Annotated in this window: 47 protein-coding genes, 1 tRNA gene, 2 pseudogenes and 1 riboswitch (1 of these 51 cut by a window edge); of the genes and pseudogenes, 18 read left to right on the forward strand and 32 right to left on the reverse strand. The window is 65.0% G+C overall.

Annotation, left to right across the window (positions count from 1 at the left end; genetic code table 11):
* On the reverse strand, positions 1 to 322 hold the beginning of the coding sequence (locus tag JN302_RS00775) for an ABC transporter ATP-binding protein (protein ID WP_202309648.1). It extends 452 nt beyond the left edge of the window; the window shows 322 of its 774 coding nt (coding positions 1–322); it begins with the start codon at positions 320 to 322; the stop codon falls past the left edge of the window.
* A complete protein-coding gene (locus tag JN302_RS00780; RefSeq protein WP_244846146.1) occupies positions 319 to 1,107 on the reverse strand; it encodes an ABC transporter ATP-binding protein in 789 nt (262 codons plus the stop codon). Before JN302_RS00780 ends, JN302_RS00775 begins: the two co-directional genes overlap by 4 nt.
* A gap of 311 nt (positions 1,108 to 1,418) precedes the next feature.
* On the opposite strand from JN302_RS00780, the gene JN302_RS00785 reads away from it, so the two are divergent.
* From JN302_RS00785 to bktB, 6 genes are read left to right on the forward strand one after another with little or no spacing between them, the layout of a single operon-like run.
* Entirely contained in the window at positions 1,419 to 2,264 is an 846-nt protein-coding gene (locus tag JN302_RS00785) for an enoyl-CoA hydratase/isomerase family protein (protein ID WP_202331260.1), read from the forward strand.
* Positions 2,261 to 3,022: a TetR/AcrR family transcriptional regulator gene (locus JN302_RS00790; protein WP_202331261.1), complete on the forward strand. Its 762-nt coding sequence runs from the start codon at positions 2,261 to 2,263 to the stop codon at positions 3,020 to 3,022. Before JN302_RS00785 ends, JN302_RS00790 begins: the two co-directional genes overlap by 4 nt.
* On the forward strand, positions 3,022 to 4,584 hold the full coding sequence (locus tag JN302_RS00795) for a class I adenylate-forming enzyme family protein (protein WP_202331262.1): 1,563 nt from the start codon (positions 3,022 to 3,024) through the stop codon (positions 4,582 to 4,584). The genes JN302_RS00790 and JN302_RS00795 overlap by 1 nt, the downstream gene beginning before the upstream one ends.
* Positions 4,584 to 5,051, forward strand: a complete 468-nt coding sequence (locus JN302_RS00800; protein WP_210382580.1) for a PaaI family thioesterase — start codon at positions 4,584 to 4,586, stop codon at positions 5,049 to 5,051. The genes JN302_RS00795 and JN302_RS00800 overlap by 1 nt, the downstream gene beginning before the upstream one ends.
* On the forward strand, positions 5,048 to 5,716 hold the full coding sequence (locus JN302_RS00805; protein WP_202331264.1) for a transglutaminase-like domain-containing protein: 669 nt from the start codon (positions 5,048 to 5,050) through the stop codon (positions 5,714 to 5,716). Before JN302_RS00800 ends, JN302_RS00805 begins: the two co-directional genes overlap by 4 nt.
* Positions 5,717 to 5,752: 36 nt before the next feature.
* Entirely contained in the window at positions 5,753 to 6,934 is a 1,182-nt protein-coding gene (bktB, locus tag JN302_RS00810) for a beta-ketothiolase BktB (RefSeq protein ID WP_202331265.1), read from the forward strand.
* A 508-nt stretch (positions 6,935 to 7,442) separates the two neighbouring features.
* On the opposite strand, the pseudogene JN302_RS39525 reads toward bktB, so the two are convergent.
* From JN302_RS39525 to JN302_RS00845, 8 genes and pseudogenes are all read right to left on the reverse strand, one after another.
* A pseudogene (locus tag JN302_RS39525) lies at positions 7,443 to 7,622 on the reverse strand (efflux RND transporter permease subunit); the annotation flags it as partial.
* Position 7,623: 1 nt separating this feature from the next.
* Positions 7,624 to 7,863, reverse strand: a pseudogene (locus tag JN302_RS38885) (efflux RND transporter permease subunit); the annotation flags it as partial.
* 215 nt (positions 7,864 to 8,078) lie between these two features.
* Positions 8,079 to 9,287 carry a TIGR03862 family flavoprotein gene (locus tag JN302_RS00820; protein WP_202331267.1) on the reverse strand — a complete coding sequence of 403 codons (1,209 nt, stop codon included), beginning with the start codon at positions 9,285 to 9,287 and terminating at the stop codon, positions 8,079 to 8,081.
* 464 nt (positions 9,288 to 9,751) lie between these two features.
* On the reverse strand, positions 9,752 to 10,525 hold the full coding sequence (locus tag JN302_RS00825) for an amino acid ABC transporter ATP-binding protein (RefSeq protein ID WP_202331268.1): 774 nt from the start codon (positions 10,523 to 10,525) through the stop codon (positions 9,752 to 9,754).
* Between the two features lies 1 nt (position 10,526).
* Complete coding sequence (locus JN302_RS00830) at positions 10,527 to 11,189, reverse strand: amino acid ABC transporter permease (RefSeq protein ID WP_202309658.1); 663 nt, start codon at positions 11,187 to 11,189, stop codon at positions 10,527 to 10,529.
* Positions 11,189 to 11,836, reverse strand: a complete 648-nt coding sequence (locus JN302_RS00835) for an amino acid ABC transporter permease (protein WP_202309659.1) — start codon at positions 11,834 to 11,836, stop codon at positions 11,189 to 11,191. Before JN302_RS00835 ends, JN302_RS00830 begins: the two co-directional genes overlap by 1 nt.
* 57 nt (positions 11,837 to 11,893) lie before the next feature.
* Complete coding sequence (locus JN302_RS00840) at positions 11,894 to 12,712, reverse strand: transporter substrate-binding domain-containing protein (protein WP_202331269.1); 819 nt, start codon at positions 12,710 to 12,712, stop codon at positions 11,894 to 11,896.
* A 444-nt stretch (positions 12,713 to 13,156) separates the two neighbouring features.
* Positions 13,157 to 13,774, reverse strand: a complete 618-nt coding sequence (locus JN302_RS00845; protein WP_202331270.1) for a TetR/AcrR family transcriptional regulator — start codon at positions 13,772 to 13,774, stop codon at positions 13,157 to 13,159.
* Between the two features lie 90 nt (positions 13,775 to 13,864).
* Between JN302_RS00845 and JN302_RS00850 the strand changes: the two genes are divergently transcribed.
* Positions 13,865 to 15,058: an MFS transporter gene (locus JN302_RS00850; protein WP_202331271.1), complete on the forward strand. Its 1,194-nt coding sequence runs from the start codon at positions 13,865 to 13,867 to the stop codon at positions 15,056 to 15,058.
* A 151-nt stretch (positions 15,059 to 15,209) separates the two neighbouring features.
* Here JN302_RS00850 and JN302_RS00855 read toward each other — a convergent pair whose 3' ends face one another.
* On the reverse strand, positions 15,210 to 15,812 hold the full coding sequence (locus JN302_RS00855) for an NADPH-dependent F420 reductase (protein ID WP_202331272.1): 603 nt from the start codon (positions 15,810 to 15,812) through the stop codon (positions 15,210 to 15,212).
* Positions 15,813 to 15,846: 34 nt separating this feature from the next.
* Positions 15,847 to 16,599 carry a 3-oxoacyl-ACP reductase family protein gene (locus JN302_RS00860; protein WP_244846147.1) on the reverse strand — a complete coding sequence of 251 codons (753 nt, stop codon included), beginning with the start codon at positions 16,597 to 16,599 and terminating at the stop codon, positions 15,847 to 15,849.
* Between the two features lie 106 nt (positions 16,600 to 16,705).
* Between JN302_RS00860 and JN302_RS00865 the strand changes: the two genes are divergently transcribed.
* Positions 16,706 to 17,635, forward strand: coding sequence for a LysR family transcriptional regulator (locus JN302_RS00865; protein ID WP_202331274.1), 930 nt, complete (start codon positions 16,706 to 16,708; stop codon positions 17,633 to 17,635).
* Positions 17,636 to 17,725: 90 nt separating this feature from the next.
* Here JN302_RS00865 and JN302_RS00870 read toward each other — a convergent pair.
* The 11 genes from JN302_RS00870 to JN302_RS00920 form a co-directional block, all read right to left on the reverse strand.
* Positions 17,726 to 17,815, reverse strand: a tRNA-Ser gene (locus JN302_RS00870).
* Positions 17,816 to 18,063: 248 nt separating this feature from the next.
* A complete protein-coding gene (locus JN302_RS00875; RefSeq protein WP_244846148.1) occupies positions 18,064 to 20,250 on the reverse strand; it encodes a calcium-binding protein in 2,187 nt (728 codons plus the stop codon).
* A gap of 30 nt (positions 20,251 to 20,280) precedes the next feature.
* On the reverse strand, positions 20,281 to 22,425 hold the full coding sequence (locus tag JN302_RS00880) for a TonB-dependent hemoglobin/transferrin/lactoferrin family receptor (protein WP_202331275.1): 2,145 nt from the start codon (positions 22,423 to 22,425) through the stop codon (positions 20,281 to 20,283).
* A gap of 60 nt (positions 22,426 to 22,485) precedes the next feature.
* Positions 22,486 to 27,582, reverse strand: coding sequence for a cadherin domain-containing protein (locus JN302_RS00885; protein WP_202331276.1), 5,097 nt, complete (start codon positions 27,580 to 27,582; stop codon positions 22,486 to 22,488).
* 129 nt (positions 27,583 to 27,711) lie between these two features.
* A complete protein-coding gene (locus JN302_RS00890) occupies positions 27,712 to 28,842 on the reverse strand; it encodes a calcium-binding protein (RefSeq protein ID WP_202331277.1) in 1,131 nt (376 codons plus the stop codon).
* A gap of 385 nt (positions 28,843 to 29,227) precedes the next feature.
* Positions 29,228 to 30,262, reverse strand: coding sequence for a DUF6925 family protein (locus JN302_RS00895; RefSeq protein WP_202331278.1), 1,035 nt, complete (start codon positions 30,260 to 30,262; stop codon positions 29,228 to 29,230).
* The gene (locus JN302_RS00900) at positions 30,259 to 31,056 is read right to left on the reverse strand and encodes an ABC transporter ATP-binding protein (protein ID WP_202331279.1); all 798 of its coding nucleotides are present in this window, start codon (positions 31,054 to 31,056) and stop codon (positions 30,259 to 30,261) included. The genes JN302_RS00895 and JN302_RS00900 overlap by 4 nt, the downstream gene beginning before the upstream one ends.
* Positions 31,053 to 32,054, reverse strand: coding sequence for a FecCD family ABC transporter permease (locus JN302_RS00905; RefSeq protein ID WP_202331280.1), 1,002 nt, complete (start codon positions 32,052 to 32,054; stop codon positions 31,053 to 31,055). The genes JN302_RS00900 and JN302_RS00905 overlap by 4 nt, the downstream gene beginning before the upstream one ends.
* Positions 32,051 to 32,905: an ABC transporter substrate-binding protein gene (locus JN302_RS00910; protein WP_202331281.1), complete on the reverse strand. Its 855-nt coding sequence runs from the start codon at positions 32,903 to 32,905 to the stop codon at positions 32,051 to 32,053. The genes JN302_RS00905 and JN302_RS00910 overlap by 4 nt, the downstream gene beginning before the upstream one ends.
* A 23-nt stretch (positions 32,906 to 32,928) precedes the next feature.
* Positions 32,929 to 34,872, reverse strand: a complete 1,944-nt coding sequence (locus JN302_RS00915) for a TonB-dependent receptor plug domain-containing protein (protein WP_202331282.1) — start codon at positions 34,870 to 34,872, stop codon at positions 32,929 to 32,931.
* A gap of 193 nt (positions 34,873 to 35,065) precedes the next feature.
* Positions 35,066 to 35,276: riboswitch (cobalamin riboswitch) on the reverse strand.
* A gap of 237 nt (positions 35,277 to 35,513) precedes the next feature.
* Entirely contained in the window at positions 35,514 to 36,302 is a 789-nt protein-coding gene (locus JN302_RS00920; protein WP_202331283.1) for a FadR/GntR family transcriptional regulator, read from the reverse strand.
* A gap of 186 nt (positions 36,303 to 36,488) precedes the next feature.
* On the opposite strand from JN302_RS00920, the gene JN302_RS00925 reads away from it, so the two are divergent.
* The 5 genes from JN302_RS00925 to JN302_RS00945 all read left to right on the forward strand — a co-directional run bounded on the left by JN302_RS00925 (position 36,489) and on the right by JN302_RS00945 (position 41,220).
* Positions 36,489 to 37,466, forward strand: coding sequence for a tripartite tricarboxylate transporter substrate binding protein (locus JN302_RS00925; protein ID WP_202331284.1), 978 nt, complete (start codon positions 36,489 to 36,491; stop codon positions 37,464 to 37,466).
* Positions 37,467 to 37,484: 18 nt separating this feature from the next.
* A complete protein-coding gene (locus JN302_RS00930) occupies positions 37,485 to 37,952 on the forward strand; it encodes a tripartite tricarboxylate transporter TctB family protein (RefSeq protein ID WP_202309677.1) in 468 nt (155 codons plus the stop codon).
* A gap of 3 nt (positions 37,953 to 37,955) precedes the next feature.
* Positions 37,956 to 39,476, forward strand: a complete 1,521-nt coding sequence (locus JN302_RS00935; RefSeq protein WP_202331285.1) for a tripartite tricarboxylate transporter permease — start codon at positions 37,956 to 37,958, stop codon at positions 39,474 to 39,476.
* Positions 39,477 to 39,510: 34 nt separating this feature from the next.
* On the forward strand, positions 39,511 to 40,329 hold the full coding sequence (locus JN302_RS00940) for an SDR family oxidoreductase (RefSeq protein WP_202331286.1): 819 nt from the start codon (positions 39,511 to 39,513) through the stop codon (positions 40,327 to 40,329).
* A 213-nt stretch (positions 40,330 to 40,542) separates the two neighbouring features.
* Positions 40,543 to 41,220, forward strand: coding sequence for an RraA family protein (locus tag JN302_RS00945; protein ID WP_202331287.1), 678 nt, complete (start codon positions 40,543 to 40,545; stop codon positions 41,218 to 41,220).
* A 248-nt stretch (positions 41,221 to 41,468) separates the two neighbouring features.
* Here JN302_RS00945 and JN302_RS00950 read toward each other — a convergent pair whose 3' ends face one another.
* From JN302_RS00950 to JN302_RS00960, 3 genes are all read right to left on the reverse strand, one after another.
* Positions 41,469 to 42,176, reverse strand: a complete 708-nt coding sequence (locus JN302_RS00950; protein WP_244846149.1) for a protein-L-isoaspartate(D-aspartate) O-methyltransferase — start codon at positions 42,174 to 42,176, stop codon at positions 41,469 to 41,471.
* A 725-nt stretch (positions 42,177 to 42,901) separates the two neighbouring features.
* Entirely contained in the window at positions 42,902 to 43,348 is a 447-nt protein-coding gene (locus JN302_RS00955; protein WP_202331288.1) for a VOC family protein, read from the reverse strand.
* Between the two features lie 57 nt (positions 43,349 to 43,405).
* Complete coding sequence (locus JN302_RS00960; RefSeq protein ID WP_202331289.1) at positions 43,406 to 43,801, reverse strand: VOC family protein; 396 nt, start codon at positions 43,799 to 43,801, stop codon at positions 43,406 to 43,408.
* A 108-nt stretch (positions 43,802 to 43,909) separates the two neighbouring features.
* On the opposite strand from JN302_RS00960, the gene JN302_RS00965 reads away from it, so the two are divergent.
* Both JN302_RS00965 and JN302_RS00970 read left to right on the forward strand, forming a co-directional pair.
* Positions 43,910 to 44,380: a MarR family winged helix-turn-helix transcriptional regulator gene (locus tag JN302_RS00965; RefSeq protein ID WP_202331290.1), complete on the forward strand. Its 471-nt coding sequence runs from the start codon at positions 43,910 to 43,912 to the stop codon at positions 44,378 to 44,380.
* A gap of 476 nt (positions 44,381 to 44,856) precedes the next feature.
* On the forward strand, positions 44,857 to 45,423 hold the full coding sequence (locus JN302_RS00970; protein ID WP_202331291.1) for a hypothetical protein: 567 nt from the start codon (positions 44,857 to 44,859) through the stop codon (positions 45,421 to 45,423).
* 759 nt (positions 45,424 to 46,182) lie between these two features.
* On the opposite strand, the gene JN302_RS00975 is transcribed toward JN302_RS00970, so the two are convergent.
* The 6 genes from JN302_RS00975 to mtnK all read right to left on the reverse strand — a co-directional run bounded on the left by JN302_RS00975 (position 46,183) and on the right by mtnK (position 53,430).
* Positions 46,183 to 46,833, reverse strand: coding sequence for a glutathione S-transferase family protein (locus tag JN302_RS00975; RefSeq protein ID WP_202331292.1), 651 nt, complete (start codon positions 46,831 to 46,833; stop codon positions 46,183 to 46,185).
* Positions 46,834 to 47,326: 493 nt separating this feature from the next.
* On the reverse strand, positions 47,327 to 47,887 hold the full coding sequence (locus tag JN302_RS00980; RefSeq protein WP_202331293.1) for a hypothetical protein: 561 nt from the start codon (positions 47,885 to 47,887) through the stop codon (positions 47,327 to 47,329).
* Between the two features lie 316 nt (positions 47,888 to 48,203).
* Positions 48,204 to 49,484, reverse strand: coding sequence for a DUF3644 domain-containing protein (locus JN302_RS00985; RefSeq protein WP_202331294.1), 1,281 nt, complete (start codon positions 49,482 to 49,484; stop codon positions 48,204 to 48,206).
* A gap of 313 nt (positions 49,485 to 49,797) precedes the next feature.
* A complete protein-coding gene (locus JN302_RS00990) occupies positions 49,798 to 50,733 on the reverse strand; it encodes a 2-dehydro-3-deoxygalactonokinase (protein ID WP_202309689.1) in 936 nt (311 codons plus the stop codon).
* A gap of 328 nt (positions 50,734 to 51,061) precedes the next feature.
* A complete protein-coding gene (gene mtnA, locus JN302_RS00995) occupies positions 51,062 to 52,162 on the reverse strand; it encodes an S-methyl-5-thioribose-1-phosphate isomerase (protein WP_202309690.1) in 1,101 nt (366 codons plus the stop codon).
* Complete coding sequence (gene mtnK, locus JN302_RS01000; RefSeq protein WP_202331295.1) at positions 52,159 to 53,430, reverse strand: S-methyl-5-thioribose kinase; 1,272 nt, start codon at positions 53,428 to 53,430, stop codon at positions 52,159 to 52,161. Before mtnK ends, mtnA begins: the two co-directional genes overlap by 4 nt.
* 184 nt (positions 53,431 to 53,614) lie before the next feature.
* On the opposite strand from mtnK, the gene JN302_RS01005 reads away from it, so the two are divergent.
* From JN302_RS01005 to JN302_RS01015, 3 genes are all read left to right on the forward strand, one after another.
* On the forward strand, positions 53,615 to 55,120 hold the full coding sequence (locus JN302_RS01005) for a sugar ABC transporter ATP-binding protein (protein WP_202331296.1): 1,506 nt from the start codon (positions 53,615 to 53,617) through the stop codon (positions 55,118 to 55,120).
* A complete protein-coding gene (locus tag JN302_RS01010) occupies positions 55,117 to 56,163 on the forward strand; it encodes an ABC transporter permease (RefSeq protein WP_244846150.1) in 1,047 nt (348 codons plus the stop codon). The genes JN302_RS01005 and JN302_RS01010 overlap by 4 nt, the downstream gene beginning before the upstream one ends.
* A gap of 161 nt (positions 56,164 to 56,324) precedes the next feature.
* Complete coding sequence (locus JN302_RS01015; RefSeq protein ID WP_202331297.1) at positions 56,325 to 57,377, forward strand: substrate-binding domain-containing protein; 1,053 nt, start codon at positions 56,325 to 56,327, stop codon at positions 57,375 to 57,377.
* Positions 57,378 to 57,671 lie beyond the last annotated feature (294 nt).

The following is a 57,671-nucleotide window of genomic DNA, read 5'->3' on the forward strand; positions in this document are numbered from 1 at the left end:
GATGGGTATGCATTCCGACCAGCAGGTTGTTCACCACCGTCTCGTGCTTGAACACGGCGAGGTTCTGGAAGGTGCGCGCAATGCCGAGTCCCGCGAGCGCATAGGTCGGCAGCCTGGTGAGATCCTGGCCTTCGAACAGGATGCGGCCCGAGGAGGGGCGGAACACGGCGCTGATCAGGTTGAAGACCGTCGTCTTTCCCGCGCCGTTCGGCCCGATCAGGCTGTAGATCTGCCCGCGCTCAACACTGAGGCTGACCTCGTTCACGGCAGTCAGCCCGCCGAACCTTTTGCTGACGTGGTCGAGTTCGAGAAGCACGCTCACGACAGCCACCTCTTGCGACGCTTGTAGTGCTTGACGTCGCGCATGCTCTTGCGCTCGCCGCCGGAGAAGCCGAGATAGAATTCCTGGACGTCGTCATTGGCGCGCAGCTTCTCGGCGGCCCCGTCGAGCACGATGCGGCCGTTCTCGATGATGTATCCGTAGGACACGACCTGCAGCGCGAGCTGCGCGTTCTGCTCGACCAGCAGCACGGTCAGCCCGTCGTCGCGGTTGAGCGCGATGATGGCGTCGAAGATGCCGTCCACGATCTGCGGCGCAAGGCCGAGCGACGGCTCGTCGAGCATGAGCATTCTCGGCCGCCCCATCAGCGCGCGGCCGATGGCGACCATCTGCTGCTCGCCGCCGGAGAGGTAGCCCGCGATCTGCGACCTGCGCTCCTTCACGCGCGGGAACAGCGCATAGACCCGGTCGAGCCCTTCCTGGCTTTCGGCGCGTGAACGGGTAAAGCCGCCCATCAGCAGGTTTTCTTCCACGGTGAGCGTGCCGAACAACGCCCTGCCCTCGGGGACCTGGAGCAGGCCGCGCCGCACGATGGCGCGCGGCGACTGTCCCGAGATCACGTCGCCCTCCAGATTGATGGCGCCGCTGACGATCTCGCCGTCCTCCTGGTAGAGCACGCCGGAAATGGCTTTCAGGATGGTCGATTTGCCGGCGCCGTTCGAGCCGAGCAGCGCGACCATGGCGCCTGCTGGGACATCGAGCGATACGTCCCGCACCGCCTCGATCGCCCTGTCGTAGAGAACCTGGACGTTCTTCAGAGACAGCACGGCGACACTTCCGACATCGATTGATGAACGCAACTTATCAACGTCATCGACGTGGGCTGCTCCGACTCATGGGCGCTCGACTTCGCGACGCAGACCGTCATCGACCCGAAGCTTCGCTTCGGCCCACAGACCGCAATTTCCAACGATTTTCCTCCCGATCGTCGCTTCGTTCTTCCCGCCCAGCCATCGCATCCAAAGAGGCTTGCGTCATGACGGAGAATGATGAATTATCTTCATTAACAGTCACGGAAGGTTTTTTGTCAACGGGAAAAATGGCGTAGCCGGCGCTGACGCCAGTGGAGGATCGCTTCGTGGAAAAATCGGAATTCTCAGGCGCGCCGGTATCGCTCGACTGGCCCGCGCCTCAGGTCGCGCGGCTCACGCTCGATCGCGGAACGGAATTCAACACGTTGACCTTCGCCATGCTGCGCGGGCTCGACGAAGCGCTCGACAAGGCGCAAGCCGAAGGGGCGCGGGTCGTCATCGTGATCGGCAGCGGTAAGGCCTTCTGTTGCGGCGCCGAGGTCAGCTATTTCACCGATCCGGCATCGGGTCTCGCCGACAATCCGCTCGCCATCCGCGAGCGCTACGTCAGGCAGATCATCCGCACCTTCCGCAAGCTGCGCGACATGCCTTTCGTCACCATCGCCGCGATCAACGGCTTCGCCTTGGGCGGCGGCTGCGAGATGGCACTTTCCTGCGATTTCCGGCTGATCGCGTCCAATGCCCGCATCGGCCTTACCGAAGCGCGGCTCGGCGCCGTACCCGGGGCCGGCGGCGTACAGATGCTGTCGGCGGTGGTCGGACGGGCAAAGGCACTCGAGATCATCCTGCTCGCCGACCAATGGTCGGCCGAGGAGGCTCTTTCCGCCGGGCTTGTCCATTCCGTGCATCAGCGGGAGGCGCTCGACGACGCCGCGCTGGCGCTGGCGCGGCGACTGCTTCTGTGCAGCCCGATCTCGATCGCCGAATCGAAGCGGGCCATCAACCGCTGCGAAACATCAAGTGCGGACGAAGCGGACGAGATCGCGCTCGACGCCGTCGCCGCCGCGGCGAGCGGCACTGATTGGCCGGAAGGCATGCGGGCCTTCCGGGAGCGGCGGCCGCCCCGCTTCGCCGAACATGGTATCGGCCGACAGGGAAGCGGCAACAGATGAGCCCGGCCGCCCGCCGTCCCGTCTCGCGCCTGTCGCGCGAGAGGCGTGTCGCCGACATCATGAAGGCGGCGCGCGACGTGTTCAAGGAGAAGGGCTATGAGGAAGCCCTGATCTCGGAGATCGCAGAACGCGCCCAAGTCGTCGAAGGCAGCATCTATCGCTATTTCGAGAACAAGCGCGATCTTCTCGTGAAGGTGATCGAGGACTGGTACGAGACCATGCTCTCCGATTACGACCAGCAGCTTTCCGGCATCAGCGGCACGCGCAACCGCCTGCGTTTCATGATCTGGCGGCATCTGGCGACGGTCCATGAGGACCCCGCGCTTTGTCACCTGATGTTCCAGTACCTGCGCGTCGGCCCCGACTACAGCTCCACTGGCGTCTACGACCTCAACCGCAAATATACGCGGCGAACGCTCGATATCGTGCGCGAGGGCATCGCTTCGGGCGAATTCCGTCCGGACATACCGCTGCGCCTGGTGCGCGACATGATCTATGGCTGCGTCGAGCACCGCACCTGGGCCTATCTTCGCGGCGAAGGGGATTTCGACATGAACCGCACCGCCGACGCCATCGTCGACCTTGTGCTTGCGGGGCTGCAAAAGACGGCCGGCCCGGCTATCGTCGCGCCCGAGCTGGCCGACCGGCTGGAACGCGTCGCCGAACGGCTCGAAGGGTTCGAAGCTCTCCAACCGCCGCGGGCATCGCCTCGCGGCGCCCGCAGCGCCAAGCCGGCACGACGGGGAGGAACCGCCTGATGACATCGTCGGGTCCAGGAACAGACACAACGCGGGCGGGACAACTGACCGTCTACGGCCTCTTTGCCGCTCAGGCTCGCCGCGATCCGGAAGCGATAGCCATAGAACACGGAGTACTCAAGCGTAGCTATGGCGAGCTCGAACAGCGCGTGCTGAGGCTCTCCGCGGCATTGCGCACACGGGGCGTCTCCCATGGCGACCGCATCGCGCTGCTGTCCGAGAACCGGCACGAATATGTCGAGATCGAACTCGCCGCGGCCTGCCTCGGCGCGATCGTCGCCTGCCAGAATTGGCGCCTCGCGCCGGCCGAGATCCAGCATTGCATCGATCTGGTGTCGCCTGTCATCGTCATCGTGTCGGAGCGCCACCAGGCACTTTCTGACAAGCTCGACGTGCGCGGCCGGCCGACCTTGCTCATCGAGCGCGACCATGAGGCGCTGATCGCCGGGACGGCACCCCTGCCGACCCTGCCGCAGGTCGATCCCGAGGACGGGCTGGTCATCCTCTACACCAGCGGTACGACGGGCCTGCCCAAAGGCGCGCTGATCAGCCACCGGGCCGAGATCGCGCGCATGACGGTGCTGCGCATGGACATGCGGGCGACCGAAGAGGACGGCTTCGTCGCCTGGGCGCCGATGTTCCACATGGGTTCGACCGACCAGGTGCTCGGAGCGCTGATGTCGGGCGCCACCGTCTTCGTGGTCGACGGCTTCGACGCCGAGGCGATCGTTTCGATCATGGAACGCAGCCTGCTCGGCTGGATGTTGTTGATGCCGGGATCGATCGAGCCTGTGGTCGAGCTGATGAAATCGTCCGGGCGCAAGGCAAGGGGCATACGCGCCATCGGCGCCATGGCGGATCTGGTACCCAAGAAACTCATCGCCGAGCTCTCGGGCCTCACGAATGCGCCCTATCTCAACAGTTTCGGATCCACCGAAACCGGCCTGCCGCCGGCATCCTCCGTCCTGATTCCTCCCGGCACCCTTCCCGCCAGCCTGTCCAAGCGCAAGAGCTCGCTGTGCGACCTCAGGCTGGTCGACCCTGACGGCGACGACGTCGCCGACGGCGAACCCGGAGAGGCGGCGGTGCGCGGGCCGACCGTGTTCAGCGGCTACTGGAATGCCGAGGAGACCAATGCTCGCGACTTCCGCGACGGCTGGTTCCGCATGGGCGACCTCTTCCGGCGCAACCCGGACGGCAGCTACGATTTCGTCGACCGTGCGAAGTACATGATCAAATCCGGCGGCGAGAACATCTATCCGGCCGAGATCGAAAGGGTGCTGCTCGCCGATCCCAGGGTCAGCGACGCCATCGTGGTGCGCAAGCACGACGACAGATGGGGCGAAGTTCCCGTCGCCTTCGTCGCACGCAAGGACGAAACGCTCTCGACTGCGGAGATCGAGACGCTCTGCCGCTCCTCGCTCGCCGGCTACAAGCGTCCGAAGGAGGTGCATTTCATCGGCTTCGACGATTTTCCGCGCAGCACGACCGGCAAGATCCTGCGCCATGAGATGGAGCAACGCCTCAAGGCCGAGCAGCCAGCCGGATCAAAGGCGCGATGATGGATCAGCCGGTAGCACATGACGACGCCCGGCTCGTCGGCCAGGGCTGGTCGCGCATCCGCCCGAGCCGTTTCACGACTTTGATCGGCCCGATCTGGACGATCACGGTCAATGGACGCCAGCGATACGCCTTCATCGTCGAGGACAAGCACGACAACACCACCGATCGGGCCCATGGCGGCATGATCATGGCCTTCTGCGACGAGGCCCTTGGCCTCCATGCGCATGGCTTGAAGCCCGCTGACAGGTTGTTCACCGTCGGCTTCGAATGCCAGTTCGTGAACGGCGCCAAGATGGGCGACCTGGTCGAGATCGAGCCCGAGATCGTGAATGGCGGCCGGTCGCTGGTTTTCATGCGTGGAACCTGCAAGGCGGGTGAACGCGTGATTGCCACATGTTCCGGCATATGGAAAAGAGCGGGTGCCGCCCGAGGGGAACGAACCGCGCAGGATGGGAATGGAGGATGATGGACAAGCAGGACGCAACACTCGCGCCGACCAGGTTCATCGATTCGGGCTCTCCCGATGTCATCGCTTTCGCGCGTGAGCACGCTGGCGGAGGTTCCGGCCGGGACCGCGCGATCCGGCTTTATTATGCGGTCCGCGACGGCGTCCGTTACGACATGACGACCTTCGGGCTCGATCCGGCACAGTTCGTGGCGTCGAACTGCCTGAAGGCGCCGTCGGCCTTCTGCGTGCCGAAGGCGATCGCGCTGGCCGCCGTGGCGCGCGCCGCGGGCATCCCGGCCCGGATCGGTTTCGCCAATGTCCGCAACCATCTGACCTCGCCGCGCATCAGCGCCATGATGGATACGGACCTGTTCCTCTGGCACGCCTACACGTCGCTTCTCATCGACGGCAAATGGGTCAAGGCGACGCCGGCCTTCGACATCGCGCTCTGCACCCGCCACAAGGTCAAGCCGCTCGACTTCGACGGCAGCGAGGATTCCATCCTCCACCCTTTCGACGAGGCCGGCCGCAAGCATATGGAATATGTCGATTTTCTCGGCGACTATGACGACCTGCCGTTGGAGGCCTTCGCCGCCGAGATGCGCGCGCATTACCCGGTCATGCTTGAGACGCTGGAGCGCGAAAGGGCGGCGCGGCAACAGGACAACCAGCAAAGCGCCTGAGAGGGCGCGGACATCCAACGGATCCAAGGAGACGACATGACGGAAAGCGTGGTGATCCTCGCGGGCGCGAGGACGGCGATCGGAACATTCGGCGGCGCCCTGGCCGGCCAGGAGCCGGCGAAGCTCGGGGCGGCTGTCGCGACCGAAGCGATGAAGCGTGCGGGGGTCGACAAGGCCGATGTCGGCCATGTCGTCTATGGCAATGTCATCCCGACCGGACCGCGCGACGCCTATCTCGCCCGTGTCGCGGCGATCGAGGCCGGCATCCCGCAGGAAGTGCCGGCGATGACACTCAACCGGCTGTGCGGCAGCGGGGTGCAGGCGATCGTTTCGGCCGCCCAGAACATCATGCTGGGAGACGCAGAGATCGCCCTCGCCGGCGGCGCCGAGGTGATGAGCCGCGCCCCCCATTATCTGCAGAGCGGCCGGTTCGGCCAGAAGATGGGCGACGCGGTCATGGCGGATGGGCTGACCGGCGTGCTCACCGACCCCTTCGGCAACGGCATCATGGGCATCACGGCAGAGAACGTCGCCGCACGCTGGTCGATCTCCCGCGAGGACCAGGATGCCTTCGCCGCGGAGAGCCAGCGCCGCACGGCTGCGGCTGCAGCCGCCGGCCATTTCGCCGACCAGATCCTGCCGCTCGAAGTGACGGCCGGCCGCAAGACCATCCAGTTCGACACCGACGAGCATCCCAAGCCGGACACGACGGCAGAGAGCCTTGCCGGGCTGAAGCCTGTGTTCCGCAAGGACGGCTCGGTAACCGCCGGCAATTCGTCGGGCATCAATGACGGCGCCGCGGCCATTGTGCTGACCTCGGAAGCGCGTGCGGCGAAGGCCTCCCTCACGCCCCTGGCGCGCATCGTCGGCTACGCCCATGCCGGCGTGGAACCCGGCGTCATGGGTATCGGGCCTGTGCCGGCGGTGAGAGCCCTGCTCGCCCGGACGGGCCTGCAGACCGACGACTTCGACGTGATCGAATCGAACGAAGCCTTTGCCGCCCAGGCGCTCGCCGTGTCGCGCGAACTCGGCCTCGACCCGCAGAAGGTCAATCCCGACGGCGGCGCCATCGCGCTTGGCCACCCCGTCGGCGCAACAGGCGTCATCCTTGTCGTGAAGGCCCTGTCCCACCTGAAGCGCACCGGCGGCCGCTACGGCCTCGTCACCATGTGCATCGGCGGCGGCCAGGGCATCGCGCTCGCCATCGAGCGCTGCTGAGGATAGCTGGAGCTACCCCTCATCCGACCTCGCCCTCTCGGGCAGGCCACCTTCTCCCACAAGGGGCTAGCGTGGGCACACAAGTGGTTTGGTTGGCCTGTCGAGAGGGGGGCGCGACGCGGACGCCCCCCTCTCCCCGTTCTTCACGGGGAGAGGGTAAGGGTGAGGGGCTCTTTTTTGCGACGTCTGCGCCGCCCCTCATCTGCCTGCCCGTCCTCCGCAGCAGCTGCGGAGGGTGGCATCTTCTCCCCGTGAAGGACGGGGAGAAGACGGACGGCCGCGACCACTCAGCCAACCTTCAAAGATGTGTGCCCACGCTAGCCCACAAGAGGGGAAGGGAACGGCTTGCAGCAGCGTCTCGGCCAATCGCAGACGTTGAAGATTTGCAGAGCCGGCCTGGCCAGGCTCCCGCCTTCTCCCCTTGTGGGAGAAGGTGGCCTCGCGAAGCGAGGTCGGATGAGGGGTAGCCTCGCTCGACCCCGCGCGGCTGAAATCAGTCCGCCGCCCCCTACTCCGCCGGCGCAGGCACTGCCTCGTCCTTCAGCTTCTCGCCCTTCCTTCGCCGACCCAGCGGATCCATCACGAAGACGTAGAACACCGGCACGAAGAACACCGCCAGCACCGTCGCCGAGATCATGCCGCCCGGCACGCCGGTGCCGATGGCATTCTGGCTGGCGGCACTGGCACCTCGATTCGAAATAGATGAGGCCAGGCGCGCCGTTCAGTTCGTCCTCGATCGGCCGCGTCACGCTCTGATAGATCTCTTCGGGCGACGCACCGGTGTCGTTGGTGCCGATCGACACCTGCGGCGGCGCGACATTGGGATATTGCGCGACCGGCAGCAGGGGCAGCGCAATCACCCCCGCAAGCACGATGAAGATCGCCACGACCCAGGCGAAGACGGGCCGGTCAATGAAGAAATGCGGCATGAAAGACGTCCTTGTTCAGTCCGGCGCGCCGCCGAAGCCCGTCATGTTCCGCGCGGCCCATCCGGGGCCGCTCGGCTTTCGGCCAGGAAAGCCAACCTTGCGCCGCGGGGCTCCGTCGCTGTCTCAACGGTGTCCGACACGACCCCGCGCAAAAAGGCGCTGCTGATCCATTGCTATTTTTGTGGTGCTCGGGCGTCGGCGCCGCGGTCGCGGGCTCAGCGCCACAGCCACGCGTCGATCCCGCGGGCGGCGGCTCTCCCCGTTGCGAGGCAGGCGGTGAGCAGATAGCCGCCCGTCGGCGCTTCCCAGTCGAGCATCTCGCCGGCGACAAAAATGCCGGGCAGCGCCTTCAGCATATAGGCGTCGTCGACGCCCTCCCAGCCGACGCCGCCGGCCGAGGAGATGACCTCGGCAATGGGACGCGGGGCGACCAGCGGGAGGGCGAGCGTCTTGATGCGGCGGGCCAGGCGCGCGGCGTCCTTGCGGTCATCCTCGGGAACGAGTTGCCTGAGCAGCGCCGCCTTGACGCCGCCGATGCCCGCACCCTTGCGCAGGCGGGTGGAGAAGCTCGCCTTGATGTCCTGCCGGCCGAGGTCACGGGCCAGCCGCTCCGAAGTCCTGCCCGGAGCAAGGTCGAGGGTGAGTACCGCGGTTCCTTCGCGCTCGAGCCGATCGCGCAGGGCCGCGGCATGCGCATAGACCAGGCTGCCCTCTATACCCGCGCCGGTCACGACGAATTCGCCCGGAACGCTGCCGGCATCTGACGAGGCGACGACCGACTTTATCGGGCTTCCCGCGAAGCGCTCCACGAATGCCGGGCTCCAGGCGACGTCGAAGCCGCAATTGGCCGGCCGGAAATCGCGGACTGTCACGCCCTTGTCGCGCAGCCAGCCCGTCCAGGCCGCGTCCGAGCCGAGGCGCGGCCAACTCGCGCCGCCGAGCGCCAGCAGGGCGGCATCGCAATCCACGACCGTCTCTCCTTCCGGCGTCCGGAAGACCAGCCCATCCCCGGCGAAGCCGATCCAGCGGTGCCGCGTCAGGATCGAGACGCCTTGGTCTTCGAGCCGGCCGCGCCAGGCGCGCAGGAGGGGTGACGCCTTCATCACGGTCGGGAAGACGCGGCCCGAAGAGCCGACGAAAGTGTCGATGCCGAGACCTTCGGCCCAGGCCCTCACGTCTTCGGGCGTGAAGGCGTCGAGCGCCGGGCGGAGCCGGCCGGCGGCATCGCCGAAGCGCGAGACGAAGGAAGGATAGTCCTCGGAATGGGTGATGTTGAGGCCCGACTTGCCGGCGAGCAGGAACTTCCGCCCGAGCGTCGGCATGGCCTCGTAGACCGTCACGCCATGTCCTGCGGCCGACAGCGTTTCGGCCGCCGCCAGACCGGCAGGCCCGCCCCCGATGATCGCGATCCGGTCTTTGTTCAACGTTTCGACACCTGGCACCAGTGATTCAACCCCTCTGATAGCAAGGCATGGTCAGCCGGAGAACGGCCATGGTCGTCCCGGATGCCTTTCGCAAGGGCAACCTTTCTGGTGCGCCGGCAATTCGAGGCCCGAGGGCCCGGCCCGCCGATTCGCGGCGCTCGTCATTGTTTTAGAAAGTGTTAATATTCATCAGCGCTAAATTGTCCCATGCGCTATGTCATCGCGATCGTCGGGCTGACAGTTTTCGGGCTTTGGGACTTCGGAAAGAACGGCGGGAACACCACCGCGTCAATTGTCGCCGAAGTCTTTCGCGTCGGGAGAGCCCTGGGGCTCTGAGGATCACGCCCCCCTGCCCTCTGTCCACTTCCCCTGGGCGGCATCCTTTTCCTATTACATCGCATCCCAGCGGACATTTCTGAACGATGCAGCCTCAACCTTGCCGGGCCGCCGCCGATCGGCAGACGTCAGAAGCTGTTCCGCTCGCGATAGGTGCGCAGGAACGACCGGATACGTGCGTCCTGAGGATGGTGCAGGATGCGGCTCGGGCTGTCGACCCCTACCACCTCTCCCTCTTCCATGAAGACGACCTGGTCGGCCACATGGGCGGCGAAGCCCATCTCATGGGTCACCACCGCCATGGTCATCCCTTCGCCTGCGAGCGCCTTCATCACGTTGAGCACCTCACCCACCAGTTCAGGGTCGAGCGCCGAGGTCGGTTCGTCGAACAGCATCAGCTTCGGCTCCATGGCGACCGCGCGAGCGATCGCCACGCGCTGCTGCTGGCCTCCCGAAAGGCGGGAAGGGTGATTGGCCATCTTGTCGGCCAGCCCTACCTTGGCAAGCGCCTCGGCGGCGCGTCGACCGGCCTCGGATTTCGACATGCCCCGCACGCGGATCAGGCCCTCGGCCACGTTTTCCATGGCGCTCATATGGGGCCAGAGGTTGAACTGCTGGAACACCATGCCGATGGAACGGCGCATCTCGCGCAACTTGCGCCCCGACATCTTCCTGCCCGGAGCCTCATAGCCGATCAGCTGGCCGTCGATGCGGACTTCACCGGAATCGTATTCCTCGAGGAAGTTGATGCAGCGCAGAAGCGTGGACTTGCCGGACCCCGAAGGTCCGATCAGGCACGTGACCTTGCCGGGCGGGATCGTCAGGTCGATGTTCTTCAACGCATGAAAGGGCCCGAAGTATTTGTTGACCTTGCGGATCTCGACGGATGACGCAGCCGGCATCTCAGGTCCTTTCAACCAGGTGACTGGTGATGCGCGCTTCGAGCCGGCGGCCGATGCGCGATATGAATTCGACCAGGCCCCAGAAGAACAGCGCCAGAACCAGGTTGGCCTCGACGTAGCGAAACGTCTCGGTGGACATGCGCTGCACCTGATAGAGCAGCTCCGGAACGGTAATGATCGACAGGATCACGGTTTCCTTCGTGAGGATGATGGAGAAGTTCACCAGCGCCGGCAGGGCGGACACCAGGCCGAGAGGCAGGATGATGCGGCGCACGATATCGATCTCGGTCATGCCGATGGCGCGCGCGGCCTCGATCTGCCCTGTCGGAACGGCGCGGAAGCCGGAGCGGAAGATCTCTGCGAAATAGGGGCTGCCATAGACGGTCAATCCCAGCAGGCCCGCCGGCAGCGCGTCGAGGCGCAGGCCTATGAGCGGCCCGCCATAATAGAGCACGAAAAGCTGGACGAGGAACGGCGTGCCGCGGATCACCTCGATATAGACCTGAATCGCCCACCCCGCCCAGCGGGGCGCATAGCGCTGGGCGAGCGCGATGAGCAAACCGAGCGCCATGCCGAAGACGGTGCCGAGCGCCCAGCACAGGATGGTGAAGGCGAAGCCTCGCAGGAGCGATGGGCCGTAATGCTGCAGGATGCTCCAATCCATCACACGGCCGTCCTGTGCTCGAGATACCGACCGAGCGCGGCCAGGCACAGATTGATGAGAAGATAGATACAGGCGGCGGCGATATAGACTTCGAGCGGACGGAACGTGGTCGCCGCCTGTGCCTGGCTGGCGCGGGTGATTTCCAGGATGCCGACGACCGAAACCAGCGACGAGGCCTTTACGAGCAGGATCAATTCGTTGATCAGGGCGGGCAGTGACAGCGCGACGGCTTGCGGAAGGATCACCCTGGTCCAGACGTCGAAGGGGCTCATGCCGATGGCCGCGGCGGCCTCGGCCTGTCCTTTCGGCAGTGCCGTGATCGCACCGCGCCAGATCTCCGAAATATAGGCGCTGGCGCAGACCCCCACGGTCACCACGGCCGCGAACATCGGCGGCACGTCCAGACCGACCACCGGCAAGGTGTAGTAGAAGACCAGCAGTTGCACCAGAAGCGGCACGCCGCGCAGGAAGCTGACCCATAGCGCGGCAAAGCGGCGAAGCGCGGGATAGGGCGACAGCCGCGCGGCGCAGATCAGCGTGCCGATCACCAGACCCAGCCCGATCCCCAGCACGGAGATCAGCAAGGTAAAGCGCGCCGCCCACAAAAGCGGCACGAAGCTCTCGAGGAAAACCGGGATGGAGAACATACGCGCCTCGCCTTGCCGGAAGGGGCGCGGGCGGACAGGACCCCGCCCGCAATCCGCTTATTTCATCGGCACTTCGCGCGGCAATTCGGTGTATCTGCCCAGCCACTTCTCCTGGATGGCCTGGATGCGCCCGTCGTCGGTCATCTTCAGCATTGCGTCGTTGATGGCCTTGGCGAAGCTCTCGCTGTCGGCCTCCTTGCGCAGCACCCAGGCGAAATATTTCTGTTCGCCGAACTGTGCCGGCGTGAAGAGGGCAAACGTCTCCGGGCGGTTCTTGACGAGATAGGTCAAGTTGGGCAGCGAACCGGCAACCGCGTCGAGGCGACCCGCGGCCAGATCGGCATAGGCTTCATCCGTGGTGCCGTATTCCTTGACGGTGACGCCGCCGAGCTTCTCGCCATAGGCTTCGAGCTGCTTGAACTGGGCAGTGCCCTGCTGCACGCCCACGGTCTTGCCCTTGATGTCCTCGGGCTTGGTCAGGTCGTTGTTGGAGGCGGCCTTCACGAGCGAGACGGTCGCGTCGGCGATCGGCAGGGTAAAGGTATACCGTTCGAGCCGCTCGGGCGTTATCGTCACCGGCGCAATCACGATGTCGAACTTCTTGACCTCGAGGCCCGGCAGTTCGGCTGTCCAGGGAATGTCCTGATAGACCGGCTCGGCGCCGATTTCCTTGGCGACCTGATCGAACAGATCCTTGGTCATGCCCTCATAGACGCCGTCCTTGAGCATATCGAAGGGCGCGTAATGCATATCGGTCGCCGTAACGATCTTGCCGGCGGCCTTGACGTCCGCGAGTTGGTCGGCCTGCGCCGTGCCGGCGAGGCCGAGCGCGGCCAGGCCGAGCAGAGCGGCTTTGATGGTCTTGTGTGCTGTCATGTCATTGCTCCCTGTGGACTATCCGGTGACGCCGGTGTCGCGGCCCTGTTCGTGGGTACCGCCTAGAAGGCATGCGCAAGGCCGCTTTCGTCAACCGGATTGTGATGTCGATCGAAGCGCGGCTGCTGGAAATGGTCGCTGGTGGGGGTCCTCTGTTCCGGTTGTTGCTCTCCAGGCATCGGACGGCGTTCGCCGGGTTGAACGTGCCGCGTGTGCGGGCGCTGTGGCAGAGCTTGGAAATGGTCGGTGTCCCGACTGGTCAGGCGCTGATCGATGCGTTCAGGCCGAATGAGCGGCGGGCGCGCCGCCAGGCGGCACGCTGCGTTCATCGACCGCCGGTGGGCACCCGCTTTGTCACGAGTTGCTGGACAAGAAGCACAAGCCAACGGAATTTGCCTGCGGCAACCGGCGAATCGACACCTGCTTTCCGGGCACGGCAACGTCTCACCCGCGTGCCGGACTTGTCAGATACGCCAGGATCAGCCTGCGGCATTGGCCGGCCATGTCTCCGGCGATGCTGACGGGATGTCCTTCGACAGCGCGGTGAGCGACCGTTTCGAGAACGGTTTCGACGAGCGCCGCCGCATCCGCGAGGTCGAGATCCGGCGCTATCTCCTCACGATGCCCCGCCAGTATCTTCTCGATCGTCCTGGCGATCCTGCTGCTGATCTCAGCGTTCTTTTCGTCGCGCGCCACTCGCCTGGCAACCTCGATCAGCGTTCTGTGGAGTTCGGGCCCGTGCGGATGCGAGACAAGCGCCGCATGGATCATCGCGCCCACGCTTTCCCTCAGCGTCCCGCGTGAACCCTCCTCGATCGCCCGGACAAAGGTCGTGGCGAATTTCTCGCCGTAATGATCGACAACCGCGGCCGCAAGCGCCTGCTTGTTGGGAAAGTACTGGTAGAGTGAACCGACGCTCACCCCTGCGCGCTCGGCCGCTCGTGCGGTGGTGAGGGTTTCGAATCCCTGCTCCGTCAAAAGCTGAGCGGTTGCGACGATGATCGCCTCGACGGTGGCGCATGCGCGCGCCTGCCGGGGAATTTTGCGTGGATTTACATCCATTTGGAGGACTCGCCGGGCTGCAGTTCGAATGCGAACCCAAAATGTGAAAAATTCGTCACATATTCAAGCCTCGCGACAAGAGAGGCCTCCATGAACCGCACAAAGCTCATTATCGCGGTCAGCATTGCGCTGTCCGTCCTGGCAACAACGCTGATGCTGCCCATTCTCGCGCCGCTGATCCGCGAGTTGAATCTTTCCGTCAGCCAAGGCGGTCTGATGCTGTCGATCGGTTCGCTGGCCATGGTGATCACAGCACCTTTGTGGGGTACCGTCAGCGATCGCTACGGGCGCAAAGCAGCCATCGTTTCCGGCTTTGCGGGCATTTTCGTCGGCTTCGCGCTTTTCACCGTTGCGGTGCAGACCGGCTTGAGCGGAAGCCTGACGGTGACCGCCCTTTTCATCGCCCTGACTGCCTCCCGCGCCTTTGTCGGCGCTTTCCTATCCGCCATTCCGGCGGGCGCGCAGGCGTTGATGGCCGACATCACGACCGCCCGGGAACGTTCGAGCGGCATGGCGATCATCGGCGCGGCAACCGGCCTGGGGCTTATCGTCGGCCCGGCCGTCAGTGGCCTTCTGGTGACCCGCGGCATCATCTTGCCACTGTTTGCCGCGGCTGCGCTTTGCGTCCTCGGTGCCATCGTCGCCGCCTTCCTCCTGAAGACGGAACCGGCAAAACCGCAGGCCCCGGCGCATAATGTCAGCCTGTTTTCCGCCGCGCTGCAGCCCTGGCTTTTCGCCGGCATTCTGCTCTGGGTTGCTGTTGCAACGACCCAGATCAGTGCCGGCTTCTATTTTCAGGACAGGCTCGGCCTGGATACCGGCGCCGCCGCCAGGATGCTTTCCCTGGCGCTGACCCTTGTCGGCGCGGCGATGTTTGTCGTGCAATTGCTGCAGGTCGGATTTCAGCGATTCTCGCCGCGCATTCTCGTCCTTGCCGGGGCGGGTTTCTGGATCGCCGGATTGCTTCTCCTGCTGTCGATGGCCGACGCCCTGTCCTACTGTCTCGCCTATACGCTTCTTGGTCTTGGCGCCGGTTTTCTCCTGCCCGGCGTCATGGCAGGAGCGTCGCTGGCCGCCGGCCACGATAGCCAAGGCGTGGCAGCGGGGCTGGTCTCGGCCTCCCAGGGCATCGGCTTCATCATCGGGCCGGCCGCCAGCACGGCCCTCTACGAATGGGACAAGGCGTTGCCGTTCTGGATCCTCGCAGGCCTGATGCTGCTTCTCCTCCTCAAATTCGCGATCATTCCGCTCCGTTTTCCGCGGCTTGGCGACGCCGAGAGCTAGCCGAGGAGCGAGACGGAGTCGACTCAGGTCGGCGAGATCGCGATGGCGCCCAGGATGGAGAACAGCCGTGAACACGGCGGTTCGCTTTCGGTGGCCATGCCCTTCAGGGTCGCGGCCACCGGTTGGACGAGACTGCGTAGGCGAGGCTCGATCAGCCGAACTTCACGAGGTTGAGCGCCGGGAGCGGTCCGCCGGGGAACTGGACGAGGCGCCCACCGACCGAGATCGACCCGAGGTCGATGCCGAAGAAGCCGAGCCTGTCGATCAGCGCGCCGACTTCCGCCTTCGCTCCGGCTTCGTCGCCGGAATAGAACAGGACACGCCTGCCGCCTTCGGCGCGGGGATCGCCCGAAAGCAAATGCGGTTGCAGGTGGTTGAAGGCTTTCACCACCCGCGCACCCGGGACGAGGCTGGCGAAGACCTCGCTGGAAAGCCGGCCGTTCAGTTCGGCGGGCTTGAACAGCGGGGCTTCGACGGGATTGTTGGCGTCGATGACGACGCGGCCCTCGAAGTCCGGCAGGCCGGCGAGCGCGGCCGGCAGTTTCGACCAGTTCACGGCGACGAGGACGATGTCCTTCGAGGCCGCATCCTCGCGGGTGCCGGCTTCGATGGTCGGGCCGATGGCCGCGACGACATCCTTCAGGCTTTCCGGGCCACGGCTGTTGGCAAGCGTGGCCCGGATGTTGTTGTTGGCGAGAGCCGTTGCGAAGGCGCGACCGATATTGCCCGCGCCGATGATCCCGATACTGTTCATGGGGTTCGTCCTTTTCGTGTTCGGGTTCGGGTGATCAGGCGGTGAGGCCACCGTCGGCGACGATGTCCGCGCCGGTGACGAAGGCCGCGTCAGGACTTGCCAGGAAGGCGACGACGCTGGCTATCTCGGCGGGCTGGCCGTAGCGGCCGATCGCCATGCCCGGGCCGACCATCTTGGCGACCGGACCGTCCGCCGGGTTCATGTCGGTATCGGTCGGGCCGGGATGAACCGTGTTGACGGTGATGCCCTTCGGGCCAAGATCGCGCACGAGGCTGCGGTTGAAGCCGGTGATCGCCCCCTTGGTCAAGGTGTAGAGGGAGGCGGTCGGAAAGGCGGCATAGCGCGTCATCGACGAGCCGATCTGAATGATGCGCCCTCCCGGCTTCATATGGCGAACCGCTTCCTGGGTCGCAACGAACACGCCCGTGACATTGACGGCTATCATCCGCTCATAGGCCTCGAAGGTGACATCCTCGATCGAGCCGCCGAGTCCGAGGCCGGCATTGTTGACGAGAATGTCGAGGCCGCCGAACGCCGAGACAGTCTTCGCCACAGAGGCCCGGACCACATCGGGATTGCCGGCATCGGCCTCGATGGCGAAGGCCTTGCCGCCCGCCGCCTCGATGTCGGCGACGACCTGGCGAGCCTTGTCGGGCGACGCGCTGTAGGTGATGGCGACCGCCGCGCCATCCGCAGCAAGTTTTTTTGCTATGGCCGCGCCGATCGAGCGCGAACCACCGGTGACGAGGGCGGCCTTGCCGGCCAGGGGACGGGCATGCTGGGTCATGGACTTCACTCCGTTCGGGTTTCGACGGAGAGAAGATGGCCTGTTTATTTCCATGCGATTAGCGGGTAATGGCTTGAGCTAATTTCAAGTGATCATTGAAGGTAACATGGAGACGCTTGCCAATCTCGAAAGTTTCGTCAGAAGCGCCGAGGCCTCCAGCTTCTCGGGCGCCGCTCGGCGCATGTCGCTGACGCCAGCCGCAGTCAGCCGGAACGTGGCCATGCTGGAGCGGAATCTGGGGGTGCGGCTGTTCCAGCGCTCCACCCGCAAGCTCGTCCTGACCGAAGCGGGCGAACGGTTCCTCCAGTCGATCGGCGACAGCCTCGAAGCCTTGCAGGAGGCGATCGCCGACGCCTCGTCCGGAGCCTCGGAGCCGATGGGCGTACTGAAGGTCAGCCTCAGTCCCACCTTCGGCGTCACCCATATCCTGCCTCTGTTGCCGGAACTGCTCAGCAGATACCCGCTCATCCGGCCGGAATGGCATTTCGAGAACCGGCCGGTCGATCTCGTCGCCGAGGGTTATGACGCGGCGATCGGCGGAGGCTTCGATCTGGCGCCAGGCATTGTGGCCCGCACTCTGGCGCCAGCGCATATCATCGCCGTCGCTTCACCGGCCTATATGGCGGAATGCACACCGCCGACGGATCCGGCAGGGCTCTCGCAGTTCGACGGCATCGTCATGCGGTCCCTCAGAACCGGCCGGATCCGTCATTGGTCCATGCGTGACGCGGCGGGAACGCAGATGATGGCGATGCTGCCCGAAACCGTCGTCGTCAACGACCCGGCCGCGATGCGTGAGGCCGCAAGGCTCGGTCTCGGCGTGACGATGCTCGCGGTGCCCGATGTCCTTCAGGAGTTAGAGAACGGCAGCCTCATCCGCCTTCTCCCGCAGTGGTATGCCGATGCGGGCGCAATTTCCCTCTACTACGCCTCACGCACCCTGCTGCCGGCCAAGACGAGGGCGTTCGTCGATCTCGTGGCGGAGGTGTTCAAACGAGACCGGCTGGCCGAGCGGTTCGCCGGCAGCCTCGGATGACAGACGCCAGGCCACTGATCGGGGGCAAACGGCGGCGTCTTGCCTGGCCATCTTGCGGGACATTGCGCCATGGGACGCTATCGGCGGGGCTGGCGGAGAGAAAGGGATTCGAACCCTTGATACGGTTTCCCGTATACACGCGTTCCAGGCGTGCGCCTTCAACCACTCGGCCACCTCTCCGCATGCGCCGCCGGCTGACAAGCGAAGCGGCGCGGGGCTGATCTAGTCGATAGTTGGCGAATTGCCAAGCCATCCCGTGCATCTTTTGGCAAAGCCGCCGCAGAACCATTCCCGGTACCGTGGGGACACGGCGGCACCGGCCCATCGCTCGGTCGGAACCGATGGCGCGGGATACCGGACGCGCCCCGCCCGACGCGCTCCCACGGCTCGATCGCCCCCGCGCGCCGACCGGTTCTGTTATCTTGCGGTCAGATCACGAAGAAGTCGCCGCTGGTCAGCGCGAGGCCTGCGGAGACCGTGGCGAAGTGGATGGCGGCGCCGGAACCGGAGCCGTCGGCATCGAAGGAGATCGCGCCCGTCGCCTTGTTGTAGATGATGCGATCCTGCGCGTCGGCCGCCGCCGCGCCGGTATGGAAGGCACCAGCCGCCAGCCAGCCCTCGGCCAGTCCCTTGAACGCCGCATTGTCCACCCGGATCGTGTCGGCTGCGACGTTGAAGTCGGTGATGCGGTCGACATTGGTCGTCCGGTTGAGCGAAGTGTTGAACAGGAAAGTGTCGGAGCCGGCGCCGCCGGTCAGCGTGTCGTTGCCCCAGCCACCGGCGAGCACATTGTTGCCGGTCGTGCCGACGACGACATTATTGAGCGTGTTGCCCGTGCCCCAAACCGCGGAGCCGGTGAGCGTCAGGTTTTCGACATAGGTGGCCAGCGTATGGTTCACCGACGAGATCACGCGGTCGGTGCCCTGGCCCGCAACCTCGACGACGACATCCCTGGCGTTGTCGACATAATAGGTGTCATTGCCGGCACCGCCGACCAGGCGATCCGCTCCCATGCCGCCGTTCAGCGTGTTGGCGAGCGCATTGCCCGTGATGACATTGTTCAGCGTGTTGCCCACGCCGACCAGCGCCGAACCGGTGAGGGTCAGGTTCTCCAGATTGGCGCCCAGCGTGTAGTTGACCGAAGACCGAACCGTGTCGGTGCCGGCACTGGCCGACTCGACGATCGTGTCGCCGCCGTCGGTGCCATAGGTGTCATTGCCCGCACCGCCGACCAGGCGATCCGCCCCCGTGCCGCCATTCAGCGTGTTGGCCAGCGCATTGCCCGTGATCACGTTGTTGAGTGTGTTGCCCACGCCCACCAGCGCCGAGCCGATCAGGGTCAGGTTCTCCAGATTGGCGCCCAGCGTGTAGTTGACCGACGATCGCACCGTGTCGGTGCCGGCATTGGCCGCCTCGACGATCGTGTCGCCGCCATCGGTGCCATAGGTGTCATTGCCCGCACCGCCGACCAGGCGATCCGCCCCCGTGCCGCCGTTCAGCGTGTTGGCGAGCGCGTTGCCCGTGATGACGTTGTTGAGCGTGTTGCCCACGCCCACCAGCGCCGAGCCGATGAGGGTCAGGTTCTCCAGATTGGCGCCCAGCGTGTAGTTGACCGAAGACCGCACGGTGTCGGTGCCGGCATTGGCCGACTCGACGATCGTGTCGCCGCCGTCGGTGACATAGGTATCGTTGCCGGCGCCACCAACCAGGCGATCCGCCCCTGTGCCGCCATTCAGCGTGTTGGCCAGCGCATTACCCGTGATGACGTTGTTGAGCGTGTTGCCCACGCCGGCCAGCGCCGAACCGCTCAGGGTCAGGTTCTCCAGATTGGAGCCCAGCGTGTAGCTCACCGACGAGATCACAAGATCCGCGCCCTGGCCAGCAACCTCCACCACGACGTCCCCGGTACTGTCGACATAGTAGATGTCGTTGCCCAGCCCTCCGACCAGACGATCGTTGCCGGCACCGCCGTTCAGCGTGTCGTTGCCGACGCCGCCCTCGATCAGGTCGTTGCCGAGGCCGCCGCCGAGGACGTCATTGCCGGCATTGCCGCGAACTGTGTCGTTGAAGCGCGTGCCGTTATAGACGTCGTTGCCGGCCGACCCCACGACATTGTGGGCCTCCGCCCAGATGTAATCCTTGAGCAAGGTCGGATCAGACCGGCCGCCGTCATGTCCGCCACCCATCAGGCCGTTGACCGTGTCATGCATCGGACCGCGCACGCCATAGGCGTTGGAGATGGAGAGGCCGCTGATTTCGATCGCGGTCGACACGCCGGTGATGCGCCCGCTGGCGTCGAGATCGAACGAGCCGTCGGAGTTGTAGGAGCCTCCGAGCGTCGACAGGCGGACGGTGGTCAGCGTTCCGCTCAGCGTATGGCCGTTGAAGTAATATTTGATGTCGCTGCCGTCGACGACGATCGCCTTCGTGTCGGCCGGATTCGTCGCGACCTTGTCCAGAAGGACGATCTGGCTGCCCTCGAAAGTGCTCGCTCCGCCGAGGATGTAAGGCCAACCGGTAGGCACAAGCGTAGCGAAGTAGCTCGCGAAATAGGTATCGAAATTGACGCCGGACGGCGAATCGGAGGTCGTGTTCAGCGTAATCGTGAGCGTCATCGTCTTTCTCCTTTCGTATTCCGGGCCAGTTCAGAGCTGGTCGCTGCCGAACTTCACCGTCAGCGACAGCTTGGCGTTGAAGCCCGGGCTGGGGTCGGCATCGAGATATTGCGTGTATTGGCGGTTGAAGATGTTGTTCAGCGCGAGGTCGGCGCTCGCCTGCCCGTTGATCTTCCAGCGGGCGAAGAGGTCGACAAGTTGATAGGCCTCGCCGACGAAGCCGGTAGAGCCGGCGTCGCTCTTGTCGCCCACGACGGTCAGGCGCGCGCCCGCTGTCAGCGCCTGCTCGAAGGCGCGGAAGCCAAGCGTCGTGACCACGCGATTGGGCGGCACCTTCTGGAGCTGACCGCCCGTGGCCAGGTTGACGCCGTTCATCACCTGTCCGGACAGTTCGGCGAAGTAGTCGCCGGTGTCGTAGCTGCCCTCGATCTCGAAACCCTCGATCCGGGCCTCGGCGACGTTCTGATACTGGTAACCGCCGGGGATCGGGAACATGATGAAGACCTGGTCGATGTAATCCTCGACATTGTTTCGGAACACGCCGGCCTTCATCCGCAGCCGGTCGCCGCCCATGAAGACGTCGTCGAGCCTGAGATTGACGCCAGCCTCGATCGACCGGGAAATCTCGGGGCGAAGGTTGGGATTGGGGAAGAAACGGCCGTTCACCGGCGCCGGATGGAAACCTTCGATCAGCGTCTCGGTGATTGCCGGCGCGCGATAACCTTCGGCATAGGTGGCGTAGAAGGTCACCGGGTTCCAAGGCGTGAGACCGACCGTCAGCTTCGGCGAAATGCGGTTGCCGCCATTGGAGATCGTGTCGTTCAACAGGCTGTAGGCGTCGTAGCGCACCGCCCCGATCACCTCGAGCCAGCCGTCATAGGTCACCCGATCCTGCACGAAAGCGCCATAGGCCAGCCTCCGGCCCGAAGGCGTCAGGTCGTCGCTCGTGCTCAGTAGGTCCTCGGTATTGACCTTGTCGCGGAAGAGGTCGCCGCCATAGGTCAGTCCATGGCTGACAGGACCAGTGTCGAGGCGCGAGGTGTTGAAGACGTCGAAGCCGGGGGTCACGACCGCGTAGGACTTCTCGGCGCCTATGTCGGTTCCTGTCGCATTGACCTGATCGAAGGTGGTGCCGGTGTAATAGACCTTGGCGCTGAAGTCCCACCAGGGGTTGTCGGGCGTGTAGCGGTAACCGGCGGTGAAGGTGTCGGCGATTGCCGTGGTGCTGCGCGTGAGGCCTGAGACGTTGTCGAAATCGTTGTGGTAGCGCATGCCGGAGAGCGTGATCTCCTGCGCTTCGTCGGGACGGATCCGCGCCTTGAGCAGGCCCGACAGCAAATCCTGCCCCGATTGGACCTTTGTCCCGTCGCCGGAACTGTAGTCGTCGAACTTCTGCCACGTGGCGGCACCGGCTAGGTCGAACGCGTCTGTGAAGCGCGCGGCGGCCTCGCCATGCAGGAGACCGCCGAGACCGTTATATTGGGCGCCCGTTTTCAGCCGCGCACCTATGGTCTCGCCCTCGTCGAGCACGTCGTCGGCGTCGATGGTGGTGAAGCTCACGACACCGCCGATCGCGCCGCTGCCATAGACCGACGACACCGGCCCGCGCGTGACGTCGACCGCCTTCAGCATCTCGGTATCGAGATAGAAGGTGCCGTTGGCCCCGTGGCCGTTTTTCTGGAAGTTCTGACGGGCCCCGTCGATGAGCACGTTGACGCGGCCGAAATCCTGCATGCCGCGTATGTTGATCGCGGTACCGGGGTCGTCCGCCTCGGTCTGCGTGGTGACACCGGGGATCAGGCGCATGATATCAGAGACCGATCCGCCCTGGACCTCGAGTTCCAGGCGCTCCCGAGACAATCCGCTCGACGCGGAGAGGCTTTCGTAAACGTCGCGCGCCGTGCGCGTCGCCGTCACGACGAGCGGGCCGAGCATGGTGACGGCGGCATCCTCGCCCTGCTGGGCCTCGGTACCGGCGGTCGCGGCCTGTGTCGGTTGATCTTCCGCCTGCTGGGCGCGCGCCGGACCGGCTCCGACGATTGCAGCGGCCAGCGCCAAAACGCTCGCGGATGCGCGTCGACGCGCCAGACTGCCTTCGGCCTCGTCGAGCCCCGGCGCCAGCCATCCGAACAGAATGGGGCGGCGCGACCCGCGGCCCTTGTCCATAACTCTCATTCCATTTGCCCTTTGGGTTGCCGGAGCGGCACTGCCACCCCGGTTGCCTGATGCTTGCGGTCAGATGACGAAGAAGTCCGCATTGGTCAGCGCGAGGCCCGCGGAGACCGTGGCGAAGTGGATGGCGGCGCCGGAACCGGAGCCGTCGGCATCGAAGGAGATCGCGCCCGTCGCCTTGTTGTAGATGATGCGGTCCTGCGCATCGGCCGCCGCCGCGCCGGTATGGAAGGCACCAGCCGCCAGCCAGCCCGCTGCCAGTCCCTTGAACGCCGCATTGTCCAGCCGGATCGTGTCGGCCGCGACGTTGAAGTCGGTGATGCGGTCGACATTGCTCGTCCGGTTGAGCGAAGTATTGAACAGGAAGGTGTCGGAGCCCGCACCGCCGGTCAGCGTGTCGTTGCCCCAGCCGCCGGCGAGCACATTGTTGCCGGTTGTGCCCACGATGACGTTGTTGAGCGTGTTGCCCGTGCCCGACACGGCCGAGCCAGACAGGGTCAGGTTCTCGACATGAGCGGCAAGCGTGTGGCTCACCGACGAGATCACGCGGTCGGTGCCCTGGCCTGCAACCTCGACGACGACGTCCCTGGCGTTGTCGACATGATAGGTGTCGTTGCCGGCGCCGCCAACCAGGCGATCCGCCCCCGCGCCACCGTTCAACGTGTTGGCCAGCGCATTGCCTGTGATGACATTGCCGAGCCCATTGCCCACGCCGACCAGCGCCGATCCGGTGAGCGTCAGGTTCTCTACATTGGCGGCGAGCGAGTGATTCACCGACGAGAACACCCGATCGGTGCCTTGACCGGCAGCCTCGACAACGACATCGCCGGCATTGTCGACATAGTAGGTGTCGTTGCCCGTTCCGCCGACCAGACGATCCGCCCCTGCCCCGCCATTCAGCGTGTTGGCGAGCGCATTGCCTGCGATCACATTGTTGAGCGTGTTGCCCGTGCCCCAAACCGCAGAGCCCGTCAGCGTCAGGTTTTCCAGATTGGCGCCCAGCGTGTAGTTGACCGACGACCGCACCGTGTCGGTGCCGGCATTGGCCGCCTCGACGATCGTGTCGCCGCCGTCGGTGACATAGGTGTCGTTGCCGGCGCCGCCGACGAGGCGATCCACGCCGCCGCCATTCAGCGTGTTGGCAAGCGCATTACCCGTGATGACGTTGTTGAGCGTGTTGCCCGTTCCGACCAGCGCCGCGCCGGCGAGCGTCAGGTTCTCCAGATTGGCCGCCAGCGTATGGTTCGCCGACGACTGCACCGTGTCGGTGCCGGCACCGGCCGCCTCGACGATCACATCGCCGCCGTCGGTGATATAGTTGTCGTTGCCGTCGCCGCCGACCAGGCGATCCGCTCCGCCGCCGCCGTTCAGCACATTGTTCGCGCCGTTGCCGGTGATGACGTTGTTGAGCGTGTTGCCCGTGCCCCAAACCGCAGAGCCCGTCAGCGTCAGGTTCTCGAGATTGGAGCCCAGGATGTAGTTGACCGAAGACCGAACCGTGTCGGTGCCGGCACCGGCCACCTCGACGATCGTGTCGCCGCCGTCGGCAACATAGGTGTCGTTGCCGGCGCCGCCGACCAGGCGATCCGCTCCGCCGCCGCCGTTCAGCACATTGTTCGCGCCGTTGCCGGTGATGACATTGTGGAGCGTGTTGCCCGTACCCCAAACCGCAGAGCCCGTCAGCGTCAGATTCTCGAGATTGGAGCCCAGGATGTAGTTGACCGACGACTGCACCATGTCGGTGCCGGCATTGGCGGTCTCGACGATCGTGTCGCCGCCGTCGGTGACATAGGTGTCGTTGCCGGCGCCGCCGACCAGGCGGTCCGCTCCGCCGCCGCCGTTCAGCACATTGTTCGCGCCGTTGCCGGCGATGACGTTGTTGAGCGTGTTGCCCGTGCCGTTGATATTCGCCGAACCGGTGAGCGTCAGATTCTCGACATTCGCAGACAGGGCGAAGCTGACGGAAGCCTCGACACTGTCCGTGCCGGCGCCGGCCGCCTCCGTGACCCTGTCGCCGGCATTGTCGACGACATAGATGTCGTCGCCCGCGGCGCCGCTGAGGCTGTCCGCTCCCGCCCCGCCATCGAGCTTGTTGTTGCCCGAATTGCCTATGATCGTGTTGGCGAGCTCGTTGCCGGTGCCGTCGAGATCCGCCGATCCCAGAAGCTGGAGATTCTCGACATGGGCCGAGAGCCTGTAGCTCGCGGTTGACCTGATCGTGTCGATCCCTTCGCCGAAGTTTTCGACAACGACGTCCGTGCTGCCGTCGACGATATAGACGTCGTTTCCGTCACCGCCGACCAGCACGTCCATGCCGCCATTGCCGTCGATCGTGTCGCCGAATCCGGAGCCGAAGAAGACGTCGTTCCCGGTAGTGCCGGTGAAGTTCTGAGCGTAATTGGAAAGAACGTCGTAGATGGCTGCGGCGTTGCGGCTCTGCACGGCGTTGTAGAGCGCATGGACGAGATTGAGGGACGCGTTGCTGCCCGTGCCCCGGACGGCGTCGAGATCGAAGCCGCTGATCCTGACCTGCTCGAGTAGGCCCTGGAGCAGACCGGCGCTGCCGGTTCCCTCGGTCCCCGTCGTCACGCCGTCGACCCACTGGCCGAACGTCAGCGTGTCGAGCGAGCCGGAAATGCCATGGCCGTACTGGGCGCCGTGGTGGATATAGTCATAGGCGAGGCCTTCGCCGCCGAGCACCACACGGTCCGCCGTATCGACGCCTCCCCGCTTGTATCTGAATGCGATCTGATCGCCGTTCACATAGACGTTGCCCGGCCCATAGGGGTTGGCGTCGGGCGTTCCGCCGTAGAAGTTGTAGCTCGGGCCGGCGAGGCCGGCGAAGTAGTTCGTGATGAACGAGCTGAAATTGACGCCGGTCGAGCCGAGGCCGCTGGCATCGATGGTGAGCGTTCCTTCCGGGGCGTCGAACGCGTCCGCGTGCCGGATCGTGAACGTCCTGGCCGTGGTGTTGCCGGCGGCATCTTTCGCCTCGACGGTGATATCGTAGGTCTTGCTGGCCGCGGTCTCGTAGTCGCCGAGCGGCTTCGCCAGCTTGATCTGATTGCCGTCCACCACGAACAGGCCGTCGGCATCGTTCGTCAGCACATAGGAGACGGCGCCTCCTTCGGGATCGGTCGAAGCGAGCGTGCCGACCACGGTGCCGACGGCCGAATTCTCGGCGACAGCCGTTGCGGACAAGGTCGGCGCAGTCGGTGCCTCGTCGACATTCCCCACGTTGATCGTGAAGCTGCGCGTCGTCACATTGTCATTCGCGTCGGTCGCCGTGACGGTGACGGCATGCGACGTCGCGGCCTCGAAGTTCACTCCGGCCTTCAGCCGCAGTTCGTTGCCGACGATTTCGAACTTGTCGCCGGCATCGGCCGTCAGGACATAGGTGATCGCCCCGCCTTCGGGATCGGTGGCCGAGAAGGTGCCCACCACGGTGCCGATCGCCGCGCTTTCCAGAACCGAGGTCGAGGACAGCTCCAGATTCACAGGAGCCTCGTCCAAATCGGTGACCGTCACCGTGAAGGTCTGGCTGACCTCGTTTCCGGCGAGGTCGGTCACCTTCACCGTCACCTCGGGCGACGCATTTGTTTCATAGTCCAGCTCGCTCTTCAGACGCAGTTCATTGCCGACGAGCTCGAACAGGCCCCCGGCGTCGGTCACCAGCGCGTAGGTCAACGCGCCGCCTTCCGGATCGGTGGCCGAGAATGTGCCGACGACGGTATCGACGGGCGTGTCCTCCGGCTGCGGCGACGTCGAAAACGCAAAGTTGGTCGGCGCTTCGTTTTCCGGCGCGTCCTGGACACCGTCGGCGAACTGCAGCTTTTCGATGCCGAGCAGCCGGTCGGTGCCGTCGTCGCCGTCGCCCGTCACATTGTCGGCGATCGTGATCGTCCCGTCGGCGTTCCTGGTGATTGTGTAGTCGGCGAAGTTCCCGCCGAAGATCGCGGTATCGACGCCCCCGCCTCCGGACAGGATGTCGTTGCCGGCCTGGCCTCTGATCGTATCGCCGAACTGGGTGCCGACATAGAGATCGGCTCCCGACGAGCCGATGAAGTTCTGGGCATAAAGGTCAAGCGCATCGGCGATCTTGGCGAGAGCGGCGAGAACACGCTGCTCGTTCGGTGTGCCTGTAGCGTCGCCATACATGTGGGCGATGCCGAAGAGGTGGACCAGGCCACTGGCCTCGATCTCGGCCTCTTCGGCCGCATTTGCCGGCAGGGCGTTCGTGAAGTCGAGCCCTGTGATCCTGAGTTGCGCGGCGCCGCCGACGAAATAGCCGTCAGCATCGAAGCTGCCGGTGCCGCGCGTCCCGTACTCCAGCGTGTCGATCATGCCGTGGATCGTATGAGTGCCGAAGCCGTAGGCAAGCTGGCCGTGCGCCAGGACATATTTCGACGCGGCGTCGGTGCCGTAACCGATGAACATCTCCTCGCCGGAAAAGTTGCCGCTGTTATCGAAGGAAGGAAACCCACCGCCCGTCTCGCCGGCGACGAAGCCGCCGCGCAGAAAGGCCTCGAGGTCCATTCCGTCCGCGCCGGAAGCGTCGATTGTGATTGTGCCAAGCAGCTCGGCCACGTCCGTAACTCCTATCGTGAATGTCTGGGAAACCTGGTTCTCGCCGTCCGAGACCTGGACGGTCACCGCGTGCTCGGCGGCGATTTCGCGATCGAGCCCGGCCTTGACGCGCAATTCGTTGCCGACGATCTCGAACCTGCCGGCGGCATCGTCGGTCAGCGTGTAGGTGAGGGTCTGTCCTTCAGCATCGGTCGCCGACAGCGTTCCGACCACCGTGCCGGGCGCGGCATCCTCGGCCACCGTGTTGCCGGTCAGGGCCAGCCCCGTCGGCGCGGTATCGTCGGTGACGGTCAAGGTAATGGGTATGTCGTAGGTGCCGCCGTCGGCATAGACCAGGACCTGGAAGCTCAGGTCGACGACCGTGGGCGGGTTCTCGAAATCGAAGGCCGTCGCCGTCGAATAGACCGAGAAGGAGCCGTCCTCCTGGAGCCGGAAGTCGAAATAGACGCTGGAATCGGTACCGTCGATGCCGCCCAGCACGCTCGCCCAGCCGTCGTCGGGATGGATCGGCGCGGAGATGGTCGCCACCAATGTGTCGGGCGGAGTGTTCTCCGCGATCGTGATTGAAGCCATGACGAGCCACCCCTTGGAAAATGGCATCCGCGCCCGCGCGGAAGCCGTCGTTTGGAATTTGTCCCGCCCGCCGCCGGGCATGCGGGCTTGGGCGGGGAGGCCGGATGTGCGCCGGCCTCCCCGCGAAAGTCAGACGAGAATGTCGAAGGCGCTGCCCGATGTCGCACCGGTGAGGCCGCCCACATAGCCGGCCAGCGTGAAGGAGAAGTCGGCGACGCCGTCGCCGCTGGTGTCCCCATAGACGACCGTGTCGGTCGAACCGGCGGCGTACCAGACGCTGTTGGCGCCGGCTGTCGAGCCGCCCCAGGCGGTGAGGCCGGCGACGGCGCGCAGGTTGATCACGTCGACGTCACCGCCGGCCAGCGAAATCCCGTCGAAATCGGCGATGGTGTCGCCCGAGGCATTGGCGCCGGAGACGAATGTGAAGCTGTCGTTGCCGGCCCCGCCGGCAAGCCGGTTTGCCGCCGCGCCGCCAAACAGCGTGTCGTTGTAGGCCGAACCGACGACGTTCTCGACATTGGCGAGCGTGTCGGTCCCGAGGCCGCCGCTCGACGTCCCGGCACCGAGATTGACCACGACGGCGAGGGTCGAGCCGGCATAGGTTACCGTGTCGGTGCCGGAGCCGCCGTCGATGGCGTCATTGCCCAGGCCGCCGTCGATCGTGTCGTCGCCGCCCGCGCCGTTCAGCGTGTCGGCGCCGCCTCCGCCTGAGATGACGTCGTTGTAGCCATAGCCGGTGAAGGTGTCGGCGCCGGCATTGCCAAGGAACTCGACACCCGATGTCAGCGTCGCGAGATAGCCGGTCAGCGGTGCGGCCGTATCGCTGAGGAAGCCGTAGAGGATCGAATGCACCGTATTGGCGCCGCTGCCCGACGTCGTCAGGTTCAGCCCGTCTATGGTGAGTTCCGTCGCCGTGTCGAGCGTGACATAGCTGTCGGCCCCGAGCAGGCCGGCCGGGTTGAGCTTGGGGCCATAGCCGAACTCGACCTTGTTCAGCGTCCCGTCGAGCGTGTGGGTAGAAAAGGTATAGTCGAAGTCGCCGGTGGCGAGGACCGCCTTCTCGGTCGGCGTCACCGTACCGTCGACGGCCGAGCCGGAGACCAGATGCTGCGGGCCGCCGAAGATTGTGTGGCCGGTGCCGTAGAATTCGCCATAGGCCGGGTCGGCCGCATGTCCATAGAGGAATGATGCGGTCGAAGTACCGAGATACTCGTCATAGTTGAGGCCGGCAGTGGTGCCGATGGTGATCGTGACGGCCATTTTCCATCTTCTCCAGATGCAAGGCAAAACGCTGCGCGCTCCGATAGCGCGGGCGCTGCCGGGTCGAGATCGCTTGCAAATGGCTGGCTATGTCGTGAGGAAAGCTGCCCCGGCGCGCCTCAACAGCGCAACCGGCTCAATCCGCCCCACAACCGACGATAGATAACTTGATTATTATTGTCAAGTAATTACCAACACCCGCCCGCATGCCCTTATCCCCGTGCGTAGCCACGCGCATCGCGTGGGACGGCCGTATCTCTGGCTGGACCGGTCGGGAATTCCGAGCAGCGGTTGGCTGAGTTGCTGATATTAAAGATGATAATTAGAATCAAGAATTAGAATCGAGCTATGACGGATGATTGGTCGGCTTACTCCGCTCGAGCGATCAATGGCCGGGCGCATCGTCGTCCTCGTCGTCCGACCGGGTGTCGGGATCGTGTTGGCGTCGCCAGGCCTCCACCAGGCGCGCAAGCGCAGCATCGCCGGCCTCTTCGGCGAGCCGCGCCTGCTGGCGTAGCGCAAGCCGGACCGCCGACCGGGCAAACCGATCGCCCGGCATGACGAAGTCCCGGGGAGCGAGGCCGTCCTGGATCCCACGCAGCACGCGTTGCTTGGCCTCGACGATGTCAGGCCGGCCGAAGGAGGCGAGCAGTCCCTGGAAAGCCTTATGCCGTCCGGCGTCGAAGGGCAGGTCTTCGCCCAGGGGCCCGATCGCCGGATTCCCCGGATGCATCGCCCCGAGCGGCATCATGCCTTCCGGGATGGGCGTGTTCGCGGAATGGGTGCGGCGGCCGCGCAGGAGCTTCGGCAGCACATGGGTGTGCGGCCCGGACGGGGAGACGCCGCCCGTGTCCGGACCGCCGATCTTCTGATAGACCTCGACCCTGCCGATATTGGTGAGCGCGACCCGATGCGGATGCGACGTCAGGATGGCGCCCATAACGGGATTGTCGGGCTCGAACAGCGAGCCGCCGAGGCCGGCACGCAGCACTGCGAGCAGCTTCGGCTCGCTGGTACGAATGCAGAAATCGCATTGCGGCAGCGACAGGCCCATGTCGAACAGGATGCCGGTGCGGTCGATGCCGCGGATGGCGTTGTCATCCGGCCCGATCTCGGTGAGAACCGAACGGGCATCGCGACGGGCGTCCTGCTCGGGCAGGCAGAACGCTACCGCATGGCTCCAGCGATGCCGTTTCGGGCTGAGCGTCTCATAGGCGACAGGAATTATGCTGCCGATCCGCTTGCGGTCGAGGCGGATACCACCACGCCTCGTGGCGCGGGCGAAAGAGAAGCCGTCGTCGATGACCGCGGTCTCTCCCTCGTCCTGGTGGAATTCGGCGATCGCCCCCACGCTGCCCATGCTCCAGCCTGTTCGCCAATCCGCGAGGTGCTGCCGGGCAAGGTGTTCCAGTTCGCTCATCGATCATCTCCTGCGCCGTTCTCTTCCGCGGCATCGAGCGGCAGGACGATCATCTTTCCGGCCGCTTCGCCGAAATGGGCTTCCACCCCATAGACTCTCCGCAGCCGATCAACCGTCAGCACCTCTTCCGGCCGGCCGTCGGCGACGATCGCGCCCCGGTCGAGCAGGACGAGCCGCGAGCACCAGCGTGCGGCGAGGCTGAGATCATGCATAGAGGCGACGACGCTCCGCCCCTCGCCCGCCAGCGACGCGAAAATCCGCATCAGCGCGATCTGGTGCGACGGATCGAGACCTGCTGTCGGCTCGTCGGCCAGAAGCAGCGGCGCTTCCTGCGCGAGTGCGCGCGCGATGAGCACCCGCGCCTTCTCGCCGCCCGACAGTTCCGTAGCCGGGCGTCCGCGCAGGCGATCGACCTCCATGCGCCGCATCGCCTGCTCGACCGCCGCCCGGTCGGCCGGCGTGAGACCGGCAAAGGCCGGACGGTGCGGCGCACGGCCGAGCGAGACCACGACCTCGGCCGGCACGGCCCAGGCCACCTCGCGTTCCTGCGGAAGATAGGCGACGCGACGGGCGCGTTCCGCCGCGCGCAGCGCCCGCATGTCCTGCCCGGTCAACTGCACCTCGCCCTCGACATCGACGAGCCCCAGGATCGATCGAAGCAGCGTGGATTTCCCCGCGCCGTTGGGCCCGATCAGCCCGACGAACTCGCCGGCGCCGATGGCGAAGGAGACGTCCCGGAGAACGGGCTTTCCACCGAGCGCGGCGCCGAGCCGCGAAACAGCGAGCAGCGTCATGCCAGCTTCCTCCGCGTGCGCCAGACCAGCCACAGGAAGAACGGCGCGCCGACGATCGCCGTCAGGACGCCGAGCTTCAGATCCCTGCCAGGTGCGATCACGCGCACGAGGATGTCGGCGGCAAGCAGCATCGAGGCGCCGCCGAGCGCGCTGGCGGCCAGCAGGCGCGACGGCCGCGCGCCGACCAGCGGCCGCAGGATATGGGGCACGACCAGTCCGACGAAGCCGATGGCGCCGGCCACGGCGGTCGCGGCTCCCACCGATGCGGCCGTGCCGAGCACGGCCATGAGCTGAACGCGGCGCATGTCGACGCCCATCGTCTGCGCGGCGTCGCCGCCCAGCGTGAGCAGGTCGAGGGCGCGTCCGAGAAGCCCGAGCATGATCCAGCCGGCCAGCATGAAGGGAGCGGCCAGCCACACATGGGTCATCGAGCGGTCGGCGAGCGAGCCCAGCATCCAGAACACGATCTCCAGCGCGGCATAGGGATTGGACGCGAGGTTGAGCGCGAGCGACGTCATTGCGCCGGCAAAGCTCGACACGGCCACCCCGGCGAGGATGATGGTCAAGGCGCCGCCCCGGCCGCCGGCGAGCGCCTGCACGACGATAACCGCGGCGACCGCGCCGGCCAGGGCGGCGAGCGGCAGACCGAGCGGGAAGAGCGCGCTGAACCCCGTGTAGATCGCGAGAACGGCCCCGAGTGACGCCGAGGCGCTGACCCCGATGAGGGCGGGCTCGGCAAGCGGATTGCGCAGATACCCCTGAAGGGCCGCGCCGCAAAGGCCGAGCGTCGCGCCGATCGTCAGGCCCAGCAGGGCGCGCGGCAGCCGGATCTCGCGCATGATCAACGCAATGGCGTCGCGCTGGTCCGAGAACAGCGCCGCGATGCTGTCGCGAAAGCCGATCGCCGCCGGCCCGACGGTCAGCGACAGCAGGAAGAGCACCGCCGTGGTCGCGGCCAACACCACGAGCACCAGCCTGTAGCGGAAGACGTCGCTCATCGCAGCGCCCCCGCCGGCTCCCGCGCTGCACGCTGGAGGATACGGGCCGCCTCCAGCGTGAAGGGCGTGCCGCAGATCGTATAGGCACTCGGCACGACGACGGGGCGGGCCTTCGAAAGCAGCGCCTTGAAGGCGGGATGCATGAAGATCTCCTGGGCGAGCGCGGGTTTCGCATAGCGCGCCTCGTCGCCGACAACCATATCGGGGGCGGCCAGGACGAGCAGTTCGAGCGGCAGTTCGACGGTTCCGACGATGCCCAGCCGGTCGGCGATGTTGACGAGGCCGGCGGCGTCGACCACGGCATCGACCAGCGTCCCCGCGCCCGACATGTAGCTGTTGGCGTAGTAGAGGGCGACGGTCCGTTCCGGCGGGCGATCGGCCGCAAGCGCGGCAAGGCCGCGGTCGAGTTCGGCGACCAGTTCGGCTGCGTGCTCGGGCCGGCCGAGCAGGTCACCCATGCGCATCAGGCTCGCTCTGATATCGTCGATCGAACTTTCCGGCGCGAACTCCTCCACCCGGATCCCGAGGCGGCGCAGGAGCTCGACTGTGGTCCTTGTTGTGTAGGTCCCGGCGATCACCAGGTCCGGATGCAACAGGAAGATCTCTTCGGCGAGGCCGTGGTTCACCCTGTAGCGTCCCGCTTCTTCGGCCAGCACCGACGTCGAGGGATCGCTCGCCAGATAGGACACCGACAAGAGTTGCCTCTCGCCGGCGACGAGCATCGCCAACTGGTCGGTACAGACATTCATCGACACGACGCGTTTCGGCCCCTCACCCGCCACGGCAGGCGAAACGGCGAAGAAGGCGGCGGCGCATGCCGCCACCCTTACCATGAGTTCGAGATGTCTCATCCTGCTGCAACTCCCGGCGAACGCTAGAATGTCCCTCTCAGTCCGAAGAAGGCGGTGCGTCCCTGCGTGTTGTAGCCGAACACCTCCTCGTAATCCTCGTCGAACAGATTGTCGACGCGCCCATAAGCCTCGATATGATCGGTGAACCTGAAGCTGCCGCCGAGATTGACGACCGCATAGGCCGGCAGCGCGACCCGCGACGGCAGGGTGCCGCGGTAGTCGAAATCCTCCATCGTCCCGTTGTACACTAGCTCGCCGAACACGCGGGCGCGCTTCTCGTGGAAGACATAGGCCGCCGCAAGCGAACCGGAGTGTTCAGGGCGGCGCACCTCTGTCAGGCGCGGTCCGCCCGCGTCGGCCTGCTCGCTCGACGATGTGTAGGTATAGGTCGCCGCCGCTGTGAAACCGTTGAAGAGATTGACGGTGGCCGCCACTTCCACGCCCTCCCGCTTGCTCTTCCCGCTGCGATTGATCGGGGTCGACGGGTAGGTCGGCGGCCCGCCATAGACCAGCGCGATCTCGTTGCTGAGGTCCTGGTTGAAATAGGTCACGTCGGTGACCAGCGCCCCGCCGAAGAAGCCCTGCTCGATGCCGACATCCCAGCCCAGGCTCTCCTCCGGAACGAGATCAGGGTTGCCGACGAAATTGTCGGGCACATAGCCGAACTGCTCGAAGAAGGTCGGACTGGTCACGCCGGTGCCGACGGAGCTGTGCAGCCGGGTTGCCGGCGTGACCCGCCAGGCGCCGCTCAGGCTGTAGGTCGTCGCATCGCCGAAGCGGTCGTTGATGTCGTACCGGACGCCGGCGTTGAGATCGAAGCGATCGAGGAACTCGCCGCGATATTCGCCGACAAAGGAGTTGGTGTTGCGCTTGAAGGTCTCGCTGAGATGGCTGGGCGCAAAGGTTTCCTGCTCCCATTCATAGCCGCCGGTCAGCTGATGCTTGGCGTCGAGCATCGCTGATGTGTCGAAGGAATAGGAAGCCTGGTAGGTCCCGTTGTAGCGGTTGCCGTCGTTCCAGGTGGTCAGGCCGCCGGAAAAATCCTCGCGATGAGCGTCGCTTCCGGCAAAGCGCATCTTCTGGGTGAGGGCGCCATCGAAAGACACATGGGTCGCGCCGAGCGAGCCGAAGAATTCCTGCGTCGCGGTGCTGTCCGGACCGTCGATCACCTCGCCATAGGTCGGGCTGCCCCAGCTGTAGTCCTGCGGGTCGACATCGCTCTTGCGATCGACATAGCGCAGCGTGCCGTCGACGGTGAGCGTCGGCGACAGGTCGGCCGCGAAGCGGCCGTTCAGCGTGGCGTTGCGATCGCCGTCCTTCTCCGTGCCGTAATCGGAAATGTTGAAGCCGCCGGTGTTGCGGAAGACCCCGGCGAAGGCGGCGTCGAAATTCTCGCCGCCGCCGCTCAGCGACACCCCGCCCAGCCAGGTGCCGTCCGTGCCGATCTCGCTGCGTGCGCTGCCTTGGGAGTCGTTGCGCTCGCCGCGCTTCGTGATGATATTGACCACGCCCGCCAGCGCATTGGCGCCCCAGAACGTACTCTGGGGACCGCGCAGTATCTCGATGCGGTCGATGTCGTCGGCGACCAGGCTGCCGAAGTCGAACTCGCCGCTCGACGTCTCGCCGACGTCGACGCCGTCGACCATGACCAGCAGCTGGTTGGCCTCGGCGCCGCGCACGCGCACCTGGGTGAAGCCGCCGAAGGACCCGCTGCGCGAGACGGAAAAGCCCGGCACCAGACGCAGCGCGTCGGCGACATAGCGGATCTGGTTCTGCTCGAGCTGCTTGCCGGTGATGACCGTGAAAGCCCTGCCCGACTTCTCCTGTTCGATCGGCGTCAGCCCGTCCGTGACGAGGATCTCGTCGAGCTGGCCGACCTCATCCGTCTCGGCCGCGGCCTCCTGCCCCTCGGCATTGCCTGCGAGCGCCAGCACCAGCGTGCCCGCCGCGATCATGGTCCTTCTCATTTCCGCCCCCGAAATCATCTGGCAGGGCGAGCGGAGCCGCCCCGTGGTTTGCGATGAACCGCAGGCGAGAATCGGCGATGGTCTCAATGGCAGGCACGTGCATCTTCATCCCCGGCCGTCTCCGGCATGCGGCAACACTTTCTCAAATGTCACCGCCACGGACGACCGCGCCGGAACACACCCCGTGTCCAGGCATGGGTGACCGGAAAAGGCAGGTCTCCTGACTTCCGTGTCCTCGCCGGTCTTCCGCCTTCCCGGCCGCGCGGACGCGGCCAGTGGCCTAGTGGAAGATGGCTCAACGGTTACAGTTGCGGGGGCAGTCGCGGATTCGGCCAAGCGTGCCGGCCTCACCGTGTTCCCTTTTCATCCGCCTTACGGGCGGAACCAGTTCCGGCCGGCAAGCTATCGACGGGCCCGGCCGGCGTCAACCTCCGGTTGGCATTCTTTCCACCGGGGAAGAGGCCGCTCCGGCTTGCCGGAGTGTGCTTTTCAGCCCGATATAGTGCGCAAGCGCGGACACGATATCCCCCACGCTGGCGTGGAGGAGAGGCAACTGCCAAGTGTACGGCGAAGGCAAGTCCGTTGCGCATTGCGCTACCGGGAACGCGCCGCCCGCTTCTCAATCCCGAGGGAGGCTGCCATCAGCTCGAGGAGAGGGGGTGGCGTTCGTTTGCCGCCAGGCTGCGCGCACCGTTCTTCTGTTCGGAGCGTCCTATCGCAAGCCGCAAATACTCCGCGCTGTTGTCGATATGCGCGCGCATCAGCGACTTCGCGTGCTCGATGTCGCACGCTCTTATCCTGTCATATATTTCAGCATGCTCGGCGTAGGCCGCCTCGTAGGATTTGTTCGGAACGCTGCTCGTCACGCGAATGACTTCGGTCACGAGCCCATAGAGATTGTCATAGAAGACGGTGAGGATCGTGTTGCCGGCGGCCCGCACCAGCGCCCTGTGAAAGGCCGCGTCCGCGGCGGTAAAGCCGGAGAAGTCCTTGTTCCTGCCCGCCTCCCGCATATCGGCCAAGGCCTTTTCGACATCGTCGAGTTCTGTCGGCCCGCCGGACATGAGCAGTTCGAGAACGTTTATCTCGATCATCCGACGCACGACCATCAGTTCGGTAAGATGACGCGCGTTCGTCGACAGCAATTGGCGCACGGTCGCGGCCAGCGTCCCGAGAAACTCGCCTACGTCGTCGCGAGCCACAGTGGTGCGCTCGCCATGCCGTCGCCGCACAAGGCCTTTCGTCTCGAGTATCTGCATCGCCTCGCGGACCGAGCGGGTCGAAACGCCGAATTCCCGCGCCAGATCGCTCTCGGAAGGCAACTTCTCGCCGACCGATAGTTCGCCCGCCAGAATGCGCCCCTCGACGGCTGCGGCAACCGTCGAATGGAGCTTGTCCCTGTGTCGTGCCGTCCCTGTCGACGCGGTCATCTCCCGGCCTTCCTGCCGTGCCCGTTCCGTCGCGGCGGGCCTTGCGAAGCTACTGGTGTCATAAGTGGTGTCAAGCAAGCTCGTCAAGTCTTGACATATGACTTATGACATGAGATGCCATCCGCCGGCCACGCCAATGCGCATTTGCGGCGCAACGCCGGCTCTTTATGTTGGGAGGATGCAGACATGAGATTTTTCACGGCCGCCCTGGCGGCCACCGTCTTCATGGGCGGGGCGGTGGCCTTCACCGCTCCCGCGCGGGCCGATTGGCCCGAGCGCCCGGTCACGATCATCGTTCCCTGGTCCGCAGGCGGGGGCACCGACGCGACGGCCCGCGCTCTGGCCCAGGAGCTCGAAGAGCGCTTCGGCCAGCCCTTCAACGTCGTCAACCGCACTGGCGGCGGCGGTCTCGTGGGCCACATCACCATCGCCAATTCGGCTCCCGACGGCTATACGCTCGGCGTGATCACAATCGAGACCACGATGTTCGAAGCGCAGGGCCTGCCCGGCGCCGCGCCCGAGCAATTCACGCTTCTGGGGCGCTACAACGCCGATCCCATCGCCTTGAACGTGCGCGCCGACGCTCCTTACGAAACGCCCCGGGATCTCATCGAGGCGGTCAAGGCCAATCCGGGCGATCTCAAGGCATCCGGCGCCAATCGCGGCGGGCTTTCCCACCTCGCCTGGGCGGGCCTGCTGAACACGATGGGCATCGATCCGGAAGCAAGCCCCTGGGTCGCTTCCGACGGTTCGGCGCCGGCGATGCAGCAGCTCGCCGCCGACGCGATCGACATAGTGTCGACCTCGCCGGCGGAGGCCCGGTCGCTCGTCGATGCCGGCGAGGCCAGGACGCTGGTCGTCCTCGCCGACGAACGCAGTTCCCTCCATCCCGAGCTTCCGACCGCCAGGGAGGCGCTCGGGGTCGAATGGTCGCCGCTGCCTTTCCGCGGCATGGCCGGCCCGGCCGGCTTGCCCGACGAGGTCGTGGGCAAGATGTCGGATGCCCTGGCCGAGATCACCCGGGACGAGGACTTCATCGCCATGATGCAGTCGCGCGGTTTCTCGGTGGCGTATCAGGATACCGGTACCTTCACCGACACGGTGAAGCGCTCGCGCGACGCGCTGGTCAAGGCCATGCAGGCGGTCGGCCTGGCGAAGCAGTAGACCGGCCGGGGAAGCGTCATGCGGATCGACGACAGGATTGTCGGCATAGGCCTGACGCTCCTCGCCCTATGCGTGATCTGGGGCGCGCGGCAGATACCGGCGGTGCCCGGCGCGTCATTCGGGCCCTCGCTCATGCCGACCCTTGTCGGCATCGTGATGGCGGGATGCGGGATCGCGATACTCCTTGGCGGTCTGCGATCTGCCGGCGGCCCCCTGATGGACGTTTCGGTGTGGAAGGGGCAGCGCAGGGGCCTGCTGTGCGCGGCATGGGCGATCGGCGGCGTGATGCTTGGCATCGCCTTTCTGCCATGGCTCGGATTTCCCCTGTTCGGATTGCTCTATGCCTTGCCGCTCATGCTGCTCATGGGAGCCCGGCCGCTTGCCGCAGTGCCTGTCGCGCTGGTCCTGGTGGTCGGGTGCTACCTTCTCTTCAAGCATCTCTTCCATGTGCCGCTTCCGGCCGGTCCGGTGACGTTTCTGGGGTAGCGGATGAGCAGCGATATCCTCCTCGACGGGCTGGCGATCGTCTTGCAGCCGCATGTGCTCGGCATCATCCTGCTGTCGGCCATCTATGGTCTGTTTGTCGGGGCCATTCCCGGGCTGAGCGCCACCATGGCGACCGCGCTGCTCATTCCGCTCACTTTTTACATGGATCCGGTGTCGGCCATCGCCGCGATCGTGGCCACCACCGCGATGGCCATTACGGCCGGAGACCTTCCGGGCGTCCTGCTGCGCATCCCGGGTACGCCCGCTTCGGCCGCCTATGTCGAGGAGGCCTACGCGCTCAACCTGAAGGGCAAGGCGCAACTGGCCATGGGGATCGGCATCGTCTTTTCGGCCGCGGGCGGTCTGTTTGGCGCAATCGTGCTTCTGGTCAGCGCCCCGCTTCTTGCCCGTGCCGCATTGAGCTTTTCAAGCTTCGAGTTCTTCTGGCTCGCCCTTCTGGGCCTGCTTACATCCGCTCTCGTAAGCACGGATTCGCCGGCGCGAGGGCTCTTTTCCCTGTGCCTGGGTCTGTTGATCAGCACCGTGGGGCTCGATGTGACGTCCGGGCAGCCGCGCTTCACCTTCGGGGTCATCGAGCTCTATGGCGGCGTCAGCTTCATCCCCACCATGATCGGCATGTTCGCCTTTGCCGAGCTGCTGCGCGGCCTGTCGGCCGCCGGGAAGGTCCCGCCCGTGCCGGAGCGGCAGACGTTCTGGAGCAATCCATTCGCCGGCGTCTGGCGGGCGTTCAAGTCCTACCCCTTGAGCTTCTTCCGCGGCTCGGCCCTTGGTGCCTCGATCGGCGCGCTTCCTGGCGTGGGAGGGGACCTGGCCGCCTGGATCGCATACGGCATGAGCAAGCGCTTCTCGAAGACACCGGAGAAGTTCGGGACCGGCCATGAGGAGGGGCTGATCGAAGCCAGTTCTTCCAACAATGCCGGGCTTTCAAGCGCCTGGGTTCCCGCACTCGTGTTCGGCATCCCGGGGGATGCCGTCACGGCCATCGCCATCGGGGTCCTGTTCATGAAGGGGCTGAACCCGGGCCCGCAGCTTTTCGTCGACAACCCGACCATGCTCGCGGCCGTCATCCTGACTTTCGCGGTGGCCAATCTCCTCCTTGTCCCGATCGGCTATTTTGCCATCAAGGGAGCCCATTACGTGCTTTCCGTCCCGCGCGGACTGGTCGTGCCTTCGATCCTTGTCTTTTGTGTCGTCGGCTCGTTTGCAATCAACAACACCGCGTTCGATGTCGGCACAATGCTGGCCGCGGGCCTTGTGGCCTATCTCATGGAATCGAACCGGTTTCCCATCGCGCCCGTCATTCTCGGGCTCGTGCTCGGGCCAATCCTGGAACGCAACTTCATCATGTCGATGCAGATCGCCGACGGCAGCCTCCTTGGCTTCTTCAGCCGCCCCCTTGCCGCCGTGCTGGGGGTCGTCGTGTGCGGCATCGTCCTCATGCCGCTGCTCAGGGGCATCCTGCGGCGCACACGCAAGCGCGCGGCGGACGCGCGGGCAGCCTGATCAGAATCCTACGCATTCAAGGAGACCAACAAAAATGCGCGATACGTTTTCCGTGGAAGGCCGCGTGGCGGTAGTGACCGGCGGCCTCGGACAGTTGGGCACACAGTTTTCCAGGTCCCTGGCCGAAGCGGGCGCCAAGGTCGCCATCTTCAGCCGCCGGCCGTTCGGACAGGAACAACTGGCCGCGAAGTTTCCCGGCCTGGAGGACAACATCCGCGTCTACGAAGCCAGCGTCACCGACAAATCGGCGCTGGAAGCCACGACCGGGAAACTGGTCGCCGACTGGGGTGTCCCCCACATCCTCGTCAACAATGCCGGCATCGATTCCAAGCCGGACGGCTCGGCCGAACAGAACGCGCCCTTCGAGGTATATCCGCAGAAATACTGGGACGAGATCATCGAAACCAACCTCACCGGGGTCATGCTCACCAGCCAGGTGGTGGGAAGCCGCATGGCGGCGGAACAGCGTGGCTCGATCATCAATGTCGGTTCGATCTACGGCATGGTCTCCCCCAATCAGGCACTCTATGCCTATCGGGAAAAGCGTGACGGCGTACCCTTCGTGAAGGCGGTCTCCTATGCGGCGTCGAAGTCCGGCCTGATCAATCTGACGCGCTATCTTGCGACCTATTGGGCCCCAAGGAAGGTGCGCGTCAATCTCGTTTCCTTCGGCGGCGTGAAGACCGCCACCTTCGACAAGGAGTTCATCGACGCCTTCCTCGAGCGCGTGCCCCTGGGGCGCCAGGCGGAAATCGACGAATACAACGGTGTCATCCGGTTTCTTGCCTCCGATGCCTCGTCCTACATGACCGGCTCCAACGTCGTGGTCGATGGCGGGTTCACCGCCTGGTAGGGCCGACGTCGGCACATGAAGCATTCCATTGGCATCGATGCGGGAACGGGCAGCGCGCGGGCCGAGCGGTTCGACAGCGCGGGAGCCCGGCTCCGCGCGCGCCGCTCAAGAACGGCGCTGGCGGCAGAACCCGACGCCACCGTCCACCTTTGCCGCACATAGCCCGACCACGGTCGGGCAAACCTACGCCACCTTCTCCGGAGACCTTCGCAAATGACCACCTACGACTACGCCTCGACCGACTGGGCATCCATCCGGCGCCTGGCCAATTGGTATTCGGGCGACATCCAAGACGTCATGGACAAGCATGGCGTCTATGGGCACCTCAAGGGCATCTCGCTTTTCGGCACCCTGACGCCCGGGCAGATCGTGTGCGGCCCCGCGGTCACGGTGCTCTACGAGCCCAGCACGCGCATCGGCCAGCCTCAGGACGTCTATCACGGCGCGATCGATTCGGTGGTCGAGGGCGGCATATTGATGGTCGACGCCTCCTGTGCCGAAGGCTCGGGCACGGGTGAATTGATGTCCACCGGCGCCAAGGTCGCCGGCGCTGCGGCAACCGTCGTGCATGGCACGGTCCGGGATCTGGCCGAGGTGCGCCGCCTGGGCTACCCCCTGTTTGCCCGCGGCGCGAGCCCGGTCGGCGTATCGGGCCGCATGGAGCCTGCGCAGGCCCATGTCGATCTCGACATCGACGGGATTCGGGTTCGCCCCGGCGACGTCATCTTCGCCGACATAAGCGGCGTGGTGGTGATCCCGCGCGAGATGGTCGCAACCATAGCCGACGCGGCGGATCAGAACGGCGCCGGCGAAGCCCGTTGCAGGGAAAGGATCCTCGCGGGCGAGAAACTGCAAAGCGTCTGGCCTGCGGGCAGTTCAGGCCCGGCATGATACCGGCGGTCGACGATATCGACCGTTGCAGCGCGCGACCGCGTCGCCCGCACCCGTTGGCGCGGAAGCCGGCCACAAGGGGTTGCGCCGGCGATTGAGCTCAGGTCGATGCGTGAGCATCCCTGCCCTGGATGAGTCAACCTCCAGTGCCGTTGGCATGGGAACGCGGTGTCTTGATGCCGACCGCTTGTTTCGCAAAGGGGCGGCAAATCAGTCGGTATCCGGCCGTCGTGTCGGCCCGGCGGAGGTCATCCGGCACCGTTGGGATCGTCACCACCCCAGGTCAAGAGATCGCGAACCCAGCCGGCCTTGTCCGGCCAGCCTTGCGCCCCGATCAGAGGCACGAAGCGGACGCCGCCCAGCAGTTCTTTGGTAAAGCCGCCATCGCTACCGCGCACCAGCTTGACGAGATCCTGGTAGCCATGACGGCCTACCGGCATGACGATGCGGCCCCCGGCGGCAAGTTGTTCCTTCCACGCAGCGGGCACATCGGGCCCCCCGGCCGAGGCGATGATCACGTCGAACGGCGCCTCGCCGGGCAGGCCGAGCGTGCCGTCGCCCGTATGCACATGGACATTGGCGTAGCCGAGCCGCGCCAGGCACGAGCGAGCCCTGTCGGCGAGCACGCCGTGCCGTTCCACGGTGAAGACATCGGACGCGATCTGCCCCATCAGCGCCGCCGCATAACCCGATCCCGTGCCGATCTCGAGCGCACGCTCGCCTGGACGGAGCGCGGCCGCCTCGATCATCAGAGCGACGACATAGGGCTGCGAGATGGTCTGGCCCTCGCCGATCGGAAGCGGCCCGTCGTCATAGGCGTAGCGGTGCAGCTTCTCCGGCACGAACTCCTCGCGCGGCACCGTCCGCATGGCGCTGAGCACATTGGCGTCACGGATGCCGCGCCCGGCGATCTGGCGCTCGACCATGGTCTCGCGGGCTTGTGCGAAGTCGGTCACGACGGGTCCGATCCGCTCGAATGATCTAGACCTATTATAGCGCGATCGTCGTCCGCGCGCAGCCCGGCAGGCCGCGCCGATCACCCGGCGATAGAAATGGTTCATGGCATTCTGCGGGGGCGTTCCGCGCACCGCCCCCGGCGTCGTTCAAAGCATGTCTCCCGAAGGTGTGCAGCGGTTTCGGGAAAGAGGCATGCGCTAAATCAAGAACCTACAGCGCGTCGGTGGCGACACAGTACACGACGCGGCGATCGCGGGTTATCAGCGGCAACATATCCGCTTCGTCATCCACGGACGAGCGCACGCAGCGAAGCGGAGGGCGCACCGATCCGTGGATCCATGCCGTGACCGATCCGAAGGCCGCAGACGGTCGAGGAAGCGGCCCCGATCCACCCGCCCAAGCCCGCTCTGCACCGAAGCAGTCGTCCGCGATTTCACGGCATGGATTCTCGGGCGCCCACGCTTCGCGTAGGCTCGGGCCCGAGAATGATAGGGCGGCGCTGTTTCCGGCCAACGTATCCTCGGGACATCAAATACCAGCCGTCGGATGGCCGAGGGCGCCATGATGTGGTGAGTTCGAAGATTCCTGACCTTCGATGTTTTTCAGCACGTCATGCCGCCCCGACCACTGTCGTGTACAGTGCGTTGACGCCCAAAGGACGCATCAACTCCGCCGGCGCCGACATCCGGTTGTGTTCTTCGACCGGTGTTTCCCGGCCACAGGATCAGCCCTGCGACGGCTTCCAATCGGCCGCGGGTATGACGTTGATCATCCATGGGACGCCGAACCTGTCAACCAGGGAGCCGAAGCCGGGCGACCAGAAGGTCTCGCCGAACGGCATGACCGCCTTGCCGCCTTCGGACAGCTGGTCGAACCAGCGCTGTCCCTCAGCCTTGTCGTCGGTGTGCAGGGTGACGTCGAAGCCGTTCTTGGGTTTGTCGATGCTGGGTGCCCAACCGACATCCATGTCGGCGCCCATCAGCGCCTGGTCGCCGACCTCCAGCCAGCAATGCATCAGCCAGCTCTTGTATTTCTCGTCGGTGATCGGCATGTCCGGAGGCGCGTCGGCGTAGGGCATGGCGGCAGTGATCTTTCCGCCCAGAACCTTGGCGTAGAACTCGAACGCTTCGCGGCACTGGCCCTGGAAGCTGAGGCTGGTCACGATTTTCATGGTCGTCTCCTTATCTGATCGGGGTTTTCGGGGCTCTGATCGGGGTTTGGGGGCGCGTCAGGCGAGATTGAGCTGCCAGGACACGCCGAAACGGTCGGCGACCCAGCCGAAGCGCTGGCTGAAGCCGTAACCGTCCAGCGGCATCAGCACCTCGCCGCCATCCGACAATTCGGCGAAGAGCCGCTCCTGCTCCTCGTCCGATGCGCAATCGACGAAGAAGGACCAGGACGGCGTGAAGTCGAACGCGTGTCTTACCGGGCTGTCGCTCGCCAGCACGCTCTGCCCTGCGGCCCGGAAGCGGGCCAGCTTGATGCTGCCCTCCGCGCCCTGCTCACCCTTCCGCCAGCGCGTGACATCGAGAATCTCGCCGTCGTCGAACAGCGAGACATAAAGGTTCATCGCCTTTTCGGCATGGCCGCCCTGGAACATGAGGAATGGTTGCATCGTGGACATCGCCGCTTCCCCTTCGCTTCGGATTCCTTGGGAAAGCGGTCGCCGATTGACGCTTCCTCACATATGTTGATATCAACGTAAATGCGTTATGGATGTCAACCTCATCAGATGCACGCTCCTGACAAAGCTGCCTTCGAAACCACGCTTCTGGTGCGCGACACCTGCCTGTGCCTGCATGCGCAGCGCGCAGCGCGTGCGCTTGCGCGCCGTTTCGATGTCGCGCTGAAACCCGCCGGCATCACCAGCGGGCAGTTCTCCCTCCTCATGTCGCTCAATCGGCCGGAGCCGCCGAACCTCGGCAGCGTGGCGGCGCTGCTGGCGATGGACAGGACGACCCTGACCGCCAATCTCAAGCCGCTGGAGCGCCGCCGCCTCGTCGAGACGACAACCGATCCGACGGACAGGCGCACCCGGCTGCTGCGGCTGACGCCGGCCGGCCGGGCGGCTCTGGCCGAAGCGGTGCCGATCTGGCGGCATCTTCATGCGGCGATCGAAACGACGCTGTCTGACCCCGATCATCTGCGCTCCGAACTGAACTCTCTTTCGGGATCCGATAGGCAGGACGGCGTCGCCGGGTAGGGCCGGAAGCCCGACACGGAGACGCCGTTCCGGCTTTCGGCTGCGACCTTCAAGGGCCGTCGCCGTGCTGCTGCCGCCGGGCAGGCCGGAGCGCATCTCGTCTGACATCGCCGCCTGTGCCGGCTACGACGTCGCGGTCGACTGCGGCCGCGACAAGGACCGGAAGCTGCCGAGGCCGCCGAGGCACCGGACCCAAGGTTGGCGTCGAATTCGGATTCGATGGCGACAGAAACAGATAGCGCGGCGGCACCGGCACAATCGGTGCCGCCGCTCCGCTTGTCAGCGTAGAACTGCGCGACTGACGAACCGCGAGCTGAGACAGCGTTTCCGCACCGCCGTTTGATCTGTCGGCGGAGGGCGATCTTGATAGCGAGATGTGACCTGGACTCATCTCGGTGCAAAACGAAGATCAGCGATCGGGCCTCATCCGGAAGTTTGGAAATCTTTCGGCTTTCTGTTAAGATGTACCATCGCCAATGAAGGCCGTTCCTGCTGGATCAGCAGTGAGCCTGCTCATCAGCGAGGACTCGATCATGAAAAACCTGGTCTCCTGGCTGAACGCCGCGGGCGTGGCAGCCATCTTTGCCGTTGCAAGCGTGGTTCCAGCGACCGGCGCGCCAAATCTCTTGCCAAGGCCCCAGACTGCCCACCCGACTGCCCACCCGCTGGAAGTCATCCAGGTCCGCGATGGAATGAGGTGGCGCGGGAACGGTTACCGAGGAGGCGGCTGGCGGCATGGAGGCAATTGGCGTGGTCGGAACTGGCACGGGAGTGGCTTTCGCGGGGGTGGTTATTACGGCTGGTACAACGGCTACGGCGGCTATTATGACGATGACGCCTGGGTCGCCGGAGGGGCGCTGTTGCTCGGAGCTTTGATCGGAAGCGCCATCGCCAACAGCAGCTACTATGGTGACTACTACTACGAAGACAGGTACCTGAACGGCGGCAGATACCCGGGCTACCGCGACAGATACTCACCAGCACCGTACAGACGCCAGACCGCTGACCCCTACCTCGGATGGCAGCGCGCCTTGGACCGCTAAGCAGACATTCCTTGGCAAGCCAACGAATGGTCGAATGGTCTGCTTAGGCCTTTGTTGTCGCAGATTCTTGTCGGAAAACCGTGGGACACTTTTCCGGAATCTGCTTAGAGCATGTCTCCCGAAAGCGGGAGCCGGTTTCGGAACAAAGCCATGCGCCAGATCAAGAACCTCATCGACGACGGCAACCACAGTGCACGACAGAGCAGTGGCGGGTGATCAGCGGCGACATCTCCCCCTTCGTCATCCACGGGCGAGCGCACGCAGCGAAGCGGAGAGCGCGACGACCCGTGGATCCATGCCGTGACAGCTCCGGAGACCGCCGGCGGTCGAGGAAGAGGGATCCCCGATCCACGCCCAGACCCGCACATATTCCGCACCGAAGCAGTCGTCCGCGATCTCACGGAACGGATTCCCGGGTCGCCTGCGGCTCGCTGCGCTCGCCTCCGGGCCCGAGAATGACGAGGATGGGGCGGCGGTATAGGCTGCTTCCGGCCAGCCGGCACATCATGCGCTACCGGTCATCGCAGACGACAGAGTGGTCGAAGGCGCCGTGATGTGGCGATCTCGAAAATTCTCGACCTTCGATGTTCTCATCTCGCCATGCGGCCGCGACCACCGTCGAGTGCCGTGGACGGCAACAACATCCACGCCATGACCAGGGAGGCCGGACGCCTTCGACCATCAGGGCTTCGTCGAAGCCCATGTGCCGCCGCCTTTCTGGATCGGCAAGGGTCCGTCGAACAACCTGGAGCTTCCGCGTCAGCCGGTCGATTCGGCGGTGAAGACCGCCAGTTGAGCATCGAAAGCACGCCTGAAGGCCGGCCGCGCTTCGCCGCGGGTGACATAGGCGGAAAGGTTCGGATATTCGTCCAGCATTCCCGATCCGTTCAACCGGCGCAGCACCATCACCATCAGAAGATCGCCGGCGCTGAACGCACCATCGAGCCAGTCGGCATCCCCAAGGCGCGCGGAGAGTTCGCTGAGCCGGACCCGTATGCGATCCTCGACTGCCGACAGGCGCTGCTCGTACCAGGTCTCGTCGCGTTCCAGGTACCTTGCGATTTCCCGATCGACAATCGGCGGCTCCAGTGTACTGACCGCGGCAAACATCCATGTGATCGCGCGCGCCCGGGCATTCGCATCGTCCGGCAGCAGGCCACGATGGCACTCCGCGATGTGAAGCACGATCGCACCAGAGTCGAACAGAGCGAGATCGCCTTCTTCATAGGTCGGGATCTGCCCGAACGGTTGAAGCGCACGATGCGCGGGTTCCTTCATCTCGCTGAACGAAACAAGACGGACGTCGTAAGGCTGGCCCACCTCTTCGAGCGCCCAGCGAACACGCATGTCACGCGCCTGTCCCTGGCCGCGGTCGGGCGAGCGTTCGAAGGCTGTGATGGTGGGGATCATTGGAAGGCTCCGGGTGAGATGCTGTCGGGAGTGGCTTGGGCGACAATTGTTCTCATGGTGCGGTATCCGGTTCTTGCGCTTTGCATCAGAGGACGGACGACCGGTATGGTTCCCGACACCTTAGCTTGATTTCTTTGGCGATGGGATTTCGTGGGCCGGACCTTCTGCGTGTGGCCGTCGCGGGCTAAAGAAGTCTCTTGGTCGGCGAAGCCCTCAAGAACGGCGCGGCATCCTATCTGTTCGACTCCAGCGAGTCACACCCAGCTTGCGTATCGTTCGCTGGCCGGGATCGAAATCGATGACGCCCTCGCAACGTCCGAGCAACCGATCTCTGATTCTGATATGGGAACGACGCTTCAACGCGCCGTACATGACCCAAAGCAGAGTTCGCCCGCCGATCAGAAAGGTCGGCTTTGCGCCCTCAAGATGGCCGTTAGAAAGCCATAGCGAAGTTTCCAAAAGCAGTCGTTCGTCAGGCTGCTAAAGTGTGTAGTTATGAACTTGCTGCCGCCATCACGATCTGCACGATGGCCATTAAAAGGCCGGCGATTCCTGTTACCCCGGCGAGCGTAGGAGAGCGCAAAAGACGCATGATCTCAGGCCAGAGTGGGTCTGGAGTTTCGATCAGCTTTTCGGCAGACTCTATCAATGCCATGGCATTGGCCGTACGAGCGTTTGAGAGCTTGGCTGATTCGATGACTACCCGCATCTCCCTAAGAATTCGCCGGATCTCAGACTTTTGATGTTCCGACAAGTTAAAGCGGCCAGTCCAGGCCGCGCTGTCCACCCTGACAGGAATATCTCCCTTCTGCACAGCATCGAACCCTGCGGCGGTAATCTGAAACAGTCTGCCGCCGGATATCTGGTATGCCTGACGCGTGATAACCAAGCCTGCGGACTCTAGGTCATCCGTCAGGGCCAACATGTATTGGTTAGGTTTCTCGAGCCCAGTGTTTTTCCTGATCGTCGGGATGGTGCAGTACCGTGTGTCTCCGCTAGCCAAGCGTCGATGCAGGTACTGAAGGATCGCTAGCTGATCGCTTCTGGCGCTCACCTTGATTTCCTCTGAAATCTCTGACGGGCCTCGGTAGCATCTCTAGCATACAAGGGAACGATGGCTAGCGAATTGGGGCCGATGTCCACAACGGGTCCGGCCTTCCCCTTAATTCCATGGGGCACCAACACCGAGCCGAGGCTCTAATCGCCACTGGATAGAACTTCAGTGGCAGGTCAACGTTACTACGCCATGCTGGAACTGCTGGCCCTGGCAGCGTGACTCAAAGGAAACGGCCTCCGGCAAACCCGGCGCGGTTCAGACGGCGACCAGACCGCGGTGAGAGTTGAACCGTTGCCGACGTGAGACCGACGCGTCACGCTTCTGCCGCCCCGTCTGGGGCCGCTTTCTTGGCGGGAGCAGGCCGTGTCTTTTGGATCATTTCGGCCATTTCTTGCATCTCGGCCCTCCGGGCTCCAAGTAGATCCGCTTTGGTATCGCCGCGCCCTGGCTTGGGTGGCTTCACAATCTCACTTACCAGCAAATCCACCCACGCATCGTTGTAGGTGTAGCTGTTGTAGGCCTTGTGGAAGATGCAATAGGTACGGTTGGTCTTGTCCCCCTTGGCGGGCCGCACCTTGTGTCTCTTCCATGCTTCCGTGTGGTCGGTGACCGTGAAACGGCGGCGGCTTTTCTGGCTCACAAGAGCGGCCACCTCACTGGGTTTGTAAGGGTAGAGCTCGTCGGAAATCTTGTACTTCTGGAGGACGTTGTGGACGCTCTTTCCCTCGGCAGAATCCGGCGTCAGAAATTGGATATGCGCACTTCCCTTTGACGCACTGTCGAATGTGTAGACAACCCGAAACTGGTATTCGAGGTCATCCAACTCCTCCTCCGAGAGTTCTGCGGTCAGCCGTGCGTCCAGCGCCGCGATATGCGGGGGAACGTCGTACTGGTGAAGCTGCGCGGCTTGGTCGATCTGAAGCTTGCCGAACTGCAGGGCTACGGAGAGTTCGTTTTGAAGGCTCAGGCGAGGGCCGTACCAGTCCCCGATCGTCTTGTCGAAGTTCAGGCAGCACGCCTGGAAAACCGAGAGCCAACGCGGATCGCTACGCCCCATCAGCCTGTGCTCGACCTCGTCCCGAATGACCTTGATCGTATTCAGGTTGTTCTTGATGCCCTTCGACAGCGGACAGTCGGACTTGGTCAGCATGTAGCTGAGACCGAAGGTCGTGCCGTCACTGTTCAGGACGTTCCCGTCTTTGCGGTGATAAAACTCGTGGAGAAGATAGGTCCATGCGATATTCGCTAGGATAGCGAACATGCCCGTCTTGAACTTGTAGTTGCTGCTATTGAAGATCGTGACCGCGAGTATCATCGCCTCGCGGGCGCGGATCAGCCGCTCGTCACCATAAAGGTTGAGACCGGTTACGGGATCGAAGCTTTGCTTCCGCTTCTTGAAGAATTCTACCTCTTCGTCTGAGGCCGGCTCGATGGATTTGTTCTTCTTGACGCCAGAGATGCGGCCGAAGTTGACGGTCGGCATCCGCTCATAGTTGATGAGCGCGTGAATATCCTGGTTACGCTCCCCGCGGGCAAGTAACGCCTTGACTATGCGCTTCTCAAGCGCAGTCAGCCCTCCGCCTTTTGCCATCATTCTCCCCCACGAAGCTCCCTGATGGGATTGCTTTGGCGAGGAGGACCTTAGCACCGCAAGTCCTTAGGTTGAAGGCACAAGGAGAAGCTCTGGAAAGAGAAACAGTTATAGGCGAAATGCTCGACATCGTAGCGCTCGCCGAACAAATGCCCGTAGTTAAACCCACCCGTCAGCCGGGAGCGAACAACCGCTTCAGCAAAGTTCCTTCCGAAAGCGGACTGACCGCTTCGGGCCCCATTCGCGACCTTCGATATGGTTGCAACAAGGTCAGGGACTTGTGCAGCCCGCCGTCCATGCAAATGACATGAATCCATCATCCCTGAATGGCGGATAGACTCCGCGCCGCCTTCAGCCCGGCCAGGGTCGCGTCGGTGGCGTCGATCACTCGCGTGGCCACCCCGATCCGCCTAAAGCCGCGCGCATAGAGGGCCGACAGCGCGGCGCTGCCGATCAGTGGAATCTCCCCGCCGCCCGATGCCAGTTCCCTCTGCCCGCCGATCTCGGCGCCGATGAGCAGGCCAGAGAGGTAACCCGCGCCCCATGGCTGGCTCCTGCCCGACAGAAGCGAACCCGACCGGACGCGGAAGAGGTCCGAGACGAGCTTCTCGGGCCGGTCGAGGCCGGTGTCGAGGCCGGCATCGAAACCCTCGTTACGCTCGGGATCGGCGGGATCGCCGCCGACGGAGTGGCGCAGGACCGAATGGGTCTTCAGCACCTCGAACAGCTCGCCGGTCATGGCGGTGGCGAAGCGGCGCACTGTCCTGCCGTCGAGCTCGACCCATTTGGAATGCGTACCCGGCATGACGACGGTGCCGGAAAACCCTTCCAGCAGCGCCGAAAGTCCGAGCAGCTGGGTCTCCTCGCCGCGCATGACGTCCTCGGCCCCCTCGCGTCGCTGGCAGACGCCGGGCAGGATGCGCGGGGTGAGATGCGGGTCTGGCATTTCGGGCCGCACGGCGCTCGCAAGCAGGGCATCGAGATCGGCCGGCGCCTCGATATAGGGCGCTTCGATCCAACCCTGGCGCGCGCCGGCCATGCCTGAGATCAATACGTCATAGGGATCGGCCCCGGGTTCGACATGGCCGGCGAGCACTTCCGTGAGGGCCGCTGGAAACGCGGCGCGCTCGAGCTTGCCCATGCCCTTGTCGGACGAATTGGCGAAGGTCACGGCGCCGGCGGCGTCGATGCCCCAGACACGCAGATTCGACGTGCCCCAGTCGACCGCGATCCACTCCGTCCTGCCGTTCATCCGTCGCTCCTGCCGCGCTGGTGGTCTCCGAGGCCATCTTCTTGCACGGAGATGGTGACCTTGCGAGTCCTTCGAGGCTCGCTTCGCGAGCACCTCAGGATGAGGGAGGCTGGCGCCAGACGAATCCGAGCTAGTCTCTGCACAGAGGGATGACGGGCTGGCTTGGACCTTTGGTGCGTCCTTCGAGGCTCGCTGCGCTCGCACCTCAGGATGAGGAGGCTCGGCGCCAGTTGCCCGCATCCAGAGGGCCCAGCCCGAATTCGTGTGAATGCCCGGCGCCAACCCTCCTCATCCTGAGGCGCGAGCGAAGGCGAACCTCGAAGGGCGGTCAGGCGGCCTTGCGCTCCGGGAACAGGGCGCGCAGGCCTTCGGCCGAAGCCTCGGCGACGCCGCGCTCGGTGATGAGGCCGGTGATGAGGCGCGCCGGCGTCACGTCGAAGGCCGGATTGCCGGCGGGCGATGCCTCCGGAGAGATGCGCACCCGCGCGATCTCGCCCGACGCGGTCTTGCCCCAGACATAGGAGACTTCGTCGGACGAGCGTTCCTCGATCGGGATCTCCCTCACCCCGTCGGCCACCGTCCAGTCGATGGTCGGCGACGGCAGGGCGACATAGAAGGGCACGTTGTTGTCCTGCGCGGCGAGCGCCTTCAAATAGGTGCCGATCTTGTTGCAGACGTCGCCATGGGCCGTGGTGCGGTCGGTGCCGACGATCACCATGTCGACCTGGCCGTGCTGCATCAGATGCCCGCCGGCATTGTCGACGATCAGCGTGTGCGGCACGCCGTGGCCGGCCATCTCCCAGGCGGTGAGCTGGGCGCCCTGGTTGCGCGGCCGCGTCTCGTCGACATAGACGTGAACGGGAATGCCCGCCTCGACGGCGAGGTAGATCGGCGCCGTCGCGGTGCCGTAGTCGACCGTCGCCAGCCAGCCGGCATTGCAGTGGGTGAGGATGTTGACCGGCTCGCCCGGCTTCTTCTTCGCAGCGATGGCGCGGATGATTTCGAGGCCGTTGCGGCCGATGCCGCGATTGAGCTCGATGTCCTCGTCGGCGATCTCGGCGGCGCGCTTGAAGGCGACCGCGGCGCGCTCGGCGGGCGCAATGGGGCGCAGCATGTTGCGCATCTCGTTCAGCGCCCAGCGCAAATTGATCGCGGTCGGGCGCGTGGCGTGCAGCGTCTCCCAGGCAGCGTCGAGCGCGGCGTCCGAGGGGTCGTCGCGCATCCGGATGGCGATGCCGTAGGCGGCCGTCACGCCGATCAGCGGCGCGCCGCGCACCCACATGTCGCGGATGGCGACCGCAACCTCGTCGACCGTGTCGAGCCGCTCGATGCGGAAATCATGGGGCAGCCAGCGCTGGTCGATGATCTCGACGGAACGGCCGTCCGCTGCTGGCCAGATGGTGCGGTAGTGACGGTCTGCGACTTTCACGGACGGCTCTCCTTCTCGATCAGGGCGGCCAGGGCGTTGACCTCGTCGATGCTGTGGATTCGACGGGAGTTTACCACCAGATGACGGCCGAATTTCAGCGCTGCCGCCTCGCAGGACGCACGCAGGTCGACATCCTCGATCGTCTCGAAATCGGCATTGTGCGCCAGGCCGAGAATGCGCCGGTGCACCTCGACGCCGGCAAAACCGAGCAGGTCCCGCCAGATGTCGTGCAGCAACTGGTCGAGCGCCTGCTCGGCGCCGAGCGCGTCGCCGCGATCCTCGAACAGGCTCCTGTGATAGAGCATGCCGGTGCGTTCGGTTCGCCAGAGCCGCGAGAACTCGGTGCGGAAGACGCTCCAGGTCTCGGCTGCCGTGCGCAGCAGATAGTCGCGCATCGAATGGCGCGATTCCTCCTGCTCGTGGCCGCGCTGGGAAAAGAACGACATCCAGAAATTGGCGAGCAGCATGCCGACGTCGAAGGCGATCGGCCCATAGAAGGCGAATTCCGGGTCGATGACCCGCGTCTCCTCGTCCGTCACCATGATCGAACCGGTGTGGAGATCGCCATGCAGAAGCGTCTCGGCCTTGGCGGCGAAAAGATGCTTCAGGCGCTGCGCTTCGACCTTCAGGTCGCGGTCGGCGCGCAACTCGGCCACGAGGCCGTCGAGCTGCGGCGAGGTATGGCGGTTCAGCGGCGCCTCGAAATAGGGATCGGTGAAGACCAGGTCCTCGGTGATGCCGCAGAGCTCGACATTGTCGGCGAAGAGCGCCAGGTCGGCCTTGCGCTCGCGTGTCGCCATGTGGAAGTCGGAGCCGCGAAACAGCGTGCGCGCCGTGAACAGCCCGAGATCCTCGGCGATGCGGGGCAGTTCGCGGCCGGCGATCAGCGCCTTCCTGAGGATGATGTGCGGCGTCAGATATTCCATGACGATCAGCGCCTGGCCCTCGTCGAAATGGAAGATCTCGGGCACGCTGCCCGGCGCCCGCGCCTCCTGGCGGATCAGCGCATGATATTCGAAGAAGGAGCGCTTGAGGGGCAGCGGCCAGCTGTCGCCGACCAGCCTGACATAGGGCAGCGCCTGCTTGACGACCGCGGCCCCGTCGCTGCCTTCGACGATGAAGACGAGATTGAGGTTGCCGTCGCCGACCTCGCGCACCTTCCAGGAGGAGATGTCCTTGCCGATGCGCAGGGCCAGCGCCTCGATGCCCCCCAGGCGGAGAGGCAGGCTCTCTACCGTCAATGCTTCGAACGAAGCAGCTTCCATCATCTGTGGCCTCCCGATACGCGCTTGATCGCTTTGGTGTCCCGTCCGGGAAACCCCGGGCGGTTCGGTATCACGACACCATGCCAAGCGGCGATTGTGAAGTGAGGCTAGAGACGGGTCTGGCAATTGTCAATCGTGTTGACAATTGCCGAAACGCCTCCTAGCCTTGAGATCAAGGGAGGATCGAATGGTGGGGGACGGCGTGTTCCGCGTAGCGGGGCTGAGGAAATCCTTTGGCCCGAACCAGGTCCTCGGGGGCGTCGGCCTCGAGCTTCGCGCGGGCGAAGTCACCGTGCTCATGGGCGCCAACGGCGCCGGCAAGTCGACCCTCGTCAAGATCGTCAGCGGCGTCTATTCCCGCGACGCCGGCTCGATGACGCTCGATGGCCGCGATTTCGCGCCGTCCACGCCGGCCGAGGCGATCCGCGCAGGCGTCGTCACGGTCCACCAGAACATCAATGACGGTGTGGTCGCGGCCCTCGACGTCGCCACCAATCTCACGCTCGACAGGCTGAGCGGCGTCGGCGCTTCGCTGTTCTTCAACCCGCGCAAGGTGCGCCGCGAAGCCCGCGCGGTGGCGGAACGCATGGGGCTCGACATCGATCTCGACGCCGCCATCCCCGACCTTTCGCTCGCCGACCGCCAGATGGTGGCGATCGCCCGCGCGATGGCGCATGAGCCGAAGGTGCTGATCCTCGACGAGCCGACGTCGTCCCTGTCGAGCGCCGAGGCCAGCCGGCTGTTCGCGCTGATCGACCGGCTTCGGGCGCATGGCGTGGCCATCCTCTATATCTCGCACCGCATGTCCGACATCCGCCGCCTCGCCGACCGCATCGTGTCGCTGCGCGACGGTGTCATCGTCGGCACCTTCGCCGAAAAACCGCTCGACTATCAGGGTGCGGTCGACGCCATGCTCGGCCATCGCAGCGATCACGCCGCGATCGAGGCGCGCCCGCCCGGCCGGACCATCTTCGAAGCGCAAGACCTCGTCATCGCCGAGGGCGCGCGGCCGATCTCGCTTTCGCTCGGCGACGGCGAGATCGTGGCCGTCACCGGTCTCGTCGGCGTCGGCAAGACGGCGCTCGCCGAGACCCTGTTCGGTGCAAGACGGCCGCATGGCGGCAGCATGTCGCTCGCCGGCCGGCCCTACGCGCCGGCATCGCCCGGCCAGGCGATCGAGGCCGGCGCCTTCCTCGTCGCCAAGGACCGCGCCGAAAGCGGCATCGTCCGCGACTTCAACATCTACGAGAATATGAGCCTGCCCTTCCTGAAGCGGATCTCGACCCTGGGCGTGTCGCGGCGCGGCGCCGAGCGCGCCATCGCGCGCGATCAGATCCGGGAACTCGGTATCGTCTGCCGTTCCGAGAGGGACGACATGTCGACGCTGTCCGGCGGCAACCAGCAGAAGGTGATGGTCGCCCGCTGGATGACGCAGAAGGCGTCGCTCTTCATGCTCGACGAGCCCTTCCAGGGCGTCGACATCGCCGCGCGCCGCGACATCGCGGCCAAGCTGCGCGCCAGTGCGGCCGGCCGCGCGACGCTCATCTTCGTGACCGAACTCGACGAGGCGCTGGAGACGGCCGACCGCATCCTGGTGATGTCGGAACAGACGATCGTCGGCGAGCACCGCAACGCCGGCATCGACATGGAACGCCTGCTCGCCGAAGTGGCAGGACAAAGGAACGCTGCATGACGACCGGATCCGAAACGACGAGACATGCCGCGGGAGCCGGTCGAACCATAGACCTGCAGACCATCGTGATCCGCTACGGCTTCCTGGCGCTGCTTGCCGGGCTGATCGCCTTCTTCGCCGCATCGACCGACGGCTTCGTGTCGCCGCAGAGCGCCGTCTTCATCTTCCAGTCTGTCGCCATCACCGGCATCCTGGCGCTCGGGGTCACGGCGACCCTCGTCGTCGGCGGCTTCGATCTTTCCATCGGCTCCGTCGCCACCAGCGCCATGATGGCCGCGGCCTATGTCATGGTGGTGCTGGAGCAGAACGCGTTCCTGGCGGTCGTCGCCTGCCTGCTGATCGGCGCCGTGGTCGGCCTGATCAACGGCTTCCTGATCGTCTATATGCGGGTGCCCGACCTTCTCGCCACGCTCGGCATGATGTTCCTGCTCGTCGGTCTGCAGCGCATCCCGACCGAGGGCCGCTCGATCGCGACCGGCATGACCATGCCGGACGGATCGGTCGCGGAAGGCACCTTCAGCAGCACCTTCCTGGCGCTCGGCCGGCACCGCTTCGACTTCTTCCTTCCCAATCTCCTGCCGGTCTCGGTGGTGATCCTGATCGTGCTCGCTCTGCTGATCTGGTTCTTCCTCGAATACACGCGCTTCGGGCGGATGATGTATGCCGTCGGCAGCAATGAAAGGGCCGCGGAGCTCGCCGGCGCGCCTGTCAAGGCATACAAGATCTGGGCCTATGTCATTTCGGGCATTTTCGCCGCGATCGGCGGCATTCTTCTCGCCGCCAGGCTTGGACGCGGCGATATCGCCTCGGGTAACAATCTGCTGCTCGATTCCGTCGCCGCGGCGCTGATCGGTTTCGCCGTGCTCGGCGCGGCCAAGCCCAACGCTTTCGGCACGGCGGTCGGCGCTCTCTTCGTCGGCGTGCTTCTTCAGGGCCTGACCATGATGAACGCGCCCTACTACACGCAGGACTTCGTCAAGGGCGGCGTGCTCGTCGTCGCCCTCGTCTTCACCTTTGCCCTCTCGAACCGGGGCAAGCGCTAGAGCATCGGACCCGAAAGTGGGTACGGGTTTTCGGGATAATTCCGATGCTCAAACTAACAGCTGGAGCGGCGGCACCGATTCCATAGGTGCCGCCGCTCCCGGCGCCGGAAAGCCGGCGCCCAGAAAAAATTGTTTCGAAAAACCACATTGGAGGACGGTTCATGAACTTCACACGCAGAACACTCGGCAAGCTGGCGATCGGTCTCATCGGCGCCACGGCGCTGATGCAGGCGCCGGCGTCAGCGGGAGGCATGCCCGCGCCCTTCGACAAGCCCGGCGACGTCAAGATCGCGCTCGTGCGATATCTCTCGACCGGTGACTTCTTCCAGGCCTATCTGTCCGGCGTCGAGGCGCAGGCCAAGGCGCTGGGCGTTGACCTGCGCGTCCTCGACAGCCGCCAGGATGCCGCCCTCCAGGCCGACATGGTCGACCAGGCGATCGCGCTCGGCGTGCAGGGCATCATCATCCAGCACGGCCTGACCGAATCGATGAAGGAAGCCGCCCAGCGCGCGGTCGACGCCGGCATCAAGGTCGTCGCCTTCGACGTCAATGTCGAGAACGACAAGATCCCGCAGATCGAGCAGTCCGACCGCGACCTCGCCCGCCTCGCGCTGGAGCAGGCGATCAGGGACAATGGCGAGAACTGGAAGGCGGGTTACGTCTATGTCGCCGGCATCGCGCCGCTCGACCGCCGCAACGAGACCTGGGTCGACTTCAAGAAAAAGTATGCGGGCATCAACGAAGCCGCCATGTTCGGCACGCTGGACAATCCGATCGCCAATTCGGTCGCCAACCAGGCCCGTTCGGTGATCACGGCCAACCCCGACATCAAGGTGATGTTCGCGCCCTATGACGAATTCGCCAAGGGCGTGAAGATCGCCGTCGACGAGGCCGGCCTGTCCTCCGACATCAAGATCTATTCGGCCGATATCTCGACCTCCGACATCGCGGCTATGCGCGAGGCCGGCAGCGCCTGGGCGGCGACCGCGGCCACCAACCCCGCCGTCGTCGGCCAGGTCTCGGTCCGCGCGCTCGCCATGCTGCTCGCCGGCGAAGAGCCGGGCAAGAGCGTGATCGTGCCGCCGACGCTGATCACCCAGAAGGACCTCAACGACAACGACATCAAGAACATGGAAGAACTGTCGGCCAAGATGCCGCAATTCGCCCATGCCGATGTCGCGGTTCCCGGCTGGATGCCGCCGCCCTCGAAGTGAGGCACTGACAAGAAAGGACGGCCCTCGAGGCGCCCTTTTCCTCGCCGCGACGCCGAAAGCCTCCTCTCCCCTCGGGGAGAGGTCGGCCGAGCGAAGCGGAGGCCGGGTGAGGGGGCGGCGCCGACGACCGCGGCCAAGCATCGCCCAGCCCGATACCGCAGGGCGCCGGCGACGACGAAGGTCAAGGCCGCAGTGCAAGGGTGAGGGTGGTTGGATGCAAACGGTCAAACCGGCCGCCCATGATCGACCGTCGCTCCCCCTCACCCGGCCTCCGCTTCGCTCGGCCGACCTCTC

Source organism: Mesorhizobium sp. L-8-3 (assembly GCF_016756615.1).
Taxonomy (GTDB): Bacteria; Pseudomonadota; Alphaproteobacteria; order Rhizobiales; family Rhizobiaceae.

What these genes read in the sequence shown, in the direction of transcription:
- JN302_RS00790 (WP_202331261.1), top strand. Translation starts at nt 2,261, where the DNA reads ATGAGCCCGGCCGCCCGCCGTCCCGTCTCGCGCCTGTCGCGCGAGAGG.
- JN302_RS00795 (WP_202331262.1), top strand. Translation starts at nt 3,022, where the DNA reads ATGACATCGTCGGGTCCAGGAACAGACACAACGCGGGCGGGACAACTG.
- JN302_RS00800 (WP_210382580.1), top strand. Translation starts at nt 4,584, where the DNA reads ATGGATCAGCCGGTAGCACATGACGACGCCCGGCTCGTCGGCCAGGGC.
- JN302_RS00805 (WP_202331264.1), top strand. Translation starts at nt 5,048, where the DNA reads ATGATGGACAAGCAGGACGCAACACTCGCGCCGACCAGGTTCATCGAT.
- bktB (WP_202331265.1), top strand. Translation starts at nt 5,753, where the DNA reads ATGACGGAAAGCGTGGTGATCCTCGCGGGCGCGAGGACGGCGATCGGA.
- JN302_RS00825 (WP_202331268.1), bottom strand. Translation starts at nt 10,525, where the DNA reads ATGCCGGCTGCGTCATCCGTCGAGATCCGCAAGGTCAACAAATACTTC.
- JN302_RS00830 (WP_202309658.1), bottom strand. Translation starts at nt 11,189, where the DNA reads ATGGATTGGAGCATCCTGCAGCATTACGGCCCATCGCTCCTGCGAGGC.
- JN302_RS00835 (WP_202309659.1), bottom strand. Translation starts at nt 11,836, where the DNA reads ATGTTCTCCATCCCGGTTTTCCTCGAGAGCTTCGTGCCGCTTTTGTGG.
- JN302_RS00840 (WP_202331269.1), bottom strand. Translation starts at nt 12,712, where the DNA reads ATGACAGCACACAAGACCATCAAAGCCGCTCTGCTCGGCCTGGCCGCG.
- JN302_RS00845 (WP_202331270.1), bottom strand. Translation starts at nt 13,774, where the DNA reads ATGGATGTAAATCCACGCAAAATTCCCCGGCAGGCGCGCGCATGCGCC.
- JN302_RS00850 (WP_202331271.1), top strand. Translation starts at nt 13,865, where the DNA reads ATGAACCGCACAAAGCTCATTATCGCGGTCAGCATTGCGCTGTCCGTC.
- JN302_RS00855 (WP_202331272.1), bottom strand. Translation starts at nt 15,812, where the DNA reads ATGAACAGTATCGGGATCATCGGCGCGGGCAATATCGGTCGCGCCTTC.
- JN302_RS00860 (WP_244846147.1), bottom strand. Translation starts at nt 16,599, where the DNA reads ATGACCCAGCATGCCCGTCCCCTGGCCGGCAAGGCCGCCCTCGTCACC.
- JN302_RS00865 (WP_202331274.1), top strand. Translation starts at nt 16,706, where the DNA reads ATGGAGACGCTTGCCAATCTCGAAAGTTTCGTCAGAAGCGCCGAGGCC.
- JN302_RS00875 (WP_244846148.1), bottom strand. Translation starts at nt 20,250, where the DNA reads ATGACGCTCACGATTACGCTGAACACGACCTCCGATTCGCCGTCCGGC.
- JN302_RS00880 (WP_202331275.1), bottom strand. Translation starts at nt 22,425, where the DNA reads ATGAGAGTTATGGACAAGGGCCGCGGGTCGCGCCGCCCCATTCTGTTC.
- JN302_RS00885 (WP_202331276.1), bottom strand. Translation starts at nt 27,582, where the DNA reads ATGGCTTCAATCACGATCGCGGAGAACACTCCGCCCGACACATTGGTG.
- JN302_RS00890 (WP_202331277.1), bottom strand. Translation starts at nt 28,842, where the DNA reads ATGGCCGTCACGATCACCATCGGCACCACTGCCGGCCTCAACTATGAC.
- JN302_RS00895 (WP_202331278.1), bottom strand. Translation starts at nt 30,262, where the DNA reads ATGAGCGAACTGGAACACCTTGCCCGGCAGCACCTCGCGGATTGGCGA.
- JN302_RS00900 (WP_202331279.1), bottom strand. Translation starts at nt 31,056, where the DNA reads ATGACGCTGCTCGCTGTTTCGCGGCTCGGCGCCGCGCTCGGTGGAAAG.
- JN302_RS00905 (WP_202331280.1), bottom strand. Translation starts at nt 32,054, where the DNA reads ATGAGCGACGTCTTCCGCTACAGGCTGGTGCTCGTGGTGTTGGCCGCG.
- JN302_RS00910 (WP_202331281.1), bottom strand. Translation starts at nt 32,905, where the DNA reads ATGAGACATCTCGAACTCATGGTAAGGGTGGCGGCATGCGCCGCCGCC.
- JN302_RS00915 (WP_202331282.1), bottom strand. Translation starts at nt 34,872, where the DNA reads ATGAGAAGGACCATGATCGCGGCGGGCACGCTGGTGCTGGCGCTCGCA.
- JN302_RS00920 (WP_202331283.1), bottom strand. Translation starts at nt 36,302, where the DNA reads ATGACCGCGTCGACAGGGACGGCACGACACAGGGACAAGCTCCATTCG.
- JN302_RS00925 (WP_202331284.1), top strand. Translation starts at nt 36,489, where the DNA reads ATGAGATTTTTCACGGCCGCCCTGGCGGCCACCGTCTTCATGGGCGGG.
- JN302_RS00930 (WP_202309677.1), top strand. Translation starts at nt 37,485, where the DNA reads ATGCGGATCGACGACAGGATTGTCGGCATAGGCCTGACGCTCCTCGCC.
- JN302_RS00935 (WP_202331285.1), top strand. Translation starts at nt 37,956, where the DNA reads ATGAGCAGCGATATCCTCCTCGACGGGCTGGCGATCGTCTTGCAGCCG.
- JN302_RS00940 (WP_202331286.1), top strand. Translation starts at nt 39,511, where the DNA reads ATGCGCGATACGTTTTCCGTGGAAGGCCGCGTGGCGGTAGTGACCGGC.
- JN302_RS00945 (WP_202331287.1), top strand. Translation starts at nt 40,543, where the DNA reads ATGACCACCTACGACTACGCCTCGACCGACTGGGCATCCATCCGGCGC.
- JN302_RS00955 (WP_202331288.1), bottom strand. Translation starts at nt 43,348, where the DNA reads ATGAAAATCGTGACCAGCCTCAGCTTCCAGGGCCAGTGCCGCGAAGCG.
- JN302_RS00960 (WP_202331289.1), bottom strand. Translation starts at nt 43,801, where the DNA reads ATGTCCACGATGCAACCATTCCTCATGTTCCAGGGCGGCCATGCCGAA.
- JN302_RS00965 (WP_202331290.1), top strand. Translation starts at nt 43,910, where the DNA reads ATGCACGCTCCTGACAAAGCTGCCTTCGAAACCACGCTTCTGGTGCGC.
- JN302_RS00970 (WP_202331291.1), top strand. Translation starts at nt 44,857, where the DNA reads ATGAAGGCCGTTCCTGCTGGATCAGCAGTGAGCCTGCTCATCAGCGAG.
- JN302_RS00975 (WP_202331292.1), bottom strand. Translation starts at nt 46,833, where the DNA reads ATGATCCCCACCATCACAGCCTTCGAACGCTCGCCCGACCGCGGCCAG.
- JN302_RS00985 (WP_202331294.1), bottom strand. Translation starts at nt 49,484, where the DNA reads ATGATGGCAAAAGGCGGAGGGCTGACTGCGCTTGAGAAGCGCATAGTC.
- JN302_RS00990 (WP_202309689.1), bottom strand. Translation starts at nt 50,733, where the DNA reads ATGAACGGCAGGACGGAGTGGATCGCGGTCGACTGGGGCACGTCGAAT.
- mtnK (WP_202331295.1), bottom strand. Translation starts at nt 53,430, where the DNA reads ATGATGGAAGCTGCTTCGTTCGAAGCATTGACGGTAGAGAGCCTGCCT.
- JN302_RS01005 (WP_202331296.1), top strand. Translation starts at nt 53,615, where the DNA reads ATGGTGGGGGACGGCGTGTTCCGCGTAGCGGGGCTGAGGAAATCCTTT.
- JN302_RS01010 (WP_244846150.1), top strand. Translation starts at nt 55,117, where the DNA reads ATGACGACCGGATCCGAAACGACGAGACATGCCGCGGGAGCCGGTCGA.
- JN302_RS01015 (WP_202331297.1), top strand. Translation starts at nt 56,325, where the DNA reads ATGAACTTCACACGCAGAACACTCGGCAAGCTGGCGATCGGTCTCATC.